The sequence below is a fragment of the Acidithiobacillus thiooxidans ATCC 19377 genome, assembly GCF_009662475.1.
GTDB classification, from domain to species: domain Bacteria; phylum Pseudomonadota; class Gammaproteobacteria; order Acidithiobacillales; family Acidithiobacillaceae; genus Acidithiobacillus; species Acidithiobacillus thiooxidans.
Genome location: NZ_CP045571.1, coordinates 132501 through 188363, shown reverse-complemented (window position 1 = coordinate 188363; position 55863 = coordinate 132501). Strand labels below are relative to the sequence as shown.

Annotated in this window: 65 protein-coding genes (2 of these 65 running past the window's edge); 20 read left to right on the top strand and 45 right to left on the bottom strand. The window is 54.8% G+C overall.

The window, feature by feature from the left end; genetic code table 11:
- The 18 genes from GCD22_RS00960 to GCD22_RS00875 all read left to right on the top strand — a co-directional run.
- On the top strand, positions 1–1871 hold the 3' portion of the coding sequence (locus GCD22_RS00960; RefSeq protein WP_024893442.1) for an LPS-assembly protein LptD. The gene continues 325 nt to the left of window position 1, outside the view; 1871 of the gene's 2196 nt are visible here — the last part of the coding sequence; its start codon lies beyond the left edge, outside the window; it ends in the stop codon at positions 1869–1871.
- A complete protein-coding gene (locus GCD22_RS00955) occupies positions 1871–3310 on the top strand; it encodes a peptidylprolyl isomerase (RefSeq protein ID WP_024893443.1) in 1440 nt (479 codons plus the stop codon). Before GCD22_RS00960 ends, GCD22_RS00955 begins: the two co-directional genes overlap by 1 nt.
- Positions 3303–4121, top strand: coding sequence for an ABC transporter permease (locus GCD22_RS00950; RefSeq protein WP_010640651.1), 819 nt, complete (start codon positions 3303–3305; stop codon positions 4119–4121). The genes GCD22_RS00955 and GCD22_RS00950 overlap by 8 nt, the downstream gene beginning before the upstream one ends.
- Positions 4122–4208: 87 nt before the next feature.
- Positions 4209–4451 (top strand): BolA family protein, encoded by a 243-nt coding sequence (locus GCD22_RS00945; RefSeq protein ID WP_226831405.1) that lies wholly within the window; start codon positions 4209–4211, stop codon positions 4449–4451.
- A 34-nt stretch (positions 4452–4485) separates the two neighbouring features.
- Positions 4486–4809, top strand: a complete 324-nt coding sequence (gene grxD / locus GCD22_RS00940; protein ID WP_010640654.1) for a Grx4 family monothiol glutaredoxin — start codon at positions 4486–4488, stop codon at positions 4807–4809.
- Between the two features lie 19 nt (positions 4810–4828).
- A complete protein-coding gene (murA, locus tag GCD22_RS00935) occupies positions 4829–6106 on the top strand; it encodes a UDP-N-acetylglucosamine 1-carboxyvinyltransferase (protein WP_010640656.1) in 1278 nt (425 codons plus the stop codon).
- Complete coding sequence (hisG, locus tag GCD22_RS00930) at positions 6103–6750, top strand: ATP phosphoribosyltransferase (RefSeq protein ID WP_024893445.1); 648 nt, start codon at positions 6103–6105, stop codon at positions 6748–6750. Before murA ends, hisG begins: the two co-directional genes overlap by 4 nt.
- On the top strand, positions 6747–8048 hold the full coding sequence (gene hisD / locus GCD22_RS00925) for a histidinol dehydrogenase (RefSeq protein ID WP_024893446.1): 1302 nt from the start codon (positions 6747–6749) through the stop codon (positions 8046–8048). Before hisG ends, hisD begins: the two co-directional genes overlap by 4 nt.
- Complete coding sequence (hisC, locus tag GCD22_RS00920; protein ID WP_024893447.1) at positions 8045–9115, top strand: histidinol-phosphate transaminase; 1071 nt, start codon at positions 8045–8047, stop codon at positions 9113–9115. Before hisD ends, hisC begins: the two co-directional genes overlap by 4 nt.
- Entirely contained in the window at positions 9112–9711 is a 600-nt protein-coding gene (hisB, locus tag GCD22_RS00915; protein ID WP_010640664.1) for an imidazoleglycerol-phosphate dehydratase HisB, read from the top strand. Before hisC ends, hisB begins: the two co-directional genes overlap by 4 nt.
- On the top strand, positions 9708–10373 hold the full coding sequence (gene hisH, locus GCD22_RS00910; RefSeq protein ID WP_024893448.1) for an imidazole glycerol phosphate synthase subunit HisH: 666 nt from the start codon (positions 9708–9710) through the stop codon (positions 10371–10373). Before hisB ends, hisH begins: the two co-directional genes overlap by 4 nt.
- A 39-nt stretch (positions 10374–10412) precedes the next feature.
- On the top strand, positions 10413–11141 hold the full coding sequence (gene hisA, locus GCD22_RS00905) for a 1-(5-phosphoribosyl)-5-[(5-phosphoribosylamino)methylideneamino]imidazole-4-carboxamide isomerase (RefSeq protein WP_024893449.1): 729 nt from the start codon (positions 10413–10415) through the stop codon (positions 11139–11141).
- A gap of 4 nt (positions 11142–11145) precedes the next feature.
- Positions 11146–11907: an imidazole glycerol phosphate synthase subunit HisF gene (gene hisF, locus GCD22_RS00900; RefSeq protein ID WP_024893450.1), complete on the top strand. Its 762-nt coding sequence runs from the start codon at positions 11146–11148 to the stop codon at positions 11905–11907.
- 78 nt (positions 11908–11985) lie between these two features.
- A complete protein-coding gene (gene hisIE / locus GCD22_RS00895) occupies positions 11986–12678 on the top strand; it encodes a bifunctional phosphoribosyl-AMP cyclohydrolase/phosphoribosyl-ATP diphosphatase HisIE (protein ID WP_010640670.1) in 693 nt (230 codons plus the stop codon).
- Positions 12679–12753: 75 nt separating this feature from the next.
- Entirely contained in the window at positions 12754–12978 is a 225-nt protein-coding gene (gene tatA, locus GCD22_RS00890) for a Sec-independent protein translocase subunit TatA (RefSeq protein ID WP_010640672.1), read from the top strand.
- Between the two features lie 6 nt (positions 12979–12984).
- A complete protein-coding gene (gene tatB, locus GCD22_RS00885; RefSeq protein ID WP_024893451.1) occupies positions 12985–13383 on the top strand; it encodes a Sec-independent protein translocase protein TatB in 399 nt (132 codons plus the stop codon).
- Between the two features lie 128 nt (positions 13384–13511).
- On the top strand, positions 13512–14336 hold the full coding sequence (gene tatC / locus GCD22_RS00880) for a twin-arginine translocase subunit TatC (protein ID WP_024893452.1): 825 nt from the start codon (positions 13512–13514) through the stop codon (positions 14334–14336).
- Positions 14337–14419: 83 nt separating this feature from the next.
- Positions 14420–14653: a hypothetical protein gene (locus tag GCD22_RS00875; RefSeq protein WP_031570998.1), complete on the top strand. Its 234-nt coding sequence runs from the start codon at positions 14420–14422 to the stop codon at positions 14651–14653.
- A 43-nt stretch (positions 14654–14696) separates the two neighbouring features.
- On the opposite strand, the gene GCD22_RS00870 is transcribed toward GCD22_RS00875, so the two are convergent.
- From GCD22_RS00870 to GCD22_RS00785, 18 genes are all read right to left on the bottom strand, one after another.
- Positions 14697–14939, bottom strand: a complete 243-nt coding sequence (locus GCD22_RS00870; RefSeq protein WP_024893454.1) for a CopG family ribbon-helix-helix protein — start codon at positions 14937–14939, stop codon at positions 14697–14699.
- 203 nt (positions 14940–15142) lie between these two features.
- Positions 15143–15400: a hypothetical protein gene (locus GCD22_RS18115; protein WP_024893455.1), complete on the bottom strand. Its 258-nt coding sequence runs from the start codon at positions 15398–15400 to the stop codon at positions 15143–15145.
- 256 nt (positions 15401–15656) lie between these two features.
- Positions 15657–15899, bottom strand: a complete 243-nt coding sequence (locus GCD22_RS00860) for a type II toxin-antitoxin system Phd/YefM family antitoxin (protein WP_024893456.1) — start codon at positions 15897–15899, stop codon at positions 15657–15659.
- 102 nt (positions 15900–16001) lie between these two features.
- Positions 16002–17276 (bottom strand): dihydroorotase, encoded by a 1275-nt coding sequence (locus tag GCD22_RS00855; protein WP_024893457.1) that lies wholly within the window; start codon positions 17274–17276, stop codon positions 16002–16004.
- Complete coding sequence (locus GCD22_RS00850) at positions 17269–18267, bottom strand: aspartate carbamoyltransferase catalytic subunit (protein WP_024893458.1); 999 nt, start codon at positions 18265–18267, stop codon at positions 17269–17271. Before GCD22_RS00850 ends, GCD22_RS00855 begins: the two co-directional genes overlap by 8 nt.
- Positions 18264–18773: a bifunctional pyr operon transcriptional regulator/uracil phosphoribosyltransferase PyrR gene (pyrR, locus tag GCD22_RS00845; RefSeq protein WP_010640684.1), complete on the bottom strand. Its 510-nt coding sequence runs from the start codon at positions 18771–18773 to the stop codon at positions 18264–18266. The genes GCD22_RS00850 and pyrR overlap by 4 nt, the downstream gene beginning before the upstream one ends.
- Positions 18770–19201: a Holliday junction resolvase RuvX gene (gene ruvX / locus GCD22_RS00840; RefSeq protein WP_024893459.1), complete on the bottom strand. Its 432-nt coding sequence runs from the start codon at positions 19199–19201 to the stop codon at positions 18770–18772. The genes pyrR and ruvX overlap by 4 nt, the downstream gene beginning before the upstream one ends.
- Positions 19194–19754, bottom strand: a complete 561-nt coding sequence (locus GCD22_RS00835) for a YqgE/AlgH family protein (RefSeq protein WP_031570991.1) — start codon at positions 19752–19754, stop codon at positions 19194–19196. Before GCD22_RS00835 ends, ruvX begins: the two co-directional genes overlap by 8 nt.
- A 67-nt stretch (positions 19755–19821) precedes the next feature.
- Positions 19822–20760 carry a glutathione synthase gene (gene gshB / locus GCD22_RS00830; RefSeq protein WP_024893461.1) on the bottom strand — a complete coding sequence of 313 codons (939 nt, stop codon included), beginning with the start codon at positions 20758–20760 and terminating at the stop codon, positions 19822–19824.
- Positions 20760–22067, bottom strand: a complete 1308-nt coding sequence (gshA, locus tag GCD22_RS00825; RefSeq protein WP_010640691.1) for a glutamate--cysteine ligase — start codon at positions 22065–22067, stop codon at positions 20760–20762. The genes gshB and gshA overlap by 1 nt, the downstream gene beginning before the upstream one ends.
- Positions 22064–23236, bottom strand: a complete 1173-nt coding sequence (locus tag GCD22_RS00820) for a citrate synthase (RefSeq protein WP_024893462.1) — start codon at positions 23234–23236, stop codon at positions 22064–22066. Before GCD22_RS00820 ends, gshA begins: the two co-directional genes overlap by 4 nt.
- A gap of 174 nt (positions 23237–23410) precedes the next feature.
- Positions 23411–23782 carry an iron-sulfur cluster insertion protein ErpA gene (erpA, locus tag GCD22_RS00815; protein WP_010640694.1) on the bottom strand — a complete coding sequence of 124 codons (372 nt, stop codon included), beginning with the start codon at positions 23780–23782 and terminating at the stop codon, positions 23411–23413.
- 115 nt (positions 23783–23897) lie between these two features.
- Positions 23898–24371, bottom strand: a complete 474-nt coding sequence (locus GCD22_RS00810; RefSeq protein ID WP_024893463.1) for a phosphate-starvation-inducible PsiE family protein — start codon at positions 24369–24371, stop codon at positions 23898–23900.
- A gap of 4 nt (positions 24372–24375) precedes the next feature.
- Positions 24376–27360: an FAD-dependent oxidoreductase gene (locus GCD22_RS00805; protein ID WP_024893464.1), complete on the bottom strand. Its 2985-nt coding sequence runs from the start codon at positions 27358–27360 to the stop codon at positions 24376–24378.
- A 53-nt stretch (positions 27361–27413) separates the two neighbouring features.
- Entirely contained in the window at positions 27414–28394 is a 981-nt protein-coding gene (locus tag GCD22_RS00800; RefSeq protein WP_010640699.1) for an alpha-ketoacid dehydrogenase subunit beta, read from the bottom strand.
- A complete protein-coding gene (gene pdhA, locus GCD22_RS00795) occupies positions 28387–29367 on the bottom strand; it encodes a pyruvate dehydrogenase (acetyl-transferring) E1 component subunit alpha (RefSeq protein ID WP_010640701.1) in 981 nt (326 codons plus the stop codon). Before pdhA ends, GCD22_RS00800 begins: the two co-directional genes overlap by 8 nt.
- Positions 29368–29578: 211 nt before the next feature.
- Entirely contained in the window at positions 29579–30127 is a 549-nt protein-coding gene (locus tag GCD22_RS00790; protein ID WP_010640703.1) for an OmpA family protein, read from the bottom strand.
- A 79-nt stretch (positions 30128–30206) separates the two neighbouring features.
- Positions 30207–31082, bottom strand: a complete 876-nt coding sequence (locus GCD22_RS00785; RefSeq protein WP_244947556.1) for an outer membrane beta-barrel protein — start codon at positions 31080–31082, stop codon at positions 30207–30209.
- 68 nt (positions 31083–31150) lie between these two features.
- On the opposite strand from GCD22_RS00785, the gene GCD22_RS00780 reads away from it, so the two are divergent.
- Positions 31151–32236 (top strand): IS630 family transposase, encoded by a 1086-nt coding sequence (locus GCD22_RS00780; RefSeq protein ID WP_065972780.1) that lies wholly within the window; start codon positions 31151–31153, stop codon positions 32234–32236.
- On the opposite strand, the gene GCD22_RS00775 is transcribed toward GCD22_RS00780, so the two are convergent.
- The 23 genes from GCD22_RS00775 to GCD22_RS00670 all read right to left on the bottom strand — a co-directional run bounded on the left by GCD22_RS00775 (position 32184) and on the right by GCD22_RS00670 (position 52503).
- Positions 32184–32693 carry a hypothetical protein gene (locus GCD22_RS00775; protein WP_244947555.1) on the bottom strand — a complete coding sequence of 170 codons (510 nt, stop codon included), beginning with the start codon at positions 32691–32693 and terminating at the stop codon, positions 32184–32186. The genes GCD22_RS00780 and GCD22_RS00775 overlap by 53 nt on opposite strands.
- Positions 32694–32869: 176 nt before the next feature.
- Positions 32870–33136 carry a YMGG-like glycine zipper-containing protein gene (locus tag GCD22_RS00770; RefSeq protein ID WP_010640706.1) on the bottom strand — a complete coding sequence of 89 codons (267 nt, stop codon included), beginning with the start codon at positions 33134–33136 and terminating at the stop codon, positions 32870–32872.
- 57 nt (positions 33137–33193) lie between these two features.
- Positions 33194–33589 carry a hypothetical protein gene (locus GCD22_RS00765; RefSeq protein WP_024894620.1) on the bottom strand — a complete coding sequence of 132 codons (396 nt, stop codon included), beginning with the start codon at positions 33587–33589 and terminating at the stop codon, positions 33194–33196.
- Between the two features lie 203 nt (positions 33590–33792).
- Positions 33793–35505, bottom strand: coding sequence for a sensor domain-containing diguanylate cyclase (locus GCD22_RS00760; RefSeq protein ID WP_024894621.1), 1713 nt, complete (start codon positions 35503–35505; stop codon positions 33793–33795).
- Entirely contained in the window at positions 35502–35801 is a 300-nt protein-coding gene (locus GCD22_RS00755) for a hypothetical protein (RefSeq protein WP_024894622.1), read from the bottom strand. Before GCD22_RS00755 ends, GCD22_RS00760 begins: the two co-directional genes overlap by 4 nt.
- 9 nt (positions 35802–35810) lie before the next feature.
- Entirely contained in the window at positions 35811–36884 is a 1074-nt protein-coding gene (locus GCD22_RS00750; RefSeq protein WP_024894623.1) for an EAL domain-containing protein, read from the bottom strand.
- A gap of 117 nt (positions 36885–37001) precedes the next feature.
- Positions 37002–38036 (bottom strand): N-acetyl-gamma-glutamyl-phosphate reductase, encoded by a 1035-nt coding sequence (gene argC / locus GCD22_RS00745; RefSeq protein ID WP_024894624.1) that lies wholly within the window; start codon positions 38034–38036, stop codon positions 37002–37004.
- 74 nt (positions 38037–38110) lie between these two features.
- Positions 38111–38497 (bottom strand): 30S ribosomal protein S9, encoded by a 387-nt coding sequence (gene rpsI, locus GCD22_RS00740; protein WP_010640716.1) that lies wholly within the window; start codon positions 38495–38497, stop codon positions 38111–38113.
- 13 nt (positions 38498–38510) lie between these two features.
- Positions 38511–38939 carry a 50S ribosomal protein L13 gene (gene rplM, locus GCD22_RS00735; protein WP_010640718.1) on the bottom strand — a complete coding sequence of 143 codons (429 nt, stop codon included), beginning with the start codon at positions 38937–38939 and terminating at the stop codon, positions 38511–38513.
- 100 nt (positions 38940–39039) lie between these two features.
- Positions 39040–40368 (bottom strand): NADH-quinone oxidoreductase subunit N, encoded by a 1329-nt coding sequence (locus GCD22_RS00730; RefSeq protein ID WP_031570983.1) that lies wholly within the window; start codon positions 40366–40368, stop codon positions 39040–39042.
- Positions 40358–41818: a complex I subunit 4 family protein gene (locus tag GCD22_RS00725; protein WP_139110833.1), complete on the bottom strand. Its 1461-nt coding sequence runs from the start codon at positions 41816–41818 to the stop codon at positions 40358–40360. The genes GCD22_RS00730 and GCD22_RS00725 overlap by 11 nt, the downstream gene beginning before the upstream one ends.
- The gene (gene nuoL / locus GCD22_RS00720) at positions 41815–43677 is read right to left on the bottom strand and encodes an NADH-quinone oxidoreductase subunit L (protein WP_024894628.1); all 1863 of its coding nucleotides are present in this window, start codon (positions 43675–43677) and stop codon (positions 41815–41817) included. The genes GCD22_RS00725 and nuoL overlap by 4 nt, the downstream gene beginning before the upstream one ends.
- A complete protein-coding gene (locus GCD22_RS00715) occupies positions 43670–43981 on the bottom strand; it encodes an NADH-quinone oxidoreductase subunit NuoK (RefSeq protein ID WP_010640723.1) in 312 nt (103 codons plus the stop codon). Before GCD22_RS00715 ends, nuoL begins: the two co-directional genes overlap by 8 nt.
- Positions 43971–44180 carry a hypothetical protein gene (locus GCD22_RS18315; protein WP_244947554.1) on the bottom strand — a complete coding sequence of 70 codons (210 nt, stop codon included), beginning with the start codon at positions 44178–44180 and terminating at the stop codon, positions 43971–43973. Before GCD22_RS18315 ends, GCD22_RS00715 begins: the two co-directional genes overlap by 11 nt.
- Entirely contained in the window at positions 44162–44464 is a 303-nt protein-coding gene (locus GCD22_RS18310) for an NADH-quinone oxidoreductase subunit J family protein (RefSeq protein WP_244947553.1), read from the bottom strand. Before GCD22_RS18310 ends, GCD22_RS18315 begins: the two co-directional genes overlap by 19 nt.
- On the bottom strand, positions 44461–44991 hold the full coding sequence (gene nuoI / locus GCD22_RS00705; RefSeq protein ID WP_024894631.1) for an NADH-quinone oxidoreductase subunit NuoI: 531 nt from the start codon (positions 44989–44991) through the stop codon (positions 44461–44463). Before nuoI ends, GCD22_RS18310 begins: the two co-directional genes overlap by 4 nt.
- The gene (nuoH, locus tag GCD22_RS00700; RefSeq protein WP_024894632.1) at positions 44988–45944 is read right to left on the bottom strand and encodes an NADH-quinone oxidoreductase subunit NuoH; all 957 of its coding nucleotides are present in this window, start codon (positions 45942–45944) and stop codon (positions 44988–44990) included. The genes nuoI and nuoH overlap by 4 nt, the downstream gene beginning before the upstream one ends.
- Complete coding sequence (locus GCD22_RS00695; RefSeq protein ID WP_024894633.1) at positions 45941–48238, bottom strand: 2Fe-2S iron-sulfur cluster-binding protein; 2298 nt, start codon at positions 48236–48238, stop codon at positions 45941–45943. Before GCD22_RS00695 ends, nuoH begins: the two co-directional genes overlap by 4 nt.
- Entirely contained in the window at positions 48235–49494 is a 1260-nt protein-coding gene (locus GCD22_RS00690) for a complex I 51 kDa subunit family protein (protein WP_024894634.1), read from the bottom strand. The genes GCD22_RS00695 and GCD22_RS00690 overlap by 4 nt, the downstream gene beginning before the upstream one ends.
- Complete coding sequence (nuoE, locus tag GCD22_RS00685) at positions 49479–49991, bottom strand: NADH-quinone oxidoreductase subunit NuoE (RefSeq protein ID WP_024894635.1); 513 nt, start codon at positions 49989–49991, stop codon at positions 49479–49481. The genes GCD22_RS00690 and nuoE overlap by 16 nt, the downstream gene beginning before the upstream one ends.
- Positions 49966–51666 carry an NADH dehydrogenase (quinone) subunit D gene (nuoD, locus tag GCD22_RS00680; protein ID WP_024894636.1) on the bottom strand — a complete coding sequence of 567 codons (1701 nt, stop codon included), beginning with the start codon at positions 51664–51666 and terminating at the stop codon, positions 49966–49968. Before nuoD ends, nuoE begins: the two co-directional genes overlap by 26 nt.
- Complete coding sequence (locus GCD22_RS00675) at positions 51653–52153, bottom strand: NADH-quinone oxidoreductase subunit B (protein ID WP_010640737.1); 501 nt, start codon at positions 52151–52153, stop codon at positions 51653–51655. Before GCD22_RS00675 ends, nuoD begins: the two co-directional genes overlap by 14 nt.
- Complete coding sequence (locus GCD22_RS00670) at positions 52144–52503, bottom strand: NADH-quinone oxidoreductase subunit A (RefSeq protein ID WP_024894637.1); 360 nt, start codon at positions 52501–52503, stop codon at positions 52144–52146. The genes GCD22_RS00675 and GCD22_RS00670 overlap by 10 nt, the downstream gene beginning before the upstream one ends.
- Before the next feature lie 150 nt (positions 52504–52653).
- Between GCD22_RS00670 and GCD22_RS00665 the strand changes: the two genes are divergently transcribed.
- Complete coding sequence (locus GCD22_RS00665; protein ID WP_024894638.1) at positions 52654–52959, top strand: hypothetical protein; 306 nt, start codon at positions 52654–52656, stop codon at positions 52957–52959.
- A 9-nt stretch (positions 52960–52968) separates the two neighbouring features.
- On the opposite strand, the gene GCD22_RS00660 is transcribed toward GCD22_RS00665, so the two are convergent.
- From GCD22_RS00660 to GCD22_RS00645, 4 genes are all read right to left on the bottom strand, one after another.
- Positions 52969–54168, bottom strand: coding sequence for a Bcr/CflA family multidrug efflux MFS transporter (locus GCD22_RS00660; protein WP_029316252.1), 1200 nt, complete (start codon positions 54166–54168; stop codon positions 52969–52971).
- Between the two features lie 100 nt (positions 54169–54268).
- Positions 54269–54475, bottom strand: coding sequence for a YgaP family membrane protein (locus tag GCD22_RS00655; RefSeq protein WP_024894639.1), 207 nt, complete (start codon positions 54473–54475; stop codon positions 54269–54271).
- Positions 54476–54549: 74 nt separating this feature from the next.
- Positions 54550–55149 carry a nitroreductase family protein gene (locus GCD22_RS00650; protein WP_031570980.1) on the bottom strand — a complete coding sequence of 200 codons (600 nt, stop codon included), beginning with the start codon at positions 55147–55149 and terminating at the stop codon, positions 54550–54552.
- 40 nt (positions 55150–55189) lie between these two features.
- Positions 55190–55863 carry the 3' portion of an IS630 family transposase gene (locus GCD22_RS00645; protein WP_065972780.1) on the bottom strand. Its footprint extends 412 nt past the window's final position, so only the last 674 of its 1086 coding nucleotides appear in the window; its start codon lies beyond the right edge, outside the window; its stop codon occupies positions 55190–55192.

Sequence of the window (55863 nt, the reverse complement as noted above, 5' to 3'; positions counted from 1 at the left end):
TGGTCACAGCAGCCCCCCAGGCAACCATTCATCTCAAGGCCAACGAGGGGATAGTCGTACACCCCCGTTATCTGCTCGAAGCCGAGCAGGGACATGGTCATGCAGAAAGTGGTCGCGAGTTGAGCAAGGGTCACTATCAGCTGAATGAGGCTTGCTACACAACCTGCCACGGCAAGGTACCCGCCTGGCAACTGTGGAGCAGTCAGATCGACCTCAACCAGAACGACAACTATGTGACGACCAAAAATACTACGCTGAATGTATCCGGTCTTCCGGTATTCTGGATGCCCTATTTCAGCTTTCCGCTCAAGCGCCATTCCGGTTTTCTGGCCCCCGGCCTGGGCAGCTCCACCGTCAACGGCTTTTATCTGGGCATACCCTACTATTTCGACATTGCCCGCAACCTGGATGACACCTTTACCCTGAATTACTTCACCCGGCGTGGTGTCATGCTGCAAAATGAATTTCGTTATCTCGAACCGAACTACAGCGGCAAGCTTTTTCTGGATTTGTTACCTTCGGACCAACTGACCCATAAAAACGTCTGGGCATTGTCCTGGCAGCACATCCAGAATCTCGGCGACGGCTTCAGTTTCAACGTCAATTACAATCGGGTCAGTTACAAAAACTTTCTTTCCGATTTCGGCAGCACTGCGGGTTTCGGCAGCAGTTTTATTGGCGGTATTGGTAACGCCCCTTACATTACTTCGACCGGCGGAATTTACTACAACAATGCCCACATCAGTGCCGGTGCCGAATTACAGGGTTACCAGGAACTCGCGCCAGACAGCAACGCACCTTATGCCCAGTTGCCGCGCATTTATGCAGATGGCTACTGGCGGGTGGGACGCAGCGGCTACTTCAACTGGCATAGCAGCTTCAATTATTTTTCTGCTTCCACCGGACCCATTGGTCAGCGCCTGGATCTGACCCCCACTCTGGGATGGCGCTTCAGCCGGGGTTGGGGCTTCCTCGAACCCCAGGCCCGCCTCTACTACAGCCATTATCAAATTCAACGCAATGCCCCTTATGCGCGCGCCATAAACCGCACCCTCCCCGCCCTGAGCCTGAAGGGTGGACTGAATTTTGTCCGCTATGGCAGCAATGGCAGCACGGCGCTCCTGCAACCGATTTTCAAATATACCTACATTCCCTTGCAGGCCCAGAATGACATTCCCAATTTTGACGCCAGCACGCCTTACCTGGATTTTCCCGGCATTTTTAGCGACAACGTACTGTTTACCGGCAGTGACCGGATAAATGCTGCCAATCAAATTGCCTATGGGCTACGTGGTACCTGGCTGACCCCCACGGGCCGTCAGCTCTGGGAAGCAGCCGTCGGGCAAATTCGCTATTTCAATCACGAACAGATCAATCTGGCTGGTGATATTGTTCCGCAGGCCACACAGTCCAATTATTTTTTCGAGGGACAATACGCCCCCGTTGCCGACATGAACCTGCTCGCCAGCACCCAGATCAACCCGCAACATAGCCAGCTCGACCGCCTCAATCTGCGCGCCCAATGGTTGCCGGGACCGCAGCGGGTGATCAACCTCGATTACCGCTTTACCCGGGATTTCGTCGACCAAACCGGTGTTTCCGGTGCCTGGCCGGTATTCCGGAACTGGCAGTTACTGGGGAGCTATCAGTATGATGTTACCGACAGCAAGCCTCTGGAGGAGCTGGTGGGGATCGGCTATGATGGCGGCTGCTGGGCAGCGCACATGATGGTATATCATCAGATCCTGCTTGGCGGGCAGTCCAATAATGCTGTTTATTTCGAGATCGTGTTGCGCGGCCTAACCAGCCTGGGTAATGCCTCAACCGGTTTGCTCAGCCAGTATGTGCCGGGCGCCAGTATGGAGTTTTGATGTCCTGCAAACGTCGTCCACTTGTTATTGCCCTGAGCCTGCTGCTTGGAACCCTGCCCGTTGCGGGCTGGGCCAGCACGCCTTTCCTGAACCGGGATACCCTCCTGGCCCAAGCGCCAGCGCCTGCTGTTGATTCTGCACCGGCAACGCATACTTATTCGGAAGACTCTGCACTGGCACCCATGAATGCGCCAATGCCCAGCAACGCGGTGAATCTGGATAAAATCGTAGCCATCGTCAACGACAATATCATCACCTCCATGCAACTGGAGCAACGCGTCAGCGCGGTGCGCGCCCATCTCCAGCAGAGTGATCCCAATGCCATGCCTGCGGATGACATTTTGCGCCGTCAGGTGCTGCAACAGATGATTTTGCAGGATATCGAATTACAAATGGCGCAACGCGCCAACATAAAAGTGGACAAAGGCATGCTGGATCAGGCCGTCAACAACCTGGCCCAGGCCAACCACATGACCGCTGACCAGTTACGTCAAGCATTGAGTAGTCAGGGACAATCCTGGGAAACCTTCACAAACGATCTCAAGGATCGCATTATTGTTGACCGACTCATGCAGCAGGAAGTGGAAAGCCGCGTCCATGTGGGGCCTGACGAAGTCAAAACCTTCGCTCATCAACTCAAGGACATGGGCGGAGTCAGCTTCAACCTGCAGCAGATATTCATCCCCATGCCCAACAACCCGACCCCCAACGCCATCAGCACAGCCCGCCAACAGGCCACCGAAGTCCGGAATCACCTGATTGCCGGGGAAGACTTTTCACGTCTCGCAGCGCAAGTCAGCAGTGGCCGCGATGCCCTGCAGGGCGGTCGGATAGGCTGGGTGAAAGCCGGAGAGCTCCCCCCCTCGGTGTCTCAGGCCCTCATGTCCCTGAAAACCGGGGATATCAGCCAGGTCATCGCCGGACCCACCGGTTTCCACATTTTCAAGATCCTCGACAAAAAAGACGAACAACCAACCATCACTGAGGTCAAAGCAGCAGCCATCGTGCTCCGCGCTGGCAGTAGCCTGCAACTTCAGGAAGCAGAAGATCGCGCCCAGGATATTCAGACTGCCCTTCAGAATGGCAGCCGTTTCTCGGAACTGGCGCGGAACTACAGTCAGGATCCCAACACCGCTGCAAAAGGCGGAGAAATGGGCTGGATTACCCCGGGACAGCTGCCAGACACCCTTGAACGGACTTTGCTCACCTTGCAGCCCGGAGCCGTCAGCAGTCCCATTCGTGAAGGCGATGCGATTTACATCCTGCAGTCCCAGGGCCGGCGTCAGCAGCCCGTGGAAGAAAAACAGATCATGGCAGCAGCACGCATGCAGCTCTTTAACCGGATTGTCCGTGAACGCATGGACGAATGGCAACATCGGATTCGTGACAGTGCCTATGTAGAAATTCTGGAACCCAATCTACGCGGCAGCGATGCCTGAAATTCTGCATAGTACCCCGGCAACTGTCGCAAGCGGCAACCGCATTCAGGGCAGTCTGACCCCGACCTGGACCCTGTTTTACAAGGAAACCCTGCGTTTCGGTAAAGTCTGGTTGCAAACCATTGCCGCCCCGCTGATTACCACCATTCTCTATCTGGTGGTTTTCGGGCATGCTCTGGGCAGTCATATCACCGTGTATCCAGGTGTCAGTTATACGGCTTTCATTGTGCCCGGCTTGATGATGATGTCTGTGCTCCAAAATGCCTTCGCGAACAGCTCTTCCAGCCTGATTCAATCCAAGGTGACCGGAAATATTGTGTTTGTGCTGCTCAGCCCGCTCACGCCCACGGAAATTTTTACGGCCATGGTCGCCGCTTCGGTGTTCCGGGGTATTTTAGTGGGACTGGCTATTTTTGCCCTGGCTTTACTGTATCTGCACATTCCCGTGCTGCATCCCTTCTGGATTCTGGTTTTCGCCATTCTTGGGGCCAGCGGCATGGGTAGTTTGGGTTTGATAGCGGGCCTCTGGGCCGAAAAATTCGATCAGATCGCCGGTTTTCAGAATTTTGTCATTATGCCCCTGACCTTTCTGGCCGGAGTATTTTACTCGGTGCAATCCCTGCCGGGGATCTGGCGGCAGATTTCCCTGATTAACCCTTTTTTCTACATCATTGATGGCTTTCGTTACGGTTTTTTTGCCGATTCGGATGTCAGTGTCTGGGCCAGCCTGGGGGTCAGCCTGGCTTTTGCACTCATCACCGGCTTTTTTGCCTGGCGCCTGCTTGATCGGGGTTACAAGCTGCGCCAGTAATACAGCACGCCATACGAAAATAGCCGCTTTGAAAAGGGGATCACAAATCTCCTGTTATGGGATACAATGTTCCACATGAACGCCAACATGATCAAATCACTTATTCAGCAAGAACTCCCGGATGCCCTGGTTGAAGTACAGGGAGACGACGGTGCCCATTTTGAAGCACTGGTCATCTCGGCTACTTTTACCGATTTGTCCCCTGTCAAACAACACCAGCGGGTTTATGCCGCTCTGGGTGAACGCATGCGTGAAGAAATTCATGCACTTTCCCTGCGCACTCTCACCCCTGAACAGGCCGAGCAGATCCGTCATTCTGCCCAGCACTGAAACCATCCACGCCCGACACGTCACGAGGATTACCATGGCTACGATTCAAGAACTCATTCAGGAACAAGTTGAAAAACACCCTGTTGTGCTTTACATGAAGGGCAACCCCCGCGCGCCTCAGTGCGGATTCTCGGCGCGCGCCATACAATTGCTGCAACAGTCGGGAGTGAAGGAATTATTCACTGTGGACGTTCTCGCCGATCCCCAGATTCGCGACGGTATCAAGCAGTTTTCCAGCTGGCCAACCATTCCCCAGTTGTATATTCAAGGTGAATTTGTCGGCGGCTCCGACATCATGTCTGATCTCTACCAGCAGGGCGAACTCCAGAAGCTGGTGGAAAAAGCCCAAAACGCCTGAAAGGTTAGCATCGACCCTTATGGATAAACTGCTGCTGCGTGGTAATGGCCCCCTGCGTGGCGAACTACGGATTTCCGGGGCCAAAAATGCGGCGCTGCCCTGCCTCGCTGCCACCTTGCTGGCAAAAGAACCCGTACAGCTTCGTAATATCCCACATCTCCGGGACATTACCACTACCCTGGAACTCCTCAGCACCCTCGGAGCCAGAGTCCTGGTGGACGGTCAACTCGGTATCGAAGTGGATCCCCGGCCGGTACACTCGCTGGTGGCTCCCTACGAACTGGTAAAAACCATGCGGGCATCCATTCTGGTGCTCGGCCCACTCCTCGCCCGCCACGGTTCTGCTGAAGTCAGCCTGCCGGGAGGCTGCGCCATTGGTAGTCGTCCCGTCAGTGTCCACCTGAGCGGTTTGCAGGCCCTGGGTGCGGAAATTACGGTGGAAAATGGCTTTGTCAAAGCCAGGGCGGCAAAACTCATCGGCGCCCGGATTGTCATGGAAATCGTTTCTGTCACCGGCACCGAAAACCTGCTCATGGCAGCGACACTGGCCGAGGGGCACACCACGCTCGAAAATGCGGCCCGCGAGCCCGAAATTGTGGATCTTGCCCGCTGTCTGAATGCCATGGGCGCGCGCATTTCCGGGGCGGGCACTTCGGTCATTGAGATAGAAGGTGTCAAAGAATTACATGGTGCCGAACACAGCGTGGTAGCTGATCGCATTGAAACCGGCACTTATCTGGTCGCCGCAGCCATGGCCGGGGGCGATGTCTGCCTCAAACGTACTGACGCCAGTCTCCTGGAAAGCGTCATCCTCAAATTGCGTGAAGCCGGGGCAGAGGTAACAACGGGCGCCGACCTGATTCGCCTGCGCATGAAGCAGCGACCCAAGGCCGTAGACATTCGTACCGCCCCTTTTCCTGCTTTCCCAACGGACATGCAGGCGCAGTTCATGGCCCTCAATTGCATTGCCGAAGGCAGCGGCGTGATTACGGAAACGATCTTTGAAAATCGCTTCATGCACGTTTCCGAATTGCAGCGCCTCGGGGCGGAAATTACCGCCGACGGTAAAACGGCGGTAGTCCGGGGTGTTCCGAAGTTGCGCGGCGCACCGGTCATGGCCACCGATCTGCGTGCCTCGGCCTGTCTGGTTCTGGCTGGTCTGGTCGCTGAAGGGGAAACCCTGATCGACCGGATTTATCATCTTGATCGTGGCTACGAAGTCATTGAAGAAAAACTGGGCGCTCTCGGCGCGGATATTCGACGTATCAGCAATAGTGGTCTCAGGAGCGCATCATGAATACCGGCATCACCATCGCCCTGTCCAAGGGCCGTATTCTTCAGGAAGCCATTCCGTTATTTGCCGGTGCGGGCATCGAACTGGCCGAAGATCCCGATGAATCACGTAAACTCATCATTCCCAGCACCGATCCGCAAGTGCGTTTTCTGGTGATTCGTGCCAGCGATGTCCCTACCTATGTGACCTGGGGTGCTGCCGATGTCGGTATCGCCGGAAAAGATGTGCTGCTCGAACAGGAAGGACTGGATTTGTATGAACCGCTGGACTTGCGCATTGGCCTATGTCGCATGTCCGTGGCAGAGCCTGCCGCGCTGGCTGCCACCGATGCCCCGCAACGCTGGGAGCGGGTGCGGATTGCCACCAAATACCCGCACATTACCCGGGACTATTTTCATAGTCGTGGGGTGCAGACCGAAATCATCAAATTGTACGGCAGCATGGAGCTGGCGCCTCTGGTCGGACTTGCGGATCGTATTGTCGATCTGGTTTCCAGCGGTCGGACGCTTCTGGAAAACGGCCTCGTCGAAGTCGAGGAAATCATGCCGATTTCCAGCCGCCTGGTAGTCAATCGGGCCGCCATGAAACTCAAGCGCCGCGCCATTGAACAGCTGATTACCCAACTGGAGGCACAGGTCCGCTCATGAATCGTCTCGACACCCGCGACTCTGATTTCACCCGGCAGTTTCATGCCCTGCATGATTGGGATGCCAATCTGGATGATCAGGTAGAAGGCCGGGTCAGGGAGATTGTCCATGCCGTGCGCGACCGGGGGGACGCCGCCTTACGGGAATTTACCGAACGCTTCGATGGTTTGAGCACCGCTTCTGCAGCTGACCTGGAAATACCCCGGACGGCTCTGGAACAGGCTTTAAACAGCCTGGAACCCTTGCAGCGTGCGGCCCTGGAAGAAGCCGCCCAACGTATTCGCGCTTATCACAAACATCAGCGCAGCGAGAGCTGGAGTTTCAGCGAAGATGATGGTACCCGGCTTGGCCAGCGCATTTTGCCCTTGTCCCGGGTGGGTATTTATGTACCCGGCGGCAAGGCTGCCTACCCCAGCTCGGTGCTGATGAACGCCATCCCTGCCCAGGTTGCCGGGGTTCAGGAGATAATCATGGTTGTCCCTACCCCCAAAGGTCAGGTGAACTCCTGGGTATTGGCCGCTGCCGCCATTGCCGGGGTGCATCGGGTGTTTTGCGTGGGGGGTGCTCAAGCCGTTGCAGCACTGGCTTATGGAACCGAAACCGTTCCTGCCGTCGACAAAATCGTCGGTCCCGGCAATATTTATGTCGCCACGGCCAAGCGTATGGTTTTTGGTCGGGTAGGCATCGATATGATTGCCGGCCCCAGCGAAATCCTGGTGATCAGTGATGGGTCTGCGCCTGCAGAATGGCTGGCCTGGGATCTTCTGTCTCAGGCAGAACACGATGAAATTGCCCAGAGTATTTTCATCAGTTGGGATGACGCCCACATTGACGCTGTGGTCAGCGCAGTGGATCAGGCTCTGAGCGTGCTCGACCGCGCCCCCATCGCCGGTAAAAGCTGGGCAGATCGCGGGGCGGTGATCCGCGTGCGTGACCGTGCCGAAGCCTGCGAAGTCGCCAACAGGGTTGCCGCAGAGCATCTGGAGCTGGCAGTAGCTGATCCGGAAAGCTGGCTGCCCGACATTCATAATGCGGGCGCCATATTCATGGGTATTCACAGCTGTGAGGCACTGGGTGATTATGTAGCGGGACCCAATCATGTTCTGCCCACCGGGGGCAGTGCCCGGTTTTCCTCGCCGCTGGGTGTTTATGATTTCGTAAAACGCAGCAGTCTCATTCAGGCGAGTGCGGCTGGTGCCAACACTCTTGGCCAGCTGGCCGAGCGGCTGGCGCTGGGTGAAGGGCTGACCGCTCATGCCCGTTCTGCGGCCTGTCGCGTCACGGACCGGCAAAAATGAATAGCCTGACGCTGATGGAAGTTCTGCTGCGCCCGCAACTGCTGGCCAGCAAAGCTTATGCAGTCGCGCCCAGCACCGGCCTGATCAAGCTGGATGCCATGGAAAATCCCTATGGGCTCCCCGATCTGCTGCGCCAGGCCTGGCTGGAAAGTCTGAGCGATGCCCCCATTAACCGATATCCTGATCCCCATCCTGACAGCCTGATTACTGCCCTCAAAAAGCATATCGGCCTGCCTGCGGGTATTGAACTCATGCTGGGCAACGGCTCCGATGAACTGATTCAGATTCTGGTGACCGCTGTGGCCGGAACAGGACGGCCGATCATGGCGGTTGATCCCAGTTTCGTCATGTATCGTTTGCTCGCCGAGCAACTGGGACTGCCCTTCATCGGCGTGCCCCTGGATGCGGAATTTCAGCTGGATTTACCCGCAATGCTCCGGGCCATCGCCGAACATCAGCCCGCCATCGTGTTTCTCGACTGGCCCAATAATCCCAGCGGCAGCCTGTTCCCGGAAGCCGACCTCGCGGCCATTATCCAGGCGGCTCCCGGTCTGGTGGTGGTGGATGAAGCCTATCATGCCTTCAGTCAAACCACTTTTGCCGGGCGACTCGGACAATATCCCAACCTGCTGCTGTTGCGTACGCTTTCCAAAGAAGGTCTGGCAGGACTCCGCCTCGGCATGCTGGCAGGGCCATCCGCCTGGATTCAGGAACTGGACAAATTACGTCTGCCCTACAATATCAACATCCTGACTCAACGCAGTGCCGCCTTTTATCTCCAGCACAGCACCGTACTCGATGAACAGGCGGATATTCTGCGCGCCGAACGAGACAGGATGTTCAAGACCATCTCCGCCATGGGCCTGGCAGTCTGGCCCAGTGCCGCCAATTTCCTGCTTTTCCATACGCCCGGGAAAGCAGCGGAAATATACGCAGGTCTGAAAAACGGGGGGATATTGATCAAAGCCTTTACAGGCCACCCCCGTCTCGGCGACTATCTGCGGGTGAGTGTCGGCAAACCTGCCGAAAACAGCCGTTTTCTCTCCGTACTGGAGTCATTACTGTGAAGCCGCGCCAAGCTGAAGTCGAAAGAAACACCCTTGAAACCCAGATTCGCGTCCAGATCAATCTGGATGGCTCGGGACAGGCGGATCTGCATACCGGTCTGCCTTTTCTCGACCACATGATTCATCAGATTGTGCGTCACGGGCTTTTTGATCTGAGCATTCAGGCTCAGGGCGATCTCGACATTGATGCCCATCATACGGTCGAAGACATCGGCATCACGCTGGGTCAGGCTTTTGCTCAGGCAGTGGGGGACAAATCCGGCATCCAGCGCTATGGACACGCTTATGTACCTCTGGACGAAGCCCTGTCGCGGGTGGTTGTGGATCTTTCCGGCCGCCCCGGTCTGGTGTTTGCCGTAGAATTCCCGCGCGCCCAGGTTGGCGGCTTTGATGTGGATCTTTTCCATGAGTTTTTTCAGGGATTCGTCAACCACGCCATGCTCACCCTGCATCTGGATGCCTTGCGCGGCCGTAATACCCACCACATTGCCGAAACCCTGTTCAAGGCCTGTGGTCGCGCCCTGCGCATGGCGGTCAGCCCCGACCCCCGAATGGCCGGTAATATCCCCAGTACCAAAGGAACCCTGAGCCTATGAACGGTAACAGGGTGGGCATTATTGATTACGGGATGGGGAACCTCTATTCCGTAGCCAAGGCCGTGGAGTACCTGGGCGGTAAAGCCGTTGTCAGTGATCAGGTGAGTGAACTGGCCACTACGGATCGCATTATTTTCCCCGGTGTTGGTGCCTTCGGGGATTGTATGGCGGCATTGGAAGCGCGCGAACTCAGCGATTTTGTCCGCGTAGCTGCCCAGACCCGCCCCTTTCTGGGCATCTGTCTGGGCATGCAGATGCTGATGGACAGCAGTGAAGAACATGGCGAACATGCGGGTCTTGGCCTCCTGCCGGGCCGCGTCATCCCCTTTCCCGAAGAAGCCCTGCACAGCGCCGATGGTCGTCGCCTGAAAATCCCGCACATGGGCTGGAATGAGTTGCATCAACTGGTGGATCACCCGCTGTTCGCCGGTGTTCCGCAAAATGCCCAATTTTATTTTGTGCATTCGTATTACGTGGAGCCTTCTGCACCGGAAATCCTCGCGGCTTTCAGCGATTATGCTTTTCCCTTCTGTGCAGCTGTCGCAGCGGACAACCTTTTTGCCATGCAATGTCACCCGGAAAAAAGTGGCAGCGCCGGCCTGCGCCTGCTCGGCAATTTTCTTGCCTGGGATGGAGACTGCGGCTCCCAATGTGCCATCTGAGCTGATCTTGCTGAAAAATTTTTTACGGAGGATGTTGTCATGCTGTTGATTCCGGCCATCGACCTTAAAGGCGGCAGTTGTGTGCGCTTGCGCCAGGGACGCATGGAAGACCATACCATTTTTTCTGATGATCCTGTTGCCACGGCCCAGCGCTGGGTAGATGGTGGCGCAAAACGTCTGCATATTGTTGATCTGGATGGAGCCGTACAGGGTGAGCCGGTCAATGCCAAAGCCATCGCGGCCATTTGTGAACACTTTCCAGACCTGGAAATTCAGGTTGGCGGTGGCATCCGCAGCGAGGAACAAATTGAAACCTACATCCAGGCGGGGGTGCGCTATGTCATTATCGGCACCCAGGCAGTCAAGGCACCGGGCTTCGTCCGCGATGCAGCCGTCAGCTTTCCCGGCCACATCATGGTCGGCATTGACGCCCGGGATGGCAAGGTAGCCACCGAAGGCTGGTCCAAGCTGTCCCGCCACGATCCCGTGGATCTTGCCCAACATTTTGCTGCCGATGGCATCGAAGCCATTATCTACACTGATATCAGCCGCGACGGCATGTTGAGTGGACCCAATATACCCGCCACGGTAGCACTGGCGCAGGCCGTCCCGGTTCCGGTCATCGCCTCGGGAGGCATTGCCGACCTCGACCAGGTGCTGGCGCTCAAAGCCCACGAAGACGATGGGGTAATGGGTGCCATCACCGGCCGGGCGATTTATGAAGGGACACTGGACTTTGCCAGTGCCCGCGCCCAGGCCGAGGCTTAGGGCCATGCTTTCCAGGCGCATCATTCCCTGTCTGGATATTGACCATGGCCGCGTCGTCAAAGGTGTCCAGTTCGTCGCCCTGCGCGATGCCGGTGACCCGGTAGAAGTGGCCAAACGCTACAATGATGAAGGCGCTGACGAGCTGACTTTTCTCGATATTTCGGCCAGTTATGAACAAAGGGGCACCCTGGCAGAGGTAGTTTCGGCAGTTGCTGCCCAGGTATTCATCCCTCTGACCGTCGGTGGCGGGGTGCGCAGCGTCGACGACATCCGCACCCTGCTGCTGGCAGGTGCGGACAAAGTCAGCATCAATAGTGCGGCCGTCAAGGAACCGGAACTGGTGCGTGCGGCGGCCCGGCGTTTTGGCAACTCCTGCATCGTGGTCGCTATTGATGCCAAACGCGTCGATGACCACTGGGAGGTATTCACCCACGGAGGCCGTCATTCCACCGGTCTCAACGCCATCACCTGGGCGCAGCAGATGGCGGACTATGGCGCCGGAGAAATCCTGCTGACCAGTATGGATCGGGATGGAACCGGTGTGGGATTTGATCTGGAGCTGACCCGCGCTGTCAGTGATGCGGTTCCGGTTCCGGTTATCGCTTCGGGTGGCGTCGGTGCCATTGAACATTTTGCCGAAGGCGTTGTGCAAGGTCATGCCGACGCCGTGCTGGCCGCCAGTGTTTTTCATTTCGGACAGTTTCGCATTGCCGAAGTCAAAGCCGAAATGGTCAAAGCCGGTATTCCCGTGCGGGAAAGCATCTGAAAACGCCGGCTGTGCATCCAGCATCAGACATATTGCGTAGTTTATAGAAACACACATACTTCGGGGGTTTATAGCGGCATGGGTGATAACCAGTACAACGCTCTCCTGGCAGCCGTACGCTGGAATGCCGATGGTCTGGTTCCGGCCATTGCCCAGGATGCCCGCAGCGGTAGGGTCCTGATGCTCGCCTGGATGAATGCCGAAGCCTTAACAGCGACTTTGCGGGACGAGATGGGCACCTACTGGTCACGTTCCCGGCAAGCCCTCTGGCGCAAGGGAGAAAGCTCCGGCCATTTTCAGCATCTGGTCGATCTGCGCCTGGATTGTGACGGCGATACACTGCTGATGCGGGTTATCCAGGAAGGGCCGGCCTGCCATACCGGCGAGGCCACCTGCTTTTTTCAGGGAGCGCCCGGTGCCGAAGGTTGGCAGCACCAGGCTCCGCCCCCAGGCAGCATTCTCGACAGCCTGCAGAGCACCTTACATCAACGTCGACAGGCTGATCCCGGCCAGTCCTACGTCGCGCAACTGCTCCATGGCGGCCAGGACCGGATCCTGAAAAAAGTGGGCGAAGAAGCCACAGAATTTGTGTTGGCCTGCAAAAATCATGAGAAAAAACCGATTATTGCCGAGGCTGCTGACCTGCTGTTTCACCTGATGGTGGCTCTGGAGGAACAGGATTTGCATGTAGATGATGTCCTCGCTGAACTGGCGAAACGCGAAGGAATTTCCGGCCTGGATGAAAAAGCTGCAAGGCGTCCGCTGGCTTGACGCAACAGAATTTTTTTTCTATGGTCAAAGAGTTAGGTTGTAGCGCATAGCCCTTTCGGGGCAAGGAGAGCAGTGATGGGCGCTTTTAGTATCTGGCATTTGATTATTATTTTATTGATTGTTGTAGCCCTGTTCGGCACCGCAAAATTGCGGAATGTTGGCTCGGATCTAGGCTCTGCAATCAAAAGCTTCCGTTCTGCCGTCAAGGAAGAGGAAGAAGAGAAAAAGGATGCGAGCATTGGTCATACCATCGATGCCAGCGTTCAGCCCAGTAAAGAGCACGAAACCGTTAATCGTTGATCGGTCATGTTTGATTTCAGTTTTGGCGAACTGGCACTTCTGGGCATTATTGTTCTGCTGGTGGTCGGCCCGGAAAAAATGCCTGAAATGGCTCGAACTGCAGGCAAGTGGTACGGTGTCATGCGCCGTACCATGAATGGTCTGCGTTCTGAAGTAGAGCAGCAGCTTTTGCTGGACGATTTGCGCAAGGAAGCAGACAAGTTAAGGGATTATGCCAGTGAGGAAATTTTACCGGGTGACATAACCGCTTCTGCGTCGCTTCGGGAAACCCGCGCCAACGAACTTGCCTCCGAAGCATCCCCTCCACAAGAAAGCGGGCCAAGACAAACGGAACTCGACATTGATGTCGTACCACCAGCCATACATTCTGATGACCTGCCTGGACCAGAAGATCGCCTGCATTGATGGCCGTTCTCTACTGCTGATGGAGTAGTTATTTTCACTTTTCCCTGTATGCCTTCTATCCCTTCATACGGCCTGGATGCTTGCACACACACTTTTTTTTGTATTCCGCCTGAGGAAATTGCTTAAACATGGAGAAATTGGCGGAGAACACTTTTATTGGTCATTTGCTGGAACTGCGTCGCCGGGTACTGGTATCCGTCATCGCCATTTTTGTTGGTTTTCTCGTTTCCTATCCCTTTTCCAAAACCATTTATAATATTCTTGCTGCCCCCCTGATTGCGGTTCTGCCCAAAGGCAGTCACCTGATCTACACCAGCCTTCCCGAAGTATTTCTCACCTATATTCAGTTGTCCCTGATTTCAGGATTTGTGCTGGCACTGCCCGTAGTGCTTTATCAATTCTGGGCTTTTCTGGCTCCGGGCTTATATGAACACGAGCGCAAAGCATTTTTCCCCCTCATTTTCGCTTCAATATTTCTGTTTATTGGCGGAATGCTCTTTGCCTATTTTGTGGTGTTTCCCAATGCGTTTCGTTTTTTTACCAGTTTTTCCGGTTCAGATATCACCGCCATGCCGAAAGTGGACAGCTATTTGTCCCTGATCGTCAAGTTCTCCCTGGCCTTTGGTCTGGCCTTTCAAATCCCTATTTTGATTGTCGTTCTGGTACGCGTAGGTATTCTTCAGGTTGCGACCTTGCGGCGGAGTCGTCGCTATGCGTTTTTAGTCTGCGCCATCGCCTCAGCCATCCTCAGCCCCCCCGATGTCATGTCCATGGTACTGCTCCTCATCCCCATGTATATGCTCTTCGAGCTGGGCCTGTTCTTTGCAGGACGCATCCGGACACGTCAGCCTGTTGCAGAAAATGTTGAAGAAGAAACCCCTGATCGCAGTGCTGCCGACGAAATGGATGTGGCAGAGGAGAGTTTCCGGAAGAAGGATGACGAGGAACAGTAAACAGGAACTACTGCGAGGCACCGCATTGTCTTTTCTCTTTGTAGATTCCATAATTAGAGCGAATCAGACATAGGGTGCGCGAAATGGAAGACAATTTGGTACTGGAACAACTCAGAAAAATCCGGGCTGAGCTGGATGCCGCCCGTGAGCGTGACCACGAAATCTTGGCGAGATTAGGCGGCATAGAGACAGGGCTTACCCGCATTGCCCGTGACGAAGCGGGTAATTATGCTGAAGTTATCCATGACCGACACAGCATTGACAGAATTCGGGAAAGATTGGACCGTATTGAACGTCGCTTGGAAATGGCTGACTAATGCCGCTTCATCACCAAGGTCACGCAAAGCGTTACGAAAAAACTTAATCTGCACGCGAAGCCCATTTGTCGAACACAGCCGCAACCTCCTCTGTGCTGGCAAAATCTTCGGCATCAGCATCTACAAGCCCAACATGAATCTGGGATGCCTGCCATTGCTCCCCTTCCAGGTACTCTTTGATGGCCTCCATAGCCAACCAAGACCGGCTACGTCCGGTCATTTCCGCCAACGATTCCAAATCATCCTGAACGGCTTCTGGCACCCTGATAGTCAATACAGACGACATGATGCACCTCCGAGCTGAATGTATGACTAAGCATACATAAGATACGACGCAACATGAATGGGGTCTGGAGTCCAATGGAACGAAAGCTTACGCGAAGCCTTAATATGCTTAAGTTGCATGAAAATAATATAAAAAATCAAGTTGATAGACATACACTCTCAGAGTGATACCGATCGGGTTACCTCCGTGCAGGATACCCTGGATCATTTACGACAAACTAGAGCCATCCAATCTGGTGTCGGGCGCCCAAAACCACATGTTTCAATCCACGCCCGACTTATTAGCAGGGCGATATTATCCAATGAATAGAGCGCGTCCTCAAAATGGCAGTGCACTGCATCCCGCACCTGAGCATGTAAAGCGGCCAGGTCATCAGACTCGGTAAAAATGTCCATACCAACAGCGCGGGCTATGAAGCCACCTTCTGGAGCTTCTTCAACGATAAAGTGGAGTTCGGACATGGGCATCCTCCTCATATCCGGCCGGGTGAAACAGGCCCAGGGGCCGGAGGGGTCCAGACAAAAGGTTTTTAAGTGCTTCTCCTCTATGTCAAATGGCCAGTATTTGAGCGTTGCCGACCTTACCGTACTCTCTGATTTTGCGGTCAGCCGTGACTAGACGCAGACCTCAATGGCAGCCAGTACGGCAGATGGTAATTGCTCCTTGGTGCCTTCTGCGTACCAGACCCAGGCGTCCGTATCAAGCGTAAAGCATCGCTCATTTTTTTCCGCCGCTGGGTCGCAAGCCGGAGTAGAGATCATCTCCATCGCCATTTTCCGCTGACCACAGCTCGTCCAGCGGGGCGAGGATATCTCCATGGATCGTGACGGTGCCCTTCATATAACCAAACATGCTTTTTGGCGTTTCATCGACAATAGGAACCAATTTGACCAAGGGTTTGCCGCGCTTGCCGATGACCAAAGGCTCGTGCGTTGTAGCGACTTCGTCAATCAGTTTCAAACAACTGGCTTTGATTCTGAGACGTTAATATTCATGACCCTTTCCACAAGACCACTACAGGCAGTCATCTTAGACCGCTAGGGGGTTTTGGCACAAACATCCTCAACCCCGAAACACCACCCGCCCCTCCACCAGGGTATAGCGCACCCGACCACGCAGATCCCATTGTGCATAGGGCAGATTGCGGCCCCGGCTAGCTCCGGATGCGGGATTAAGGGTAAATGCCGCTTCCGGATCAAACAGACACAAATCCGCCACACTGCCGACTTGCAGAGAAGGCAGCGGCAAGCCCAGCGCCTGAGCAGGGCCGGTGCTGAGTAATCGCAGCGCAGCCATTAAACCCAGCAGGCCGTCGTCCACCAGACGCAAAGTCAGCGGCAATAACCACTCCACCGCACTGATCCCGAAAGGAGCCTGAATAAAGGTCATGCTCTCGCGGTCTACCCCCCAGGGACTATGATCGCTGCTGATGGCCGTGACATCGCCATCGGCCACGGCCCGGCGCAGGGCATCCCGTTCGGCCAAAGAGCGTAACGGTGGCAACACCTTAGCATGAACGTTGAAAAACCCGACATCCTGCTCACTGAGCAGCAGGTGGTGGATGCTGACCCCGCAGCGCACCGCCTCACCACGCTTACGGGCGGCTTTTACCGCAGCAACAGCGCCGCCCGTGCTGAGATGAGGGAAAAACAGAGGGCAGCCACTTAGTGCCGCAATGGCTATATCCCGCTGGATGCCCACCTGTTCAGCCACGGCCGTGCGCCCCGGAAGGCCCAGCCGCAGGCTCAACCCGCTTTCGTTCATCACGCCATGGGCGGCCAGTTCGGGGTCTTCGGGATGGAGCATTACCGGCAGTCCCAAATCAGCCGCGTAGCTCAGGGCCAGACGCAGCAGGGCGGCGCTATGGACAGGCTGCTTGGCCTGACTGAACACCCGCGCCCCGGCGTCCATAAGTGCCGTCATTTCACTTAAGGCTTGCCCCTGCAAGCCCGTTGTCAGGGCCGCGCTGACCTGCACCCGCGCCAGAGCCAGCTTTCCAGCCAACAGTTGCTGCTCCCGGAGGACGGCAGGGGTATCGGCAACGGGCTGGGTATCCGGACGCAACACGACCTGCGTCACCCCACCCGCCACGGCGGCCTGCAACTCGCTGGTCAGATCGCCATCGCGTCCATGACCGGGACTATGCGCCTGTAGGCTGCTTTCGATAAGCCCCGGGCAAGCTACTAGGCCAGTACCATCGAGAATTTCATCCGCCCGAAAATCCTCAGCAACAGCACCCCGAATAGCGATTTTTCCAGCGGCAATGGCCAGGTCGGTAATCGCATCAAAACCATCGCCGGGATCCATGACGCGGACATTGCGGATGATTCTACGCATGGTTTTCGCCTCCGCCCGCAGCACCCGCCAGGAGCGTCAATACCGCCATACGCACGGCGAGACCGTGTGCAACCTGTTGCAAAATCACGGCCTGATGACCGTCCGCCACTTCCGACGCAATTTCCACGCCGCGATTCATAGGCCCCGGATGCAGGACTAGCGCATCAGGCTGCGCCCACTGTAAGCGCTCCGGAGTAAGGCCAAAGCGGCGATGGAATTCATCCAGACTGGGCAGACGATGGGATTCCATGCGTTCCTTCTGCAATCGCAGGGCACAAATGACATCGACACCGCGCAATCCTGCCTGCAGGTCGTGGTAGACATGCACCCCCAGCGCGGAGAGTTCTTTGGGAACCAGGGTTTGTGGTCCGATGACCCGGATTTCCGGGCAACCGAGAATCGACAAGGCATGAATCTGGGAACGCGCCACCCGCGAATGCAGCACATCACCCACAATAGCCACGACCCGGTCTTCAATGGGGCCGGCCAGACGCCGAATCGTGAATACGTCCAGCAAGGCCTGGGTCGGATGGGCATGCTGGCCATCACCTGCATTGATCACCAGCGCCGAGTCTCCCAGATGCCGGGCGATCAGATGCGCGGCTCCAGCTTCCGGATGGCGAATCACAAAACCATCCACCTGCATGGCCATCAGATTATCCACCGTGTCGATCAGAGATTCGCCCTTACTGGCACTGCTGGTACTGACCGCAATATTCAAAACATCGGCGGAGAGGCGTTTGGCGGCCAGCTCAAAGGTGCTCCGCGTGCGTGTGCTGTTCTCAAAAAACAGATTGACGATGGTTTTGCCCCGGAGCGTCGGGGTTTTTTTGACACTGCGCTGCGCGATGCTGAGGAAGGATTCGGCCGTATCCAGAATCTGCAGCATTTCGGGTTCACGCAGCCCTTCGGTGTTGAGCAGATGGCGGAGACGACCCTGGGCATCATATTGCGGATTACCATCACCAAAACGGAAAGTAGAAAGACTCATGAAGCTGTCCTTGGCGATGTCAGCAATTCCAGACGCAGCGGATCGGGCCCCCGGAGTTTGATTTGTCCACCCGCCGCCGCGTTGAGGCGCAGGGCAGCGATGTCGGCCGCCACCGGGACTTCGTGCCCACCGCGATCTACCAGTACGGCCAGGAGGATGCTAGCCGGTCGGCCATAATCAAATATTTCGTTCATGGCGGCGCGGATGGTACGCCCCGTATAGAGCACGTCATCCACCAGAATGATGGAGCGACCGTCCACAGCAAAGGGAATATCCGACGCCCGCACCTGCGGGTGCAGACCAATCTGACTGAAATCATCCCGATAAAAAGAAATATCCAGCTGCCCCAGCGCCGTTTTCAGCCCCAAAGCGCGGTGCAGCGCCTGGGCTATCCAGACACCACCCGTAAATATACCAATCATGGCGGTCTGCTCCGGGTCCACACGCGGGCGCAAATCCCGAACCATGCCTTCCAGCAGTGTTGTCACATCCCAGTCTGCATTCATTGCATGGCTCCGACATCCTGAAAAGTCTGGAGAATTTCACAGGCAGCGGCCTGATCCAAAAGCCCGGCGCGGCGCTTCGCCGAAAGCGCCCGTTCTTTCAGCATCCATTCGGCAGCGTGGCTGCTGAGGCGTTCGTCAACCCAGTGCACCGGCAGGGGGAAACGGCACTGCAGACTCTTGGCAAAATTGCGCACCCGGCGCACCATCAAGCCTTCACTATCGTCCATGTTCAGGGGCAAACCCAGAACTATCGCGCGCGGTCGCCAGTCCTTGAGGATGCGCGCAAAGCTCTCCCAATCCGGGCCGCTCTCGCCATTGCGCAGGGTAGCCACGCCCTGCGGCGCCCAACCGGATTCGCCCAACACGGCAATACCAATACGTCGCTCCCCGAAATCAACCCCCAGAAGCGGCCCGGAGCCCTCAGGCATGGCCCGCCGCCCCACTGAGCAGGCGCATATCCACGCCGAGGGAGCGCGCGGCGGCCTGCCAGCGTTCACTGGCGGGCAACTCAAACATGACCTGCATATCCAGCGAGCCGTGCAACCAGGAATTTTCTTTCAGCTCTTCTTCCAGTTGCTGTGCACCCCAACCGGCATAGCCCAAAGCCAGCAAATATCGTTGCGGTTCCTCATGCTGGGCGATGGCTTGCAAAATATCGGGAGAGCTGGTCAATGCCAGGTCCTCGTTCACCTCGAGACTGGAAAGCCATTCACCCTTGGGCGAATGCAATATGAAACCGTGTTGCGGCTGCACCGGCCCCCCCCAATACACCGGGCGATGAATCATTTCTTCGGAAGGCTGGATATCTACAGCCTTGAGAGCTTCGGACATGTTGATATCAACAAGACGATTGATGACCACGCCCATGGCACCGTCGGGGCTATGCTCACAAACCACAATCACCGTCCGGTCAAAAATACCGTCATGAAGCGCCGGCATGGCAATGAGCAGATGATTTTTAAGTGAAGAGAAATTCGTCATACTGCCTATCATACGGGTTTTCGATGAAAAACGGCAGATTGCATTCCCGACTGTGCCAGCGCGGCCATTACTGCCCTTGCTCCAGACGCTGCCAGAGCAGCTCGGCGGCATCCACAGCAAAAAAGCGACGAATCTCCCGCACCCCGGTGGGACTGGTGACGTTGATTTCAGTCACATAGCCGCCAATCACATCCAGCCCGACAAAAAGTAATCCTGCAGCACGGAGAGCTGGCCCTATTGCCGCACAAATATCCTGATCCCGCGCACTCAGCTCTGCGGCTACGGCTGTAGCCCCTGCTACCAGATTGCCGCGAAAGTCTTTTTCAGAAGGTACCCGCAACATGGCACCGGGCACCGCCACGCCGTCCACCAGAATAATGCGCTTGTCGCCTTCGCGTATGGCCGGAATATAGCGCTGGGCCATGACATAACGCTGTCCCCAGGCCGTTACGGTTTCGAGGATGCTGCCCACATTGCGGTCTTGCTGGTGCAGGTAAAATACCCCTTCGCCCCCCCGCGCAGAAAGGGGTTTGACCACCACCTCGCCATGCTCGGCCAGAAAAGCGCGCAGGTCACCCAGATCACGACTGACCAGAAAGGGCGGGAGAAACTCGGGGAAATGCAAGGCATAGAGTTTTTCATTGGCATTACGCAGACTCACCGGGTTGTTCACCACCCAGGTTCCGGCATGTTCCAGCAGATAGCAGGCGGTCAGATATTCCAGATCTACCGGAGGATCCTTGCGCATCAGTACCACGTCCATATCTGCCAGGGGCCGCTCTTCAACGGCAGCCAGCGTCGCGAAGTCGGTACTTTCATCCTGCACCGTCACCGCCTGCAGGCGTGCCCAGACCTTGCCATCGCGCATGAACAAATCAGGCAGGCCAAACACCCAGCACTGGTGCCCCCGTGCCTGCGCCGCCAGGAGCATGGCGAAAGTGCTGTCTTTGGCGGGTTTGATCCCGGCTATGGGATCCATGAGAATGGCTGCTTTCAACGGGGCCATCACTCAACACTCCGGATTTGCTGTCGACGCCAATCGGCCATTTCCCGGGCCGCCGCCACCAGGGTCAGGCGGGCAATGACGCCATAGGCATAGTAACGGTTTACCGGGGCATCGGGCGGCGATTTCCGGCAAGGCAGTATGCAAGGCTCACCAAAGGCCATGGGCTCAAAATGCGCGCCGGGGGCATTCAGGTTTTCATCGCGCCCCCGTCCGGTATGCACCCGGTAAAAGCCACCCAGCACCTGCTGACCCACCATATAAACTACCGGCTCAGCCACCGCCTCCTCGGCGGTCTGCTCAAAGGTATACACCCCTTCCTGAATAAACACGTCACTCACTGGCAGACCTTCCTTACTTTTAGCCATGCGCGTGCGTTCCTTGCGATTGAGATCCATGAACTCTTCACCGGAGTAAGCCGTCATGATGCCCATTCCGTAGGTGCCCGCGTCGGCTTTGACAATCACAAACGGACGCTGGGTAATCCCATAGTGGGCGTAGCGCTCGCGGGTCAGCTCCAGAACCGCATCCACATTGGCGACCAGGCAATCACGGCCTTCGGCACGCATGAAATCAATACCCTGACAACGCCGGAAAAACGGATCAATCAACCAGGGGTCGATATCAATCACTTCCGCCAGCTCATGCGCAGCGGCACGATAATGGGCAAAGTGCTGGGACTTCCGCCGCGAGCGCCAGCCCGCCGCCAGAGGCGGTGATATGGGCTGTTCGAGATTCTCCAGAATTTCCGGAACACCGCCGGAAAGATCGTTATTGAGCAAAATCAGCTGGGGATCAAATCCTGCGGCCTTTAAGCGTCCACCTTCACGAAAAATTGGCTCCAAAAGCAGGGAATTACCCGAAGGTAAATCATAAGCTGTGCGCTCTTCCAGCAAGAGCGAACCCACCCGCACTTCAAGTCCGGACATTTCCAGAAGCTCTCGCAATCTGGCCACATTTTCCAGATAAAACAGGTTGCGGGTATGATTTTCGGGAATGAGCAGCACGCGCTCCAGGCCCGGATGATGCTGGTTCAGATAGTGCTGAATGGCCGATACATAGAGCGATGAAAATTCAGGGTTCAGATTGTTGAAACCTGCCGAAAACAGATTGGTATCCACCGGTGCCAACTTGAACCCGGAGTTGCGCAAATCGACAGACGCGTAAAAGGGCGCCGGGGTTTTTTGAAACTGACCTCGAAACCATCGTTCGATGGCCGACTGACCCGCTATCAGATGCCGCTCAATATCCAGCAAGGCCTCGGTACGTTCCGTAGCGAGGAAGGGAATATTTTGTAAAACTTCTGTCATGCCTGTGCCTGATTCCTTTTGTCCAGCGCTACATAAGCCCTTGGGCTTGCACCATTGTAAACCTGGGTGGGACGAAATATCCGGTTGTCTGCCAGCTGTTCCCGCCAGTGTGCCAGCCAACCTGCCGAGCGCGCCATGGCAAATATGGGCGTAAACAAATCAGCCTTGATTCCCATTTCGTGGTAAAGAACACCAGAATAAAAATCGACATTGGCGTGAATGCCCTTGGGGCCGAGGCGATCAGTCGCCTGTTTTTCGACCTCAATGGCAATTTCAAAAAGCTGGCTATGCCGCAAATGCCCGTTGCTGGCCAGTTTCTCCATCATCTCTTTCAAAATCGCCGCGCGAGGATCCCGGGTCTTATACACCCGGTGACCAAAGCCCCAGATTTTTTCCTTATTGGCCATTTTGGCGTCCAGATAGGCACCCACCTTGGCCACACTGCCAATTTCCTCCAACATCTCAACCACCTTCTGATTGGCACCACCGTGCAAGGGACCCGCCAGCGTGCCAATCGCACTGCCAATCACATGGTAGGGATTGGTGAGCGTAGAACCGGTAACCAGCACCGCAAAGGTACTGGCATTGATGGTATGTTCGGCGTGCAGAATCAGACAGGTGTCGAGGATTTTCGCCAGTGCCGGATTGGGCTCCTTACCGGAAATCATATACAGAAAATTGGCGGCATGATTCAGATCCGTACGCGGCACGATGGGATCATTGCCGAAACGCATCTGCTCCCACATGGCGACGATGGTGGGCATCCGGGCGATGATGCGCATTGCCATGGCATCCAGATGCGGGGTGTTTTCGCGCTCAGCATCGGACAGCTCCTGCTGCGGATAAAACATCCCCAGACTCGCCACGGCGCAATGCAGCATATCCATGGGATGCCCGGTTACCGGCATGAATTTCATGATTTCCCGGACATTATATTTGACTTGCCGATGACTGCGCAGCCCTTCATCAAAAGCTTTGAGATCTGCATCATCCGGAAGTGCGCCATCCAGCAGAAGCAGGGCCACTTCTTCAAAACTACTATGGGCTACCAGGTCATCAATAGCGTAGCCACGATAACTCAGCAAGCCAGCCGCACCATCTATGTGAGAAATACTGGAGTGCGTTGCCGCCACGCCTTCCAGACCGGGAGCCACGTTCGTATCCGCCATGCCGAACTCCTTGTTATTCTGGTCAGTAATGAATCCAACTGTCACTGGGCAACAACCCACGCACAGTTGCTGTCCTGATCAGGACAGCAAGAGCCTGAGAGTCATCATAACGCGCTGGAAAAATAAAAGGGAGGCCATGAGCCTCCCCTGGAGAAATTCTTATCTCTACAAAAATCAGGCAGAGAAAGAAGATCCGCAACCACAGGTGGTGGTCGCATTCGGGTTCTTGATCACGAACTGGGCACCTTCCAGGCCTTCGCTGTAATCAATTTCAGCGCCAACCAGATATTGGTAACTCATGGGATCAATCAGGAGGCTGACACCAAACTGATGCACTTCCGTATCACCCTCATTCATATTCTCATCAAAAGTAAAACCATACTGAAAACCGGAACAACCGCCGCCCGTCACAAAAACTCGCAGCTTGAGGTCTTCAGAGCCTTCTTCTTCAATCAGAGAGGTAATTTTATCCGCCGCGTTTTGCGTCAGGGTCATTACCGGAGGAATGGAATCCAGATTGGTCATTGTTTCAGTTGCTGTGCTCATTGTGCTTAACTCCATGCGCTGCAGCGCGTTGTTCAGTGGATACCCGACCATTTTGCTCGCTTTTTCGGGGCAGCGTCAAGTTGTCCGGACATTTTTCGGGACGGATATAACCGTTTCAGTCTCTTTCGGGATTTTTCGGAGCATACTGAACAGCGGCAATCCGGGCACCGATCAGTACCGCAAGCAGCACTGCCGTTGCGATCAGATCCATGGGTCCGAGACGATGGGCATAAAGACCGATAAACAATTCCCGCAAGACAAAAACAATGGCGACTTCCGACAGCACCCGCAAGCGAATGCGGTGAAACTCCAGGTAATCGGTAAATGTCCGGAACAGTTCAATGAGCACAAATACCGACAGCACATCAGCCACCAGGCCCTGAATGGCCGCTTCTTCCCGAAAGGACAGGATGGTTTCGTACACGTCCCAGACCACCCCCACCACGGAGGCCAGCAAGGTGATCAGCATGACAAATATCAGCACCACCACGATGAGGTCGAGGAATCTTTCGTAAAAGCGCAGGATGCGTGCGCGCACCCCACTGATAATTACTGCTGGCTGCGATTCCTCAACATCCGGCTTGGCCAAGTTGTCAGCCTGCTGCCCGTGCCGAGCGCCGCAAACGCGACAGCAGACGCCTGGCCATTTCTCCGAACAACTCAGTCTGGGTGGGATGGGGATGAATAGCCTCGGCTACCTGTTCCAGTGTCAACCCGGCACTGACCATCATGACGGCTTCACCCACCAGCAGATCGGCGTGATCGGCCAGGAAGTGGACGCCAACAATGCGGTGGCTGACCTTGTCGGCCACCATTTTGATGAGACCATCGGTTTCACCGGTCATCATGGCCTTGGCATCAATACTCATGGGCACCTTGACCTCGGCCACATCCATACCTGCGGCCTTGGCCTGCTCCATGGACAGTCCAACGAAGGCGCACTGTGGCCGGGTAAAAGTCACACCACTATCTTTGGCCGCATCATATTGAGCGGTATGCCCGAGCAGGTTGGCAGCAGCTACCCGGCCCTGCTGACCCGCCGTGTGCGCCAACATGTAACCGCCCACCACATCTCCTACCGCATAAATATGCGCCACGCTGGTCTGACCTGTGCTGCTCGCCGCAATCGCGCCCCGCTCGGCAAGAGTCACGCCTGCTGAGGCCAAGTTCAGCGCGCTGGTATCAGGACGTTTGCCGGTAGCCACCAGCAGCAGGTCACAGGAATGATGGGTAACTTCTTCACTGAACTGATAACAGATATCCAGGGCTCCGGGCTTACCGGAAACTTCCTGCACCTTGACGTCAGTCAGAACCTGCAGACGCGGACTGTTGTGCGCCAGTGCCTTCATCAACTGCTCGGAAACTTCTTTTTCCATTTCCGCCACCGGTCGCGGCAGCGCCTCCAGCACCAGCACCTCGGCGCCAAAATCATGGAACATCTGCGCCATTTCCATACCAATGGCACCCGCGCCAATGACGCAAAGCCGCTTGGGGGGTTGGGCGAGATCCCAAACGGTATCCGAGGTTACCGCAGCACCACTTTTCAAGGCTTCCTGAACGCCGGGAATAGGCGGCACAAAGGCGGGAGCGCCGGTAGCGATGACGCAAGCACCGAAACTGAGACTGCGCGCGTCTTTACCGCTGATTTCGACGCTGTGTTCACCGGTAAATCGCGCCTTGCCTTCAAGCACCTGAATTTTCATGCCCTGGTCGGTTTTCAGGGCCATTTCTCCGCGTGTCTGCAAGATGCCCCGACGATGTTTTTCCAGTTGCGCCCAGTCTAGCTTCGGCGTCCCCATTTGCAGTCCCATGGCCGCATCATGTTCCCGATCCCGAATCCGGTCTGCTGCAGCCCGCCAGGCTTTGGAGGGAATGCAGCCACGCCACAGGCATTCACCGCCGGGATAGGGGGCATTATTGACCATGGCTACCTTGACACCGTTTTCGACGAGTTCCCGGGCGCAATCCTCACCGCCCGGCCCGGCGCCAATAACCAGCACCTGAACATCATAATCGCCTTCGGGAATGGGCGCGGCAGCAGTCCCCAGCCAGCCCTCCGGATGTTCAATGGCTTTTTTGAGATCTTTCAGAAAGAGCGCGGCTTCGGCACCATTGACCACCCGATGATCTGCCGTGATGGTAATGGGCATACCTTCCGGACTATTACCGGCAATGGCAATAATGGCGGCGGTCCCCGGCGTGACAATGGCATCAAACTGGGTGATGCCATACATCCCCATGTTCGAAATGGTGAAGGTGGGATGCGTATATTCGGGAGGACTCAAGCGCCGCTTACGCGCTTTTTCCACCAGCGGCGTCCATTCACTCTGGAGTAGCGCCAGATCCTTGCCCTCCACCGCACGCAACACCGGAACAACCAACCCGCCGTCTTCCGTCGTCGCGGCGATGCCAATATCATGCTGGGCGCGCTCCACGATTTTGTCCGTCGGCTGATAAGCGGCATTCACCAGGGGATGTTTGGCCAACGCCTGGGATGCGGCCTTGGCGATAGCCACGGTCAGCGACACTTTGTGCGCTTTGGCAGCGCGCATCAGAGCTTCGGGTTTGGCCTTCACGGTGACGTGAAATACCGGAATACTCAGGGAGGCCACCATGGCCTGACTGATGGCCTTTTCAATGGCGCTCATCGCCCGCCCTTCTCCGGGCACGGCAGGTTCAGAAACTCGGGCGCCTGTCGTGGCGGGGGCAGCACGACCAGTCACAGCAATGACATCTGCGGCAACAATGACTCCTGCTGGCCCACTACCCTGCAGATGATTGAGGTCCACGCCCTGCTGCCCGGCCAACTGCCGGGCAAAGGGACTTGCCGCCCCCTGCTGAGGGCGCGGCGCAGGTTGCGCTCCAGGCACCCGGGCTGACAAAGGCTGAGCAACAGGCGCTTGAGCGGAGACTGTGGAAGCGCCGTGAGTCTTGCCCACCGCAGCGGCCGACACCTCCGGTCGTGATCCCGAAACAGTGCCGGCTTCGCGCACCTGATCCGCAGTTTCTACCAACCAGGCAATCGGATCACCCACGGGTACCACCGCATCCACCGCAACTCGCGGACCGGAAAGATAGCCTTCACGAAATACTTCCACATCCATGATGGCCTTGTCGGTTTCAATGGTCGCCACCACATCGCCACGCTGGATTTTATCGCCCAGAGATTTTTCCCAGGACACCAGCACGCCTTCGGTCATTGTATCGGAAAGCTGTGGCATTTTGATGGCATAACCCGAAGGCGCTTCAGATTCTGTCGGTGTTGTCGGTTCTGAAGCAAGGGCAGGCGCACTTTGGACTGGGGCATCCTGAACCGGGGATACGGCCTCATCCGGCGTTTCCGTCAGATAGGCCATGGTCGCACCAACCGGCATGACACTATCCACCGCCGCCAAAGGACCCGCCAGATAACCGGAGCGGAACACTTCCACATCCATGATCGCCTTGTCCGTTTCGATGGTCGCCACCACATCGCCGCGTTCGACCCGGGCGCCAATGGGTTTTTCCCAGGAAACGACCACACCTTCCGTCATAGTATCGGTCAGTTGCGGCATCTTGATGACGTAAGGTTCAGCCATTTTTCACCCTATTGAGTTTCTGTAGATCAAAACATATCGAGAGAAGTGCGGCCTTAGCGGCCAAACATCTTCCTTACCGCAGCAATCACATCCCCGGCATTGGGAATCGCCGCCTTTTCCAGACGATGATTGTAGGGAATGGGAATATCCAGGGCATGCACACGCACTGGTGCCGCATCCAGATCAAAAAAGCATTCTTCATTGATGATGGCCATGACTTCCGAACCAACACCGACTGGAGCTTCGTCTTCTTCCACGATGATGGCATGATGGGTTTTGCGCACGCTGGCAGCAATTCCGGCACGATCCAAAGGTTTCAAGGCCCTTAAATCAATCACTTCAGCATCAATACCATACTCGCTGGCCAGTTTTTTGGCCGCGTCCAATGCCCAGTGCACACTGATGTTGTAGGCAAAAATGCTGACATCCTTACCCGAACGCATGATTTCCACACCTTCCAGCGGGGTGAAAAACTCCTCGTCCGGCACTTCGCCCTTGAGGTTATACATGCTTTCATGTTCGATAATCACCACCGGATCATCTGAGCGTACGGCACTTTTCAGCAAGCCATAAGCATCCCGGGGGGTAGCCGGAGTCACCACGCGCAGGCCGGAAATTCCCATGAATACTTTTTCCATACGCGCCGAATGCTGGGCACCCAGCTGATGCGCCGTGCCACCGGGAACGCGCATGACAAAGGGACAACGAATCCGTCCACCCGACATGTAATGAATTTTCGCCGCGTTATTCATGAGCTGATCCATAGCCAGCCAGGCAAAATTCACGCTCATGATTTCAACGATGGGGCGGGCACCAACCATGGCGGCACCCACACCAATGCCGGTGTAGCTGTTTTCGGAAATAGGGGTGTCAACAACCCGCTGTTCACCATATTTGGCGAAAAGTCCTGAAGTCGCCTTGTAGGTACCGCCAGCGACACCAATATCCTCACCCATGGCAAATACCAGCGGGTCACGTGCCATTTCTTCATCGTGGGCACGCAGAATTCCCTGCCAATACATTAACTCAGCCATGGTTGTTACCTCCTTCGGTATAGACGTAACGCGCTACATCCTCGACGCGCGGTTCCGGGCATTCATTAGCGTAACGCACCACTTCGTTCTCGATTTCGTCCTGAACCGCCTTGTCCATGGCATGGAATTCATCTTCAGTCACCACGCCAGCTTCTACCAGACGGCGCTTGTAAATGCCGATGGGGTCGCGCTGCGCCCATTCTTCCACTTCTTCCTTGCTGCGATAGGCACCAGAGTCAGACATGGAATGGCCGCGCAAACGATAGGTCATGAGTTCCAGGAAATAGGGCTTGCGTTGTTCGCGCACATAATTTACGGCTTTTTCAGCGTGAGACATGACAATATCAATGTCTTGCCCATCACATTGCGCTGCTTCGATGCCGTAAGGTGCCACACGTTTGTACTGGTTGATTTCCACCGTCGAACGCTCAATGGCCGTACCAATGCCATACAGGTTGTTTTCACAGATAAACAGCACCGGCAGGTTCCACAGGCTTGCCATATTCATGGTCTCATGGAAGGTCCCCTGGTTGTTGGCGCCATCCCCCAGAAAACAGATGGAGATTTCCTGACCACCACGCAACTGGATCGCCTTGGCAAAGCCGGCTGCCAGCGGGAAGGGCCCGCCAACCAGCGCGTAACCGCCCATGAAATGCACGTCTGGGTCGAACAAGTGCATGGAACCACCCCGGCCCTTGGAGCAACCGGCTTCCTTACCGAAAAGCTCGGCCATCAGCGCTTTGGGATCCATGCCGGATTTGATGGCATGAATGTGGTCCCGATACCCGGTCACCACATAATCAGAACCCGTTTGGGCCTTCTCCAAAACGCCAATCGCGCAAGCTTCCTCACCCGGATAAAGGTGTAAAAAACCGCCAATCTGACGTTCGTGATAAGCCTCCGCGCAGCGTTCTTCAAAGCGGCGGGCAAAAAGCATTTCACGCAACAGGCGCTTCTGGTCCGTGGCGTCCATGGTCCTCCCAGACAAAATAATGGACCGCGTCCGCAGACGTGGTCGTAGTGAAAATTCAGCCAAAGTCATGGAGATGATGGCCTAGGCTACTGCAAAGCGTCAAGAGTAGTGGATATGGCGTGGGGCATTCCAATGCCGTATCCTTAAAAAACCCGCTTGATAAAGACCAAGCGGGTCATCACAAAAAAGCGCAAACGGCCGTCATACAACTTTATTTGACGGTAGTACGCACCATGACACTGGAATTGATTTCAACCCGCTGGTTTTTGAAACGACCAGCCGGAGTCGTGTTGGTAGCAATGGGATCTTCATAGGAGTGGCCTTTGACCGTCATATGATCCGCAGCAACACCCCGCTTTTCGAGATAACCGGCAACACTGCCCGCACGCGCTTTGGACAGCTTGTAGTTATAGGCATAACTTCCTGTTTTACTGCAATAACCGTTAATATGCAGAGTAGCATCCGGGTGCATTTTGGCGAAACCGGCCACTTTATCGAGGACGCCAATATCCGACCCCATCAACTGCGCAGAACCGGTTTTGAAATTGATACCGGTAATGGTGATGGGCTTACTTTCCAGCACCGTACGCTCTACCGGAGCGATAGGTGCAGGCGGCGGTGGTGGTGTCGGTGCAGAAACCACCGGGGCTACCGGAGCAGGACCAGCCGGGCAAGGTGTCACCTCATATAAACCACAGCCCGAGGCAGCCACGACGGACCCCAATAGCAGTAACTTGGATAATTGCGCAGCATGTTTCATGTTTGGATTCTCCTGAACTCAAAATACGTTAGATGGAGAGCCCCGCAGCAGCGAGGCTCCCTTTTGATGAAATGACCGATCAGAACATGAAGCCGGTTTCGACCATGCCACGCAGTTGATTGGTGTTAGTTCCATTAGCACCGGAGAAGCCCAGTCCGGCAGGTGCAGAGGCGGTCACATAAGAAAGTTCTGCGCGGGCGAAGAAACCACCACTTTGGTAGGTTGGCGTGAGGGTGATGGACCAGGCGTGGGAATCGGCGGGGAGATCAGTGAGTGAGGACGCCACACCACTTGCATTAAGCCCTTCACCAGGCTTGCCACCAACGACCAGGTATTCAGCACGAGCACCCAATGAAATAGTGTTGGTAAAGCTATAATCAGCCAACAAAGAAGCGCCATAATTATTAAACTCATGTGTCACGCCCAATAAAGGTGCTTTTGGCGTATGCATGTACTGGACATAAGGTTCAATCATCCAAGGACCTGAACTGTATTCATATTCGACACCATAAATCTGGCTTTCATTACCGAGGGCACTGTAAGCTACATCATTGGAACTGAGACGGGATTTACCCAAGGAACCTTGCCCATAAATACTTACCGTATTTGAGCCATTAATGGCGTAGCTGACCAATCCGCTGAGTACATTATATCGATTGGAGTAATATCCATCTGTCCAGGCAAGCGATGCACTCAATGGACCTGCACTGCCATTAAATTGTATACCACGGCTGATAATGGGCTCCATATCCCAAAGTAGGCCACGCTCAATGTTGATATTCTGGTAGGTAAAGCCACCTTCTGCACCAATCAAGGTGGGTAATTTTCCGATTTCTACAGAATAATTAGAGGATGGCGCAATTTTTAAATAAGCAACCGGCAAGGCTCCAAAATCGTTTATATTGCCTTGAATTGTTGTTGGCGGAACCGTGGCATTGCTAGTGTAGTGTTGCATTCTTGGTGAACCTTAAGGTTAATGATGATAAAATAGCTCCATGTTGAGGGTATGAATGGAGTCGAGCCTTGCGAGTTGCGCCCACAGTCACTTTAACCAGCGAAGAGCGGTCCGAGTTGTCCCGTATAGTCGCCTCCCGATTAAGCAGTGTCCGCTTGTCATTACGGGCACGGATGATATTGCTGGCGGCAGAGGGCTTGCAGAACAAAGAAATTGCGGAGCGCCTGGGGGTGGATCGCCTGCAAGTCGCACGTTGGCGCAAGCGTTATCTGGAACACCGCTTGTCGGGCATTGAACGCGATTTACCGCGCGGCGCCCCTCCGGTGAAAGTGGATGTGGCCCGTCTGGTAGAATTGACCACGCAGAGTAAGCCGGAAGCGATGACGCATTGGAGTACGCGTAGGATGGCGGCAGAACTGGGTGTCAGTGCCGCCAGTGTGTCACGGCATTGGCGCAAGCATGGCCTCAAGCCTCATCTGCTGCGTGGTTTCAAGGTGTCACGTGACCCGCATTTTGTGGAAAAGCTGGAAGATATTGTGGGGTTGTATATGTCTCCCCCGGAGCATGCCTTGGTGCTCTGCGTGGATGAAAAAAGTCAGGTACAGGCCCTGGACCGGACCCAACCGGGACTCCCCCTCAAAAAGGGCCGCGCAGAAACGATGACCCACGACTACAAACGTAATGGCACTACGACCTTGTTTGCCGCCCTCAACGTGCTGGATGGTCAGGTCATCGGACAGTGTCAACAGCGCCATACCCATGTGGAATGGCTGAAGTTCCTGAAGAAAATTGATCGGCAGACGCCCAGGGACAAGGCTCTGCATCTGATTGCCGACAACTATGCGACCCATAAACACCCGGTAGTACAGGCGTGGCTCGACAAGCACCCGCGTATTCACATGCACTTCACGCCCACTTCGGCATCCTGGCTCAACATGGTCGAGCGTTTCTTTCGGGATATCACGACCCAGCGGTTACGTCGTGGGGTGTTCACCAGTGTGCCTGAACTCATCCAGGCCATTGAGGGGTACATCGACCACCACAACACCCATCCCAAACCTTTCATCTGGACCAAAACCGCCCGCGACATCCTGCAAAAAGTCATTCGCGCCAACAGCCATTTAAGCAGCAAACAGAATGCAACACTACACTAGTTGTACTTGTAATCGAAGGAATGGATGCAGCCAGTGTAGGGAAGCTGTAAGCACCAGCCTGAATGTAAAATTGAATAGGACCATTTTCTTTCTGGATGATTACCATACCGTTGGTAATGGACGCACCCAATCGTTTAGCTCCCAAGGTACCCGCTAATCCTTGAGGATTATCCTGATAAAAGGCCATGCCGCTGGCTACGCCTTGCACATCCAGTTGACCCAATGGTCCGGCACAGAATTTGAGGGGATTCGGCAAAGATAATGGACTGGCGTCCGCCACAGCGGCGACCAATGGCAGACCCGTCAGCATGCTGGCGAGAATTGAACGACGTAAAAACGAATAGCGATTTTTAGTGCTGTAGTGCGACATGTTGACTCCCTGGTTTGTATGAAAAAAATCAAGCCTGTTGTCAAAAAGCAAAATACATGCCTGCACAATGTTTTTATATAGTGCCATGATTTATTTTATATTTTTAAATTAAACATCACAATCCCAGGAAAATTATAAGCGTGCCATGCACCATTTTGGTGGTCAATGCATCAAATTGGTGCGACGGCAGATTGCGCCCACAAAAAACCCCGGCATAAAATGATGTCGGGGTTTGAGTTCATTACATCGGGAAAACTTTCTGGTTAATTCCCGTTCAGCGTTCTTTCAATGTTGGGCAGTGCCGCACCAACTCCGGCACCCACTGCACCACCCACGGCTGCACCCACCGCAGGATTGCCAGCAACAACCGTACCCAACACGGCCCCTCCGGCAGCACCAATAGCACCACCACTAAGTGCCCGTTGGCCGGTGGGACTCATGTTTGCACAACCACTCAGTGCAACCACACACAATGCGATCAACAACCATCCACTTTTTCTGGAGCCGCGCTCCAAAACCTCAGCATTCATTTTCACTCAACTTACTCCTGTACTTTTCTGGCTCACTAGACCACTGAGCCGATGAAACTAACGCCTCCAGCCATCATGACCATCATCATGCCGCCAACGCCCCGCCCATGGCGGTGGACCGTGATGCTCCCAAGGACGGGGCCGGTAATAGCGAATGGGCGCCGGCTGCACATAATACCCGGGCAATTGATAGCGCACAGGCGGCGGAGGTGGCGGCGCAGGAACATAATATACGCGGCGCGGTGGCGGCGCGTAATACACTGGCGGAGGCGCATAAACAGGTGCGGCATAATAACCGGGGTTATTCCCTAAAAACACGCTTAAACCAGGAACAGCAACGCCCAGGGACAAATCACCATCCGCCCAGGCAGGACTACTCAACCCAGCAAATATGCCTACAAATGCCACAAATTGCGGTATGCGATGAAGAGGGTGCGTCCATATCTTTATCATGTGGCCTCCTTGAGCCGTCAGACTCATCAAGATATATACCTTTGCAGATAAGCATGGGGATTCCCTATAGCTATCTGACTAACCCAATACCACAGCAAGAAACTTGCCAGTCCAGCAACCATATTTTTCAATGGGTTAAAAATACCCCCTGTAGCCAAATAACCACAGCAATGCGCCCAAAAATGGAAACTATTGGTTTTTTATCACGTTACCTTGTCGCCGAAAGCTTCTGATTCAGGCTGTAGCTGAAGATCTGCGTCGTAAACCATCCAAAACTGACTCCGTTCCAATTTTTTCGCCTTGATGGCATACAAGGCCTGATCGGCACAACGGAGCATCGCATCCTGATTTTCTATCAGCCCCGCATCCTTGCAAAAACAAATGCCAAGACTGACTCGTACGGGTAGCAGCAAGTCGTGGGACAATTTGGCCGGAGATTCCAGGACACGTTCCAAACGCAGCAGAACGGCCTCCAATACCTGTCGTTTCTCCAATCCTTCGAAGAGAAGCACAAACTCATCCCCACCCCAGCGGGCTACACAATCAGAAGTACGCAACGCCTCTTCCAGCCTTCGGGCGATAATCACCAGTAAAGCATCTCCTGCATCATGTCCGTATTGATCATTGACTCCTTTAAAATCATCTACATCCAGAATACCTAATGCGATGGATTGACTATTTTGACGGGCACGTGTCAACCCCTTTTCTAATCGCTCATTCAGCAGGCGACGATTCGCCAATCCGGTAAGGCTATCGTAATAAGCCACCTTACGAATTTCGGCTTCCGCATCGGCCAGTGCGTTATGACGTTTCCAGAGAGTGAGAGCTAGCCCCACACTACTTGCCAACTGCCCGATAAGTGCTTTCAGCGCTTGGCTAAAGTGTTTAGTTTTGGCATGGGCAACCACCAGCACAGCTTCCACCTGCGCTGCGTCCTGCAAAATAATCGGGTAAGCGATCATACTCCGTATTCGTCGTAGCTGTGGACGTCTTTCCATAGCCGGCGAATTTTCCGTCATTTCATCACGGAACCTGATTTCTTCTGCCCGGCCCAAACGAAACACCCGTTCAGGAAGGAAACTTCCATTACGAAGATCTTTTGGATTGAGTGCGGTTATCCAGGTAAGCAAGCTTTCACGCAAATCCTTTTGATCAGCCCCCAGAGCCGATATTTGCAGAGATTCAGTCATCGGATCGGGAACGAGCACGAACGCAGCAACCGCATTGGTTTCACGAACAATCGTTTGTACCAGACGCGCATACATGACTTTTGGTTCTGCCTGAACCAGAAGAGATTGCTGCGTCAGAAGTGCCGCTTGCTGGTACTGCCGTAAGTCGAGCAACTGACGCAGAAAGCGCACGGAAAGGCGATCCAGAATCAGCAAAAAAAGCAAAATAACTATAAAAGGGATACTTTGCCAGATATTCTGACGCCAGAAATTATGAGCAAATGCTAAAGAAGACCAGCGCACATAAGCCGTCCATGGGTAACCCGGCACCTCAACGCGCAGATACTGACCCGTCCAATGATCCTGTGGAGCAGGAAGTTGCCAAGTCCCACTTTTCCAAAAAGCCACTGGGATATGACCGGCACCCTTAATCAGAATATCCATATCTTCCGGGGTATGGATATTTTTCAGACGGGAAAGACGAAACGGCGATCCGATATAACCGACAACCTGCCCTTGATGATTCAACAAATGTTCGCGCATGGGCATCACCCAAATTTTACCCGGCAACAAAACCACGGGACGTCCAACCAGATAATCGGGGTTTCTCTTGAGCTGGGTAAATTCCGTGGCTTTTAGCAGAGGAGTTGGTAATTGTCCCTCACTTGACCAGATGATCTTATTTGCCTGAGCATCCAACAAGTTGATGGCAGCAATTGCAGGATGCGTCCTCTGAAACGCGATCATTGCCGCTTTTTTTTCTGTTGTGAGTAACAGCGGGTTTTGATCGAGTTCCAGTAAGGAGCGGCGAAAAAAGTCAGGTCATGGAAATGACCGTCCAGATTTCCTGCTAATTGATCGGCAATACTGCGCAAGGCAATCTCACCTTTATATCGAAACTCCTTGTGCAAGGATGCCCGTAAATCTTCGAAGCGCCAGCCCCACAAGGTAATAAACAAAACGGCCATTCCGATAAAAAACAAGTGCAACAAAAAAATCGGAGAAGACTGTATCGTCGAAAGGAACTGTTTAGTTCGGTGCATGTCGATTTTTTATTCGCGTTGCTCAAGATGAATAGCTTCACGCACCAGCTCCTGAATTTCTGTTTCGATGTGATTCAAGGTCTGATCCAGATAACCCAGGTCAGGATCGGACTTCACGCTGACCAAACGATGATGGGCGGCAACAATGGGATGATCCTCTGTTGCCCCATGTTCGCGCAGAAAGGCTATCAATGGGCAGGGCGGAGGCGTCGTGACAGAAACATCAATCCAGCCACGTCGCAACGCATCCATCAAGGGACGACGCAAGAGGTGTGCTGCATAGGCGCCCAATAAGCTGGCAGGATGTTTAGCGCTGCCTTCCGGTAAATCATAGCCCTGAATGACCATGGCGATGAGTTCATGGGCAGGCATCGGCCTGGCAATGGCATAACCCTGTATAAAATCCAGATGCAAAGCGCGCATGGCATCCAGAATAGGTAGCGTTTCGACGCCTTCTATCACCAATTCGGCATTCAAAGCGTTAGCCAACAGTTGAATACTCTGCACAAAAGCCAGATTTTTGGGTTGCGCCGTCAAGTCGCGGATAAAACCCTGATCCAGTTTGATTTTATCGATAGGCAGCTCTTTCATGCGCAGCAGGGAAGAATAAGCCGAACCGACATCGTCCAGAGCAATGCGTACTCCCGTATCCCGTAAAGCCTGCAGGCGGTCTTTAGCAATATGGCGGTTCAGAAAATCGCCACTTTCCAGAAGCTCAAGACATACTCTTGACGGAGCCACGGGACTGTTCGTCATGGTCCCCTTAAAACAAATCGCACAATCATGCTCAACCATAAAATCAGGATCTACATTGAACGACAGATTAAGAACAATGCCCTGGGCATCCAGTAACTCCAGAACCTGGAGGCCTGCTACCAGCATCAGGCGGCTGAGCTCTCGACGTTGCTCCATATCCAAAAATGGAATGAAAGAATGTGGGGAGATCAGCTGTCCGGAAGCATCGCGCATCCGTGCGAGAGCTTCAATTCCAACGATTTTTTGCTGACTGATGGAATATTCGGGCTGAAAATAAGCCACGACATCTTCAGGAAAGCGCCACGCGCTCAATCCCTTGGTATTCACCTGCTTTGCCAGGATAACGATTTTGTTTTTTCAACAAAAAAACCGGTGACGATAATTGCAAGCAAAATAGACTGACCCACAGTTAAAGCCTCATCCTAAGAATACAATAGCCTAACACTATGGCAACAAAGCAATTTGTGTCAATCCAAGCGTTTCGGGCAAGGCAAACAGGCGGTTCATGTTCTGAACTGCCTGCCCTGCCGCACCTTTCACCAGATTATCAATGACGGACAGAACCACTACCTGCCCGGGACGGGGCTGGTGAACGGCAATACGACACACGTTGGCCCCGCGCACAGAGCGAGTTGCCGGATGACTGCCAAATGGCAGAACATCAACAAATGGCTCCTGCGCGTAACGCTCTGCAAACAAGGTTTGCAAGGCGGCGTCACTCAACGGTTGCCGCAACCGTCCGTACAAGGTGGCATGAATCCCGCGAATCATGGGCATCAGGTGCGGCGTGAACTGTAGTTCAATCGTCTCCCCGCTCAGTTTTGAGAGAGTCGCCTCAATTTCGGGACGATGACGGTGACCACTCACCCCGTAGGCAGTGACACTATCTGCGGCTTCCGGCACGATCAGGTTCACCCGTCCAGTGCGTCCCGCACCACTTACCCCCGATTTGCAATCGGCAATCAGCGTATCTTGATGCAGTAATCCCGCCTCCAGCAAAGGAGCGAATCCCAGAATGACTGCGGTTGGATAACATCCGGGATTGGCAATCAGGCGTGATTGGGCAATTTGCTCCCGAAAATATTCCGGTAGTCCGTAACAAGCTGCACGCAACGCCTCAGGCGCCCGATGCGCCATGCCATACCAGTGCGCAAAAGCCTCCGCATCGGCCAGCCGAAAATCCGCACCGAGGTCAATGACACGCACATCACGCGCCAGCAGTTCCGGGGCGCTATCCATGGCCACGCCGTGGGGCGTCGCAAAAAATACGACATCCAGTTTTGCCAGAGTCTCTGGATCGGGAGCTGTATAACACAGATCACACACGCCCCGCAGATTGGGAAAATGGGTATCTACCCGTTCTCCCTCTTCAGCACGAGAGGTGATGACCTGCACTTCCACTTCGGGATGAGGAAGCAACAAGCGCAACAATTCCACTCCGGTGTACCCGGTACCACCCACAATGCCTGCACGAATCATGCTGTAACCCTCTGTCTTAGACCAACAACAAAAAAGCCGCCCTTAGGCGGCTTTTCCGATCCGAAGCGGTGTTATTAACGCTTGGAGAACTGATGACTACGCCGCGCCTTATGCTTGCCGACCTTCTTACGTTCCACTTCGCGGGCATCGCGGGTCACAAAACCCGCGCCACGGAGCGGACGCCGCAAGGTTTCGTCATAAACCATCAGGGCGCGGGTGATGCCGTGGCGAATGGCACCAGCCTGTCCGCTGGCACCACCACCGCTGACATTCACCAGAATGTCAAACTGGCTGCCGTGCCCGGTCAGTTCCAGTGGCTGCATGACTACCATGCGCGATGTCTCGCGACCAAAGTATTCTTCCAGGCTGCGCTTGTTGATGACGATCTTGCCAGAGCCACGACGCAAATAAACCCGTGCAGTTGCGCTTTTGCGCCGACCAGTGCCGTAATATTGTTCCATAATAGTGCTTACCTTAAATATCTAAAGTCTGAGGCTGTTGCGCAGAATGGGGATGCTCGGAACCACTATAAACCTTGAGTTTCCGGTACATAGCGCGGCCCAGGGAGTTTTTTGGAAGCATTCCCTTGACGGCAATTTCGATAATCCGCTCTGGATGCGTTTCCATCATCTTTTCAAAAGAAGCACTCTTCAGATTGCCGACATAGCCGGTATGATGATAGTACATCTTGTCTTTGGCCTTGTTGCCGGTCACCGCAATCTTGTCTGCGTTGATCACAATAATATGATCCCCGATGTCGGCATGGGGGGTAAATTCGGGCTTATGCTTACCGCGCAGGCGGGTAGCCACCTCTACAGAAAGACGGCCCAGCACTTTATCGGTCGCATCTACGACGAACCAGTCTCCCTGTACTTCATGAGACTTGGCAGAATAGGTCTTCATCACAAAACTCCGGCTTCGGGTTTTTCACTGAGGGGCGGGAGATTAGCGATGAAACGGGGCCATGTCAAGGCATATACGGGCTGGTGAAGACGCAAACTTCTCAAACCATTCCCAAGGGCGCCAGCAACCAGCCGAATAGCAGGATCAATATGCCCAGTGCGGCAAAAGTCTCCCAACTGCGCCGATGCAGCAGACGATCGGGGTTGCTGAGCACGGACGGTTTCCACAAGGTACTGAGATAGTAAGCAAAAGAAAAGGCGCTACCGAGAGCAATCAGAATGGCCAACCAATAGGCCTGGTCGTGCACATCGGCGATAATGACCAGCAATTTGGCAAAAAAACCTATGCTGGGCGGCATTCCAGCCAGCGAGAGCAAGGTCAGGCCCAGAAGCCCGGCCAGTACTGGTTGGCGCTCCCGCAATGCCGCCCAGGGGATGGCAATACTGTTTTCCGGCAGCGCCGACAGGCCCATGAAAGTCCCCATGTTCATCAAGCCATACACCAAGGCATAAATAGCGCCTGCGATGATACCCAAGGGGCCGACCGCGAGGGCGGCCAGAAAGTAACCGGCATGAGCAATAGCCGAATAGCCCAACATTCTTCGCAAATGTCCGGCGCGATAAGCCAGGACGTTACCCACTACAATGCTGGTTGCCGCAATGACGGCAATGGGTATTTCCAGCTTTGGTGTTGCCGCCGCCAGGGTAATCAGCGCCCCCATAATGGCGACTTTTGCCACTCCACCCAGAAAAATCAGAAATGGCGCTGGCGCGCCTTGATAAATGTCTGCTACCCAGGCATGAAAAGGCGCGGCGGCAATCTCAAAACTCAAAGCGGCCAGTAAGGCCAGCACGCCCATCAATCCGAATACATTGGATGTCATATCACCCATTGGCGGAATTACTGCCAGACTGCCATCACCCAGATAAATCAAGGCAATTCCAATGGCAAACTGGGCCGATGCAAGCCCGGCCAGCACCGCATATTTAAAGGCGGATTCTACGGCTGCGCGGCCGCTGCCAGGCCAGGCCAGCAACGCAAAAAAAGGTAACACCTGCAGCTCCAGACCAACAAACATCAACAGAAGATTCTGGGCACTCACCAAAATCAGACTACCTGCCAACATAGTCAGCAACAGCCCAACCAAACTGCCTGTCATCTTTCGGGAAAGTGGATGAAAGGTAATAAAAAACAGTCCCGCCGCCATGGCCAGGCTCAAATAGACACCGAGAAGAGTGGCGCTGAGATCCCAGTACAGATCAGCTCCCAGAGCCATATGTTCGACGAAAATACTGGCTGCAGCAGCAATACTGCTGATTCCGCCTAACCAGGGCATGAGTCGACCCAGCCGCAGGGCATCTGCGAGAAAAGCAATCAGTGCCGCAGCAGCAACTATGAGTAATGGCAGCAAGGTTGGACTATAAGCCATGACCACCTCCGGCAATGACATCTCCACTATGAATGGAGAGCAGGGTACCCAGATGGGCAAGGATGATCTGGGGATCCAGGCCGAGCCACAAGGTCAGCAGTCCCAGCACCCAGAACAGCAACCACTCGCTCTGCTGCAAATCCACCAGATTATCCGGCAAGGTTGCGTTCAGCGGACCCAGCATGATCCGCTCGTAGGCACGTAAAAAATAGACCACACCCGCGAGGATCCCCAAGGTCGCCAGTCCAGCAGCCCAAGGCAACACCCGAAAGGCCCCTGCCAGGCTGAGAAACTCTCCAGGAAAATTGGCCAGCCCCGGCAGCCCCATTCCTGCCAGAAAGAAAAAAAGCATCCAGGCACCGAGACGGGGCGCGCGTCGAAACAAGCCTCCCAGCCCTGACCATTCTCCCGTCAAACCCCGGCTTTCCATAATGCTGACTACGCCGAACAGTCCTGCCGAGACCACGCCGTGCGCAATCAACAAAAACACACTGCCATGTATGGCCTGCGTTTGCAGGGCAAACAGTCCGAGAGCCACCAGGTTCATGTGGCTGACACTGGCCCAGGCTGCGAAAAGGCGAAGGTTGGCAGCATTGAGGGCGAGGAAGGCCCCATACAGGGTCCCGATTGCACCGAGAATAATGCCGACCGGGGCAAACTCCAGTGCCGCCTGGGGAAGCATGGGGATAGCAAAATGAATCAGGCCATAGGCACCTGCGGTCACGGCGGCCCCCGAAAGAAACACACTCCCCGCCGGCGCGGCATTGCCGTAGCCAGAACCCGCCCAACTATGCAGAGGGAAAAGTGGCATTTTGACCGCCAGGCCGGCGACCATACCCAAAAACAGCCAGATACCGAGACCCCCGGTAATACGGGTGTCAGCAAGCTGCAAAATGGAAAAATTATAGATCCCGGTCTGCTGACCGTGGAGGACATAAACTACAACCAGTGCGACCAGAAAAAGTAACGAGCCAACGAAGGTGTACAACAAAAACTGTAAAGCAGCAGCACGGCTTTTGTGGCCGCTGCGCAAAATCATGAAAGCTCCCGCCAATGCGAGGATTTCATAAAAAATATAAAACATCAGGACATTCTGAGCGAAAAATATCCCGAACAAAGCTCCGGACATCACCAGCACGGCGCTCGCCAGCGCCCGGAATTCGGGTAAGCGCCAGGCAAAAGCCAGACTCACCGGAATCAGCAAAGCGCACAGAAGCGCCAGGGTGCTGCCCAGAGGGCCAGCGTGCAAGGTCCAAAGACTACCCAGATAAGGGATATGGAGAGCATGTCCTAAAGTGCCGCTGGCTCCGGGGGCAAAACGCTGAATCAACGCCAACAACAATTCGAGCAGTGCGATGCTCATGGCAAAGTACTGACCACTTTGTTTTTGCGCAGAAAGCCACAGCGCCGCAACCCAGGGGAGAACAATCAACACCGTTACCAGGATCACAACAAGTACCCCCAGGCGATGAAGAGCAGCACCACCAGACCCAGAATCATGCCACTGGCATAGCGACTGATCAGGCCATTTTCGCCCGCTTCCAGAGCGCGGCTACCGAGTCCAAAGCCGTCTCTCAGCCCGCCGAGCAGCATCAGTTGAAAACCGCCCTGCTCAATCAGTCGGTCCAGGATATGCGCGAATGCGTACCAGATGGGCGGAAAAATGCGTAGAAAAATCCGGTCGAAAAACCAGGCATTGAAAAGAAAGGCTATACGACTGAGGCCACGACCTTCACGCTCCCATTGTGCGGCTTTGTAGGCAATGGCAATACCAATGAGGGTGGCCACTGAACCCGCCACTTGCAGAAAAATATTCACATCCCCCGACGGGGCTGGCGGCATGCCCAACTCTGGAGCCAGCCAGGGTAACCAGATTTTCGGGCCTGGCCAGCCCGGCGGAAACTGCAGCCAGCCAATACCAATACTGGCAACGGCCAGGATTCCCAGAGGAATTTTCATGCCCCAACCCATCTGATAGGGCTCGCCCGGCTTTTCCGGGCCTTCAAACACCAGAAAATAAAGCCGAAACGCATAAATCGCCGTAAATACTGCGCCCAGCAATGCCAGCACCCAGAGCAGCTTACCACCGGGAACGATAAAAGCCGTAGCAATAATGGCGTCCTTGCTATAAAAAGAGGCCGAAATCACGGGCACGGCAGCCAGGGCAAAAATACCCGCCAGAAACGTCCAGCGTAAAAAGGGTTGCTGCTTTTTGAGGCCGCCCATCTGGCGAATATCATGATTATCGCTGTAGATGAGAATGACCACACCCGCGCCCATAAACAGCAGCGCCTTGAAACAGGCATGTACAAGCAGATGGAAAAGGCCGAGCGAAGGAGCACCAATGCCCACCCCGAGAAACATGTAGCCCAGTTGGCTGATGGTGGAGTAGGCCAGCACCCGCTTGATGTCCACCTGAGCAATACCGCAACTTGCCGCATACAGGGCGGTAAAAGCCCCGCTCAACCCGATCACCCAGAGCATCCCGGGGACTGCTGCAAAAATAGGGTACAGACGAATACACAAATACACGCCAGCAGTGACCATGGTAGCCGCATGAATCAGGGCGGAGACCGTACTGGGACCGGCCATGGAATCAGGCAACCAGATATGTAAAGGAAACTGCGCAGATTTGGCAACAGCACCAATCAACACCAAAATCCCCGCTATGGTGAGGGCCAGTAGATCGGGGCGGGCCGCCACAGCCGCAAACAGCGTGTGGTAATTGAGGGTGTGATATTCGGCAAACAGGATAAATATTGCCAATGCCAGGGCTGTATCCCCAATGCGGGTCACCACAAATGCCTTGCGCCCGGCCCAGGCATTTTCCTGTTTGCGATACCAGTGCGCCACCAGGGCATAAGAACACAAGCCGACCGTCTCCCAACCCAGGTAAAGAAGCAGCAGGTTATCTGCCATGGTGAGAATCAGCATTCCGCCCACAAATAAGTTCAAATAAAAATAGTAGCGCCGCTCGCCGTAATCGCCGTTCAGATATTGCTGGGAAAACAGATGGATCAGAAAACCTACAAAGGAGGCAATACTGATCATGACCAAAGTCACTTGATCTACATGAAAGCCTATATTGGCATGGAAATTACCCACCGAAATCCAGGTCCAGACCTGTTCATGGAGATTGGGGTCGCGACCGTGGGTCATCCAGACTGCAAATACCACCAGGGTAGACAGGAAGGGCATGGTTGCGGCCATACGACCTATTTGCCGTGGCGAAAAATGCTCCCCAAAAATGCCATTCAGCAACGCCCCCAGCAGAGGAAAACCAGGGATTAGAAAAAGCCACTCATTCATCGACTTCCTCCCGAAGCTGCCGCAGGTCATCTACCGTATCCCCGCCCAGTTCCTGCTTGACGCGCAACAACAAAGCCAGGGTCAAAGCCAGGGCCGCACCGCTCAGCGCCATCATGAACACCACCAGTACTTGCCCGGTGACAGAATGCCAGCGGGCACCTCCGGCCAGAGCAATGACCATGGCAGCGTTAAAGAGCAACTCAATGCCCAGCAACAAAAAAATGAGATTGCGGCGCAAAATGATCAACGCCATTCCAATCACAAAAAGTAATGCGGCAATCACCAGTGCGAGTTCAAGCGTCATGATCATCCCTCCGATGAATTGCCAGCACGGCGGCAATCACGGCAAAGAGCAGCAGCGCCACAGCCTCCGTGAGCCAGAGATAGGGACCAAAAAGGGCACGCCCTACTGTGCCTGGGCCTATTTCCTGAATAAGCACCATCAGATCCGGGCGACGACTGAAAAGAAGAATCAGGACTGCCGTCAGCAGAACCACCAGCACCGCTGGCCACCAAAAACCCGGCGCCAGCGCGGTTCTTCCCGGATCGTCAGCGGAGTGCGTAACAACATGATGGCAAAAAGAAAAAGGACCAGAATAGCGCCCACATACAACATCACTTCCAGAGCCGCGACAAAGGGTGCTCCCAGCACCAGAAATAGAATGCTCAAGGCCAGCAGGCTGACGCCCAGATTCACCGCGCCATGCATGGGATCACGGACCACCAGCAACGCGGCTCCGGTTGTGAGAATAATCAACAATAACAGCAAGATCAGAAAAATTGTCATGGCAGATTACTCCGGACATTGACGGGCGTTTTTTCGTTGATGCCCTCACCTTTATCCTTGTCTTGCAGCGCCACTCCGGAATGCCGATAAAAATTGTAATGCGGATGCTTACCCGTCCCGTCAATGAGCAACGCCTCTTTTTCGTAGATAAAATCAGCGTGGTGTTCTTTACTGAAAGCAAATTCATCGAGGAGCTGGATGGCCAGCGTCGGACAAGCCTCCTCACAGAGGCCGCAATAAATGCACCGGGAAAAATTAATGCGAAACGTCAGGGGATAGCGGCGCGTGTCAGGGCGCTCCCCGGCTTGCAATTCAATGCAACGCGTCGGACATACCGCTGAACAAAGCTGGCAGGCAACGCAGCGCTCATCACCGTCGGGATCACGCGTAAGTACGGGCCGTCCCCGCCAGCGTGGCGGCAAATTCAAAGGCTCCTCAGGATAACTGACGGTTGAAGTTCGGCCCAGCTGACGCAAGGTCGTCCACAGCCCTGCACCCAGTTCGGAGATATTGCGCCAGACCCTCATGCCAGCCTCCACAAAGCTGCCGCCAAAGCCGTCGCAAGCACATTGAACAGGGCCAGTGGCAGAAGCACTTTCCAGCCCAAGGCCATTAACTGGTCATAACGTGGTCGGGGCAAGGTCGCCCGCAACCAGAAAAACACGAAAATCACCGCTGCCGTCTTGATCAGCAGCCAGATCCATCCAGGTAGCCAGGGACCATGCCAGCCGCCGAGGTAAAGTAATGCCGTCAGCACTGCGATCAAGGTCAGGCCAAGATACTCTCCCAGGAAGAAATAGCCAAAGCGCATCCCCCCGTATTCTGTATTAAATCCGGCCACCAATTCACTTTCTGCTTCGGGCAAATCAAAGGGAAGGCGGTGGGTTTCGGCCACACCGGCTATCAGAAAAATGACAAAACCCAGAGGCTGAAGGACGATATAGGGCAGATTTTGCGCCGCGACGATCCCGTTGAGGGACAGCGATCCACTCAGCAAAACCACACCTAAAAGGGCCAGTCCCATGGGTAACTCATAGCTGACTAACTGGGCCACTGCCCGGACTGCGCCCAGCAGGGAAAACTTGTTGCCCGAAGCCCAGCCCCCCAGAAATACTCCGTAGGCGTTCAGAGAACTCATGGCCAGAATGAACAACAAACCGATATTCCAGTTGCCTGCCCAGGAAAAATGATGATCCAGCGGCACCACGGCAAAGCTGGCCAAAGCGCTGAAGGCCACCAGAACCGGTGCCGCTCGGTAAAGCACCGGATCGGCAAAATCGGGCACAAAATTTTCTTTGCTCATCAACTTGAGGGCATCGGCAAGCGCCTGGCCGACGCCCAGAGGGCCCAGGCGATTGGGGCCCAGACGATTCTGCAGAAAACCCAGAACCCGCCGCTCTGCAAAAACCAGAAAACCCGCCACACCCAGCAAAATCAGGGTGGTAAACAACATGCCCAGAGCCATCAGAAAAAGCATCATCGGCTTTGCTCCCAGCTGACTTCGACGGGATCACCAGGATATAAGCCCAGCTCGGCGAAACCTTCCTGATCAATGGCAATGACCCCTTGGACCATTTCTGCGCAGGCAATAACCGGCAACTGCAGATCTCCGCAAGGACCATGCAAGGTAGCAGCCACGGCCTGAACATCCGGATGCACCCGCAAACCCCGGGCCGGAGCCAGAGAATGCAGTTCGTCTGCGGTATCAGCCAGCGTTTCCCCACCAAACCAGCGAAAAATATCGAGCTCCCATTGCTCGGGCGTCACCTTCCGGGTTGCCGGAACTGCTGCGATTTCAAAGCGGGCACGAATAGTGTCTGGCAATAAAACTCCGGGGCCCTCTGGGTCTGGCCGTTCAGGACACAGAAAATGCAAATAAAAATCCAGCCGTTTTTGCCAGGCTTCGTGCAAGTGCAGCATTTCCGCCAGACGACCCAGCCAAAACAAAGGCGGCGGCGGACCGAGCGGGTGTTTCAAGCCTCCGGCCGCCTCGGGAAAGCCGCTGCCATGCACCGCCGAGTGCAGTACCTGCGCCTCGCGGCGATAAACCGGTGAAAACGCCTGAATCCGGCCTTCATAATTCACAAACAAACCGGCCCGCTCGGGAAAGGCCGCCACGGGTATCAAGGCTTCTGCGCTTCTGGCCGTTTCTGAATCAACCATGTCCAGCAAGCTCAGACCATCCAGACCTGGAGCGAGCGTTCGCCAGGTACCCGCCCCCCAGTCCTCCCCCAAGGGATCAGCGCCCAGACAAAGCAGATGATTGATTTTGCGTTGCCGCAAGGCCTGCTGCAGGCGCTCGGTATGACCGTCTGCCGCAAAATAAGCGGCCCCAAACAAATTGGGTCGATTGACAAAAGCACCGGCCCGGGCGTTGGCAGGCAGTTTTTCCAAGGTTTTGCGCAGTGCATACAAACCAGATGGGCCCAAGGTTTCTGCGGTGGCCAACAGCACCGGAAACCGTCCCCCCTGCAAACAGGGATCATCCGCTAATTCGGCAACCTGATCACGCAAGGCACTGGGGCGTAAAGGCCGATAATCCCCTTTTTGGGCCAATTCGGTCCGGCTGCTGGCCAGCACCGTCAAACTTGCGCCCTGGCGCAATGCCTGACGTACGGCAAAACCCGCCATGGGGGCAATGCTGTCCAGATCGCCGATGACCACAATGCGGTCGGCAGCCGCCACTTCCTGCAAACTGGGCGCCTGCGGAAGTGCCAGGCATTGTTGTGCCAGCGCTTCTGCCCAGGAACTGGTGACCGCAGCAAAAGGCGCATGCAGGCAGTCTGCCAACGCAAAAAGACCCAGATTACTTTGCAGATCTTCGCGCGGGGAGCCCAGAAAGCCACTGCGTCCTTCTTCCAGACGGCTGGCCAGCTGACGCAAGACGGCATCCTGACGGCTGGGTTCCCCCTTCAGGCGGGGCTGCAGGGGCCGGGAATTTGCCGTCACGTAGGGAAAAGCATAGCGACCACGGTCACAGAGGAAGTGACCATTTATTTCCGGCCGTATGCGGTTTCGTATGCGGCGCAAGGTTCCCAGACGCGCTCCGGGAGTCGTGTTACAACCCACTGCACAATGAGGGCATACCGAAGGACCCTGCTGCAAATCCCAAACCCTGACATAATCATGACGAAAAACCTTGTCCGTAAATACGCCCGTCGGACAGACTTCGACCAGATTCCCGCTGAATGGACTTTCCAGCGGACCATCTTCCAGGCGTCCAAAGCTGACCCGGTTGCGGGAGCCGAACACTCCGAAATCTTCACCCTGGGCAGCATCCTGATAAAAACGCACGCAGCGATAGCAGGTAATGCAGCGATTCATTTCCTGATACACCAAAGGACCGAGGTCCTGATTGCGATAGGTACGCTTCGGACCGCTGTAATGGCGCACACTATGTCCGGTCTGCACCGTCATATCCTGAAGATGGCATTGTCCACCCTCATCACAGACCGGACAGTCAAGCGGATGGTTGGTCATCAATAGCTCAATAATTTCCCGATGCTCGGTATGCACGTCGTCTTCCAGAGTAACCAGTTGCAGACCATCGCTGGCTGGCAGCAGGCAGGCCATGGTAATCCGGGGTGGGTGTTTGCTGTCATGGGCGTACATTTTCACGGCACATTGCCGACAAGCCCCCAGACTTCCCAAAGCGGGATGAAAACAAAAATAGGGGATCTGCTGATCTTTTCCGGCGGCAATAGCTGCCTCCAGCACATTCTGTCCAGGGGTGAAGGGAATCTCCTGACCATCCAGAAAAAATACATGCTTCATGATTGAGGCCCCCGATATGGACAATGACCCAGGCGAACATGTGCCTCAAAATCATCCGCAAAGGCATGTAAACCCGAAAGCACCGGCATCAGCGCTCCCGGAGCCAACGCACAAAAACTGTTGGGGGCAATTTGCCCACCAAGCTGATGCAGGGTCGCAATATCCTCGGCACTGCCTTCTCCAGCCTCAATCCGCTCCAGCAACCAGCGCACATAGGGCAAGCCTTCCCGGCAGGGCGTGCAGAATCCACACGATTCGCGCGCGAAAAAACGGGTCGTCGCCACCAGAAAATCGACGGGGCACTGCCGATCATCCATCAGAATGAAGCCGCCTGTACCCAGTCGCGAACCGACTTTGGCCACCGCATCAAAATGCATGGGCGTATCGAAGTGTTCGGGCATCAGAAAGGGTGTGGAGGAGCCCCCCGGCAACACCGCGCGCAAAGTGCGCCCTGGCTGCAAACCTCCAGCATGTTCAAACAGTATTTCCTGAGCGGTCGTTCCCATGGGCAATTCAAAAACACCGAGGCGTTTCGCAGGGCCACAGACACTGTACAATTTGCTGCCCACGCCGCCATTGACGCCCAGACTGCGAAACCAGTCCGCGCCATGCGCGAAAATACCCGGCAAATGCGCAATGGTTTCGGCGTTGTTGACAGTGGTCGGTTGCTGCCAGAGCCCCTGTTGACTGATATGCGGAGGTTTTTTACGCGGATTTGCGCGTTTGCCTTCAATGGCATTGAGAATGGCCGAATCTTCGCCACAAATATAGCGTCCCAAAGAAACATGAATATCCAGGCGCAAATCGCCATCAGGCAAGCGCATGAGTCCTGCCTCGCGGGCCTGATGCAGTGCTTTTTCCAGAACACGGGCACCTGCTGCATATTCACCCCGTACAAAAATGACGGCATAACGCACCCCCAGAGCGTGAGCCGCAATAAACATGCCTTCCAGAATATGGTGCGGAGCCCCGAAAAGCAGAGCACGGTCCTTGATACTGCCCGGCTCGGTTTCATCCAGATTGCAAACCAGATAACGCGGTTCAGGAGCATCAACTCCGCGCAGACGCCATTTGAGACCCGTCGGAAAGCCCGCACCACCACAACCCCGAAGCCCGGATTTTTCTAGTTCCGCAATAATATCAGCGGGATCCATCTGCACGGCTCTTGCAAGCCCCACATACCCCCCGGCATCCCGGTAAGCGCGCAGATCTGCCGGATCGGGATCTGCAAAATGCCGGCTCAGGATGGCTTCCATATATCCGCCTCCAGTTGTGCCAAAAGCCGGGTCAATGTCTGGGTGTCCACCGGTCCCAGCGCCTGGTCATCCACCATCAGGGCGGGGGCCCGATCACAGAGGCCAATGCAGACATGCGGTATCACCGTCAGTTTGCCACTGCGACTGACCTCACCGAGATCCACGCCCGAATGCTGGCGGGCCTGGGTCAGGATATCCTGAGCCCCGGCCATATGGCAGGCGATGCTGTCACAGATGCGCAGAACATGGGTGCCCACCGGTTCACGCAACACCAGGCTGTAAAAGGTGCAAAGCTCCTCGACCTTGACCGGACTCAACCCGGTCAAAGACGCTGCCAGACGCAATGCATCCTCATCAATGTAGCCTCTGGCCTTTTGCAGGACCTGCAGGACTTCACTGATGGCGGCTTCCGGAACCGGTGACGCCACCACCAGATCCTGCAACCTGGCGAGAAGCGATGCATCATTCAAGTCAACGATCGAGGTCGGCGAGGACATAATCTATGGATCCAATCGTGGCAATAAAATCGGGGAGGGCCGTATCGCGCCCCAGTTCGGTAATCAGCTGGACGTGGGGGAAGGAAGGAGTCCGTACCCTGAGCCGGTATGGGTGGGCGCTACCGTCAGCCACAATGTAATAGGCGAGCATGCCGCGCGCTGACTCGGTGATGCTCAGTACCTGTCCTGCAGGAGGACCAATTTCGCCCGCCATCTGCTCGAAATGGTGAATCAGCGTTTCAATATCCCGCAAGGTATGGTCTTTGGGTGGCAGGGCATACCGGGCGTCAGCAGCCAGAGTCGCACCATCCGGCATTTTGTCGGCGAGCTGCCGAAGCATCCCGATACTTTCGCGAATTTCATCAATATGCAGTTGGGTTCTGGCTAAAGCATCCCCATCGGTGGAGGTCGGCACCTCAAAATCAAGAGCATCGTATAGCCCGTAGGGTGCTGCTTTGCGCATATCCCAGGCTTTGCCCGTACTGCGCAAGACAATACCCGATGCGCCCCACTTTTCCGCCTGCGCCGCTGACAGCACCCCAATCCCCTGAGTGCGGGCGCGGAAAATGGGATTCCCTACAGTGAGTATCTCCGTATCCCGCAAACCGGACTCTACTTTCTGGAGGACTTGCAGCAGATCATCGCGCCAGTCCTCCGGCAAGTCAGCCGCTACTCCACCAATCCGAAAAAACTGTGGATGCAGGCGCCCGCCGGTATATTTTTCGATCAGATCGAGCAACAGCGCTCTATCCCGAAATGCATAAAATGCCGGTCCCATGGTGCCGAGATCATTTCCATAGCTTCCCAACCACACCAAATGGGAAGATATCCGGCAGATTTCCGCCAACAAGGTCCGGATACCCTCGGCGCGATCCGGCAATTGCAAATCCGCCAGCATCTCCACCGCACGGACATAGGGAAACTCACCCAGGATTCCCCCCAGATAATCCACCCGGTCGGTATAGGGAATAAAATTATGGAACGTATGTCCTTCGGCTATTTTTTCCACACCCCGATGGTGATAACCAATATCGGGGTCCACGCTGGCAATTTTTTCCCCGGAAATTTTCAGTACAAAGCGCAAAATTCCGTGGGTTCCTGGATGATGTGGGCCAACATTCAGTACCGTCTGCCCGGATTCCGGAGCTGACACCTCGTCGCTGTAGGCTTTGAGTGCTTCCTGCAAATCGGTTTTACTCAAACGATAGGCGGGGCGCTCTGTGGCGCGGATGGCTTCGCTTTTTCGCAGCGGGTGCCCTTCCCAGAGGGGCGGGAGTAAAATGCGCCGCAAATCCGGATGACCACTGAACTGCAGACCAAACAGATCGTACACTTCCCGTTCATACCAATTGGCATTGGCAAAAATACCGGTTATCGACGGTACCGGAAGCTCGGCGTCGGCGTGTGTCACCCGCAAACGCAGGGCACCACAACCCTCCAGTCCGTGCAGATGATAGGTCAAGGTATATTGTGCAGCCTCTGCGGCACCATGTGATCCTTCATCCACGGCCGTCAAATCCAGCAACATCGGAAAAGACGGTTGCATTTGTTCATGCAGGAATTGCATGGCCGGCAGCAACTGCTCTTCAGGCAGCAGAAAATCCGGCCAGCCATCCCGCCCATCGGTAACCGGACTCGCAGCAAAGTGCTTTTGCAGCATCTCAGCCAGAAGCATTAGTCAGCTCCCGCTGAAATATCCGGGGAGGATTACGCCGGATTTTCTGCTGCAACAATAACAAACCGTCCATCAGGGCTTCCGGGCGGGGTGGACAACCCGGCACATAAATATCTACAGGCAGCAGTCGATCAATACCCTGGACTACGCTGTAGACATCATACATGCCTCCGGAATTGGAACAGGAGCCCATGGAAATTACCCATTTGGGCTCCAGCATTTGTTCATATATCTCCAGAATCATGGGCGCCATTTTCACGAAAATCGTCCCTGAAGTGATCAGCACATCCGACTGCCGGGGCGAGCCGCGCAGCACCTCTGCACCAAATCGCGACAAATCATGGCGGGGCGTCACGGCAGCCACCATTTCAATAAAACAGCAGGAAGTGCCAAAATTCAGGGGCCAGAGAGAACCTGCCCGACTCCAAGCCAGCATTTCTTCAAATTTGCCCACCAGCAAAGACAAGGGACCCGGAGCTAATGCCATTGCAAACCTCCCATGCGCCACTCATAAAACAAGCCCAGACCCAAGATCACCATAAAAGCCAGTCCAGCCACAACCGGTCCCCAGCCCAAGGCATGAAAAGCCACCGCCCAGGCAAAAAGAAAAGCGGCTTCCAGCTCAAACACCAGAAAGGAAACGGCCAGAAGATAAAAAGCAACGGGGGTTCGCGGATGCGTACTGGTGTTGGCTCCCAGCCCACTTTCAAAAGGAATGTTTTTATTGCGATTGGGGTGTTGTCCGCCGAGCAGACCCGATATCCAGAGAATACTCATCAATACCAGCAACACTGCAGCGGCAAAAATCCCGACTATCAGGGCAGGGCTCGCCATCATTGCCGATTCTCCCAAAGTGCGATTTTTGTCGAAAAATACAAAAAGCCCCCTTTTCAGAATTCAGGCACGGCGCGATACCACGCAGTGTCATCATTGAACTACGCTGTATAGTATAGACCATCATTTGTAGCGCATCTGAGGAGCTCTCACATGAATATTTGGGAAGACCCCGTCGTCCAGTCGGGCATATTGGACTATCTGGAGCAAAAACAACTGCTGGCCAGCTTCACCAGCATGGGTGGTGTGGCACTCAGGGAAGGTGCACAGTGTCACTGCAGTCTTCCCGAGCATGAGGGCAATGAAGTGATTGTGCTTTGTCAGTTTGATTTTGAAGAACTGGTCCCCTTTGGAGCTGCTGGAGATCAGCGTCTGCGACAACAGGGACAGGCGCATGTGCGTCTTGATGCCAATGGTCAGGTCAGTGACGCATGGTTATGCCGGCCGGGTTCCTGCTAAAAAGTCCATTCAGCTTTTCATGAGCAGGGCAGGATCTTGCAGCTTACGGGCGTAGCGCAAACCGACCACCGCAACAGCAGCACAACCCAGAATGGTAATGCCCAATGGGAACGCACTGTGCATGACCATACTGCCAATAACCATGGCAGAAACAGATGCAGCCGTAAACTGCATGGCTCCGAGCAGTGCTGAGGCACCGCCCGCATGAGCGCCTTGCCCGGCCATGGCCAGTGCCGTGGCATTGGGACCGACCAGACCAATGCTCGCGACATAGACGAACAGCGGCAGCATAATGGCAAACATGCTGATTTCTGGATAATAACCAATGATAAACAATACGATACCCGCCAGCAACTGAATGATCACCACCGTCTGGAGGATTCCTTCTGCTGTGTAGCGCCGATGCAGGATTCGGTTGAGTTGTGACATGACTACCAGGCCCAAGGCATTGGCACCGAATATCCAGCCAAAACTGTTGGCCGGGACTTTATAAAGATCAATAAACACAAAGGGTGATCCGGCAATATACGCAAACATGCCGCCGTAGCACATGGCATAAACCAAAGAAAAAGCCATAAAACGCCTGTCCTGCAAGAGCGCATGGTAACGCCGCAAAACCTTGCTGACCTCCAGGGAATGTTCCGCTGTGGGTTGATGGCTTTCGTGCAATCCCAGATAGACCAGCCCAAAAATAAACAGCCCGAATACTGTCAACAACCAGAAAATACTCTGCCATCCCAACCAGACCAGCAAGTATCCGCCCATCAACGGCGCGATAATAGGGGCAAGGCCCATCACTAGAATCATGGCGGCAAAAATATGTGGCGCTTCCCTGGGGGAAAACAAATCACGCACCACGGCCCGGGAAATCACCAGACCTGCGCATGCTCCCAGCCCCTGCACAAAACGTAGACCGATCAGCACCCCGATAGAGGGAGATAAAGCACAGCCAGCCGAAGTCAGCACATACAGTATCAGTCCCAGCAACAGGGGTCGGCGGCGTCCAAAACGATCCGAAAGCGTCCCAAAAAACAACTGCCCCAGAGAAAGTCCTACAAAAAAACTGGCCAGGGTCAACTGCACCGCCAGATGTGGCGCTGTAAAATAGCGGGACAGCGTCGGCAGACTGGGAAGGTACATATCAATAGACATCGGGCCAAAGGCGCTTAACATGCCCAGGATAAAAATCAGTCGTCTTTTATGCAGCAACGTTTTTCCTTGCCATGCCTGATAAACCAAAGGCACGGGACGACCGTGCCTTCTGTTTTCACTAAACCTTATACTGAGCTAAGGAGGATACATCCTGATCTCAGGAATGCTTTTTTACCGGGCAGGTTTTGATACCCAGCAAAGTATACAACCCACAAAAACCAGTGATTCCAGTAATCAGGGGCACCAATCCAACCACTGCCCACCATTTGTTTTCACCGTGCAAGAATACTGCGAGCACCACAATAATCACCAACCCCACAATCACCCGGATCAGACGATCCATGCTTCCTTCATTGACTGGCATTGCCCTCTCTCCTGCAGGAATTTCCTGCCCGTATCAACTGGAACTGGATTATAGTACGTAAACTCCCTGAATCACTAAAAATGATCTGTTTTTACCAGGGACTGGATGTCAACCCGATTTCTTTCCCAGGCATTTTCGGTCCCTTTACCTACGGCAATCATGTACCCGATCGCATGATTTTCTGGCAAATGGATCAGTTTTGCCACAGCATCAAAATCAAAACCATCCATCGGACAGGAATCATAGCCGAGATCCTGGGCCAACAACATCAACGTCATTCCAAAAATGCCCAGGGTACGCATGGCTTCATCCCGCGCAATTTCCGGTTTTCCGCGATAGTATTCATCCAGTTTCGGCAATAAAAAATCCTGGACCGGCTGCGGCGACGTCGCCCAGTAACGTTGCGGATCTTCCTGCCACGCCTCCAAATCTGCACATAAAACAAAGAGCGCCGATGCATCGGTGACTTGTGCCTGACCCCAGGCTTGTTCACGAATGGCCGCACGCAGCTGCGGATCCTGCACATCCACAACCCGCCAATGCTGAATGTTGTAGGCACTGGGTGCTAAAGAAGCGTGCTCCAGAAGCGTTCTTTTGGTTTCGGCAGACATCTGATGATGCGGATCAAAGGTCTTCGCTGCACGACGTTGCTGGACTGCGGTAATGACATCCATATACTCACCTCTTCGATGTTATAAAATAAGTCATCACAATCTAGTGTAGTGTTGCATTCTGTTTGCTGCTTAAATGGCTGTTGGCGCGAATGACTTTTTGCAGGATGTCGCGGGCGGTTTTGGTCCAGATGAAAGGTTTGGGATGGGTGTTGTGGTGGTCGATGTACCCCTCAATGGCCTGGATGAGTTCAGGCACACTGGTGAACACCCCACGACGTAACCGCTGGGTCGTGATATCCCGAAAGAAACGCTCGACCATGTTGAGCCAGGATGCCGAAGTGGGCGTGAAGTGCATGTGAATACGCGGGTGCTTGTCGAGCCACGCCTGTACTACCGGGTGTTTATGGGTCGCATAGTTGTCGGCAATCAGATGCAGAGCCTTGTCCCTGGGCGTCTGCCGATCAATTTTCTTCAGGAACTTCAGCCATTCCACATGGGTATGGCGCTGTTGACACTGTCCGATGACCTGACCATCCAGCACGTTGAGGGCGGCAAACAAGGTCGTAGTGCCATTACGTTTGTAGTCGTGGGTCATCGTTTCTGCGCGGCCCTTTTTGAGGGGGAGTCCCGGTTGGGTCCGGTCCAGGGCCTGTACCTGACTTTTTTCATCCACGCAGAGCACCAAGGCATGCTCCGGGGGAGACATATACAACCCCACAATATCTTCCAGCTTTTCCACAAAATGCGGGTCACGTGACACCTTGAAACCACGCA

Bases quoted from the DNA above. Each gene is read 5' to 3' on its own strand.
- GCD22_RS00955 (WP_024893443.1), top strand. From the start codon at position 1,871: ATGTCCTGCAAACGTCGTCCACTTGTTATTGCCCTGAGCCTGCTGCTT.
- GCD22_RS00950 (WP_010640651.1), top strand. From the start codon at position 3,303: ATGCCTGAAATTCTGCATAGTACCCCGGCAACTGTCGCAAGCGGCAAC.
- GCD22_RS00945 (WP_226831405.1), top strand. From the start codon at position 4,209: ATGATCAAATCACTTATTCAGCAAGAACTCCCGGATGCCCTGGTTGAA.
- grxD (WP_010640654.1), top strand. From the start codon at position 4,486: ATGGCTACGATTCAAGAACTCATTCAGGAACAAGTTGAAAAACACCCT.
- murA (WP_010640656.1), top strand. From the start codon at position 4,829: ATGGATAAACTGCTGCTGCGTGGTAATGGCCCCCTGCGTGGCGAACTA.
- hisG (WP_024893445.1), top strand. From the start codon at position 6,103: ATGAATACCGGCATCACCATCGCCCTGTCCAAGGGCCGTATTCTTCAG.
- hisD (WP_024893446.1), top strand. From the start codon at position 6,747: ATGAATCGTCTCGACACCCGCGACTCTGATTTCACCCGGCAGTTTCAT.
- hisC (WP_024893447.1), top strand. From the start codon at position 8,045: ATGAATAGCCTGACGCTGATGGAAGTTCTGCTGCGCCCGCAACTGCTG.
- hisH (WP_024893448.1), top strand. From the start codon at position 9,708: ATGAACGGTAACAGGGTGGGCATTATTGATTACGGGATGGGGAACCTC.
- hisA (WP_024893449.1), top strand. From the start codon at position 10,413: ATGCTGTTGATTCCGGCCATCGACCTTAAAGGCGGCAGTTGTGTGCGC.
- hisF (WP_024893450.1), top strand. From the start codon at position 11,146: ATGCTTTCCAGGCGCATCATTCCCTGTCTGGATATTGACCATGGCCGC.
- hisIE (WP_010640670.1), top strand. From the start codon at position 11,986: ATGGGTGATAACCAGTACAACGCTCTCCTGGCAGCCGTACGCTGGAAT.
- tatA (WP_010640672.1), top strand. From the start codon at position 12,754: ATGGGCGCTTTTAGTATCTGGCATTTGATTATTATTTTATTGATTGTT.
- tatB (WP_024893451.1), top strand. From the start codon at position 12,985: ATGTTTGATTTCAGTTTTGGCGAACTGGCACTTCTGGGCATTATTGTT.
- tatC (WP_024893452.1), top strand. From the start codon at position 13,512: ATGGAGAAATTGGCGGAGAACACTTTTATTGGTCATTTGCTGGAACTG.
- GCD22_RS00875 (WP_031570998.1), top strand. From the start codon at position 14,420: ATGGAAGACAATTTGGTACTGGAACAACTCAGAAAAATCCGGGCTGAG.
- GCD22_RS00870 (WP_024893454.1), bottom strand. From the start codon at position 14,939: ATGTCGTCTGTATTGACTATCAGGGTGCCAGAAGCCGTTCAGGATGAT.
- GCD22_RS18115 (WP_024893455.1), bottom strand. From the start codon at position 15,400: ATGTCCGAACTCCACTTTATCGTTGAAGAAGCTCCAGAAGGTGGCTTC.
- GCD22_RS00855 (WP_024893457.1), bottom strand. From the start codon at position 17,276: ATGCGTAGAATCATCCGCAATGTCCGCGTCATGGATCCCGGCGATGGT.
- GCD22_RS00850 (WP_024893458.1), bottom strand. From the start codon at position 18,267: ATGAGTCTTTCTACTTTCCGTTTTGGTGATGGTAATCCGCAATATGAT.
- pyrR (WP_010640684.1), bottom strand. From the start codon at position 18,773: ATGAATGCAGACTGGGATGTGACAACACTGCTGGAAGGCATGGTTCGG.
- ruvX (WP_024893459.1), bottom strand. From the start codon at position 19,201: ATGCCTGAGGGCTCCGGGCCGCTTCTGGGGGTTGATTTCGGGGAGCGA.
- GCD22_RS00835 (WP_031570991.1), bottom strand. From the start codon at position 19,754: ATGACGAATTTCTCTTCACTTAAAAATCATCTGCTCATTGCCATGCCG.
- gshB (WP_024893461.1), bottom strand. From the start codon at position 20,760: ATGGCCCCGTTGAAAGCAGCCATTCTCATGGATCCCATAGCCGGGATC.
- gshA (WP_010640691.1), bottom strand. From the start codon at position 22,067: ATGACAGAAGTTTTACAAAATATTCCCTTCCTCGCTACGGAACGTACC.
- GCD22_RS00820 (WP_024893462.1), bottom strand. From the start codon at position 23,236: ATGGCGGATACGAACGTGGCTCCCGGTCTGGAAGGCGTGGCGGCAACG.
- erpA (WP_010640694.1), bottom strand. From the start codon at position 23,782: ATGAGCACAGCAACTGAAACAATGACCAATCTGGATTCCATTCCTCCG.
- GCD22_RS00805 (WP_024893464.1), bottom strand. From the start codon at position 27,360: ATGGCTGAACCTTACGTCATCAAGATGCCGCAACTGACCGATACTATG.
- GCD22_RS00800 (WP_010640699.1), bottom strand. From the start codon at position 28,394: ATGGCTGAGTTAATGTATTGGCAGGGAATTCTGCGTGCCCACGATGAA.
- pdhA (WP_010640701.1), bottom strand. From the start codon at position 29,367: ATGGACGCCACGGACCAGAAGCGCCTGTTGCGTGAAATGCTTTTTGCC.
- GCD22_RS00790 (WP_010640703.1), bottom strand. From the start codon at position 30,127: ATGAAACATGCTGCGCAATTATCCAAGTTACTGCTATTGGGGTCCGTC.
- GCD22_RS00785 (WP_244947556.1), bottom strand. From the start codon at position 31,082: ATGCAACACTACACTAGCAATGCCACGGTTCCGCCAACAACAATTCAA.
- GCD22_RS00775 (WP_244947555.1), bottom strand. From the start codon at position 32,693: ATGGCACTATATAAAAACATTGTGCAGGCATGTATTTTGCTTTTTGAC.
- GCD22_RS00770 (WP_010640706.1), bottom strand. From the start codon at position 33,136: ATGAATGCTGAGGTTTTGGAGCGCGGCTCCAGAAAAAGTGGATGGTTG.
- GCD22_RS00765 (WP_024894620.1), bottom strand. From the start codon at position 33,589: ATGATAAAGATATGGACGCACCCTCTTCATCGCATACCGCAATTTGTG.
- GCD22_RS00760 (WP_024894621.1), bottom strand. From the start codon at position 35,505: ATGATCGCGTTTCAGAGGACGCATCCTGCAATTGCTGCCATCAACTTG.
- GCD22_RS00755 (WP_024894622.1), bottom strand. From the start codon at position 35,801: ATGCACCGAACTAAACAGTTCCTTTCGACGATACAGTCTTCTCCGATT.
- argC (WP_024894624.1), bottom strand. From the start codon at position 38,036: ATGATTCGTGCAGGCATTGTGGGTGGTACCGGGTACACCGGAGTGGAA.
- rpsI (WP_010640716.1), bottom strand. From the start codon at position 38,497: ATGGAACAATATTACGGCACTGGTCGGCGCAAAAGCGCAACTGCACGG.
- rplM (WP_010640718.1), bottom strand. From the start codon at position 38,939: ATGAAGACCTATTCTGCCAAGTCTCATGAAGTACAGGGAGACTGGTTC.
- GCD22_RS00730 (WP_031570983.1), bottom strand. From the start codon at position 40,368: ATGGCTTATAGTCCAACCTTGCTGCCATTACTCATAGTTGCTGCTGCG.
- nuoL (WP_024894628.1), bottom strand. From the start codon at position 43,677: ATGAATGAGTGGCTTTTTCTAATCCCTGGTTTTCCTCTGCTGGGGGCG.
- GCD22_RS00715 (WP_010640723.1), bottom strand. From the start codon at position 43,981: ATGACGCTTGAACTCGCACTGGTGATTGCCGCATTACTTTTTGTGATT.
- GCD22_RS18310 (WP_244947553.1), bottom strand. From the start codon at position 44,464: ATGACAATTTTTCTGATCTTGCTGTTATTGTTGATTATTCTCACAACC.
- nuoI (WP_024894631.1), bottom strand. From the start codon at position 44,991: ATGAGGGTCTGGCGCAATATCTCCGAACTGGGTGCAGGGCTGTGGACG.
- nuoH (WP_024894632.1), bottom strand. From the start codon at position 45,944: ATGATGCTTTTTCTGATGGCTCTGGGCATGTTGTTTACCACCCTGATT.
- GCD22_RS00695 (WP_024894633.1), bottom strand. From the start codon at position 48,238: ATGAAGCATGTATTTTTTCTGGATGGTCAGGAGATTCCCTTCACCCCT.
- GCD22_RS00690 (WP_024894634.1), bottom strand. From the start codon at position 49,494: ATGGAAGCCATCCTGAGCCGGCATTTTGCAGATCCCGATCCGGCAGAT.
- nuoE (WP_024894635.1), bottom strand. From the start codon at position 49,991: ATGTCCTCGCCGACCTCGATCGTTGACTTGAATGATGCATCGCTTCTC.
- nuoD (WP_024894636.1), bottom strand. From the start codon at position 51,666: ATGCTTCTGGCTGAGATGCTGCAAAAGCACTTTGCTGCGAGTCCGGTT.
- GCD22_RS00675 (WP_010640737.1), bottom strand. From the start codon at position 52,153: ATGGCATTAGCTCCGGGTCCCTTGTCTTTGCTGGTGGGCAAATTTGAA.
- GCD22_RS00670 (WP_024894637.1), bottom strand. From the start codon at position 52,503: ATGATGGCGAGCCCTGCCCTGATAGTCGGGATTTTTGCCGCTGCAGTG.
- GCD22_RS00665 (WP_024894638.1), top strand. From the start codon at position 52,654: ATGAATATTTGGGAAGACCCCGTCGTCCAGTCGGGCATATTGGACTAT.
- GCD22_RS00655 (WP_024894639.1), bottom strand. From the start codon at position 54,475: ATGCCAGTCAATGAAGGAAGCATGGATCGTCTGATCCGGGTGATTGTG.
- GCD22_RS00650 (WP_031570980.1), bottom strand. From the start codon at position 55,149: ATGGATGTCATTACCGCAGTCCAGCAACGTCGTGCAGCGAAGACCTTT.